The sequence below is a fragment of the Amycolatopsis bullii genome (assembly GCF_014654205.1).
Classification (GTDB): domain Bacteria; phylum Actinomycetota; class Actinomycetes; order Mycobacteriales; family Pseudonocardiaceae; genus Amycolatopsis; species Amycolatopsis plumensis.
Genome location: NZ_BNAW01000015.1, coordinates 1 through 56,846 on the forward strand (window position 1 = coordinate 1; position 56,846 = coordinate 56,846).

Below are 56,846 nucleotides of genomic sequence, written 5' to 3' on the forward strand. Positions count from 1 at the left end.
GGGGTGCGGGCGGGCGCTGGTGGCTCGGCGGCGCAGGAGGGCGGGCGCCGCGCGGCGGGGTCCACGCGGGCTCCAGCGGCGGGGGTTCCGGCTCGAACCGGTCCCCGTCCTGCCATTCCGGCTCGACGGGGTCGTAACCGTCTTCGGCCACGACGGGCGAGTGGGTGCCCTCGAAGCTCAAGGGGTCCGGGAGGGGTTGCTCCGCCGCGCGGCGGCCTCGGTAGCCACCGAACGCGGGGCGCGGGGGCTCCTCGTCGGAGAAGCCCGGATGGCCGCCCTGGTAGCCCCCGGGCTCACGGCGATCGTGGTCATCGCCCGCGTACTCCGGCGACCGCCCGCCCTGGTAACCCGCGGACTCACGGCGGTCGTGGTCATCGGCGGCGTACTCCGGCGACCGCCCGCCCTGATAACCCGCGGGCTCACGCCGGTCGTAGTCATCGCCCGCGTACTCCGGCGACCGCCCGCCCTGGTAACCCGCAGGCTCACGCCGGTCGAAGTCATCGCCCGCGTACTCCCGCGACCGCCTGCCCGGGAGAGCCCCGGGCTCCGGCGCGCGCCTGGCCCGGCGGCCCGTGGGCTCCTCGTCGAACTCCGGCGCCGGCTCCGGAGCGGCGTAATCGTCCTCGTCGTCGGCCGAGGAGCCCCACTCGCGGGTGTCCTCGTCGGTGTAGCCCTGCGCGTCCGGCTGCGGGCGCGACGGCTTGCGCTTGGGCATGATCATCGACAACGTCGACATGTCGAACTTGCTGGGCGAATCGAAGCCCTCGCGCTCGGTGCCGCGGTGCAGGGCGTCCCAGCCGCTGGAGTCCGGATCGTCGAATCCCGAAATCCTCATCTCGCCCTACCCACGCACGCCGCCTTGCAGCTGGGCGCGCAGCTCGGGGGTGATCTGCTGGCCGACCCGCTCGACGAGCAGGGTCATCTCGTACGCGACCGTGCCGATGTCGCACGTCGGCGCGGCCAGCACGGCCAGCGACGAACCGTCCGAAACGGACATCAGGAACAAGTAGCCGCGCTCCATCTCCACCACGGTCTGGTTGACGCCGCCCGCTTCGAAACAGCGCGCGGCCCCCGCCGTCAGGCTGATCAGCCCGGACGCGACCGCCGACAGCTGTTCGGCGCGTTCCTGGGGCAGCCCTTCCGACGGCGCCAGCAGCAACCCGTCCGCGGACACCAGAACGGCGTGCGCGGCACCGGGTACCCGGCGGACGAAGTCCGTGATGAGCCAGCCGAACGAACCCTGGCCGGAAGCCGTCACTCCTGCTCCTCCTTGCTCGTGCGGCGTCGCCCGCCGCACCCCGGAGCGCCCGGCACGGCCGGTCGGCGACGCCACGGTAAAGCGTATTCGCACCGCCGGTGGTGTCGAGTCCGCCACCGGCCGGCCGCTGCGCACCCTACGTGCGGGCCCGGCGAAGTTCCGCGGCAACCCGGCCGACCTCCCCCATCCGGGGGACGTCCCACGGCTCGTACCCCTAGGATATCGGCGCAGGTCAAGCCGGGTCATGGTGCTCCACGGGCACCACGCCCAGGGACCGGACAGGCTGCTGCTCCTCCGGACGGTGACCGCACTCCCCGAACTGGGTGAAGCACGCGGAGTTCACTCCAACGGCCGCATCCGGATCGGGCGTCATGGGCTATCCCGCGCGCAACGCCGAATCGTGTGCGATCGCGTGCTGGACGACCGAGATCAGCACCTGCTTCGCGGATTCACGCTCGCGCGCGTCGCACGCCATGATCGGGACCGACGGCGCGATGGTGAGCGCGTGCCGGACGTCCTCGATCTGGTGGTGCAGCAGCCGGTCGAAGCAGTTGATGGCCACGACGTAGGGCAGCTTCCGGTTCTCGAAGAAGTCGATCGACGGGAACGCGTCGGCCAGCCGCCGCGTGTCGACCAGCACGACCGCGCCGATGGCGCCGACCGCGAGGTCGTCCCACATGAACCAGAACCGGTGCTGACCCGGCGTGCCGAACACGTACAGCACCAGGTCCGAGTCCAGCGAGATGCGCCCGAAGTCCATCGCCACGGTGGTGGTGGTCTTGTTGGGCGTGGCCGAGGTGTCGTCGTGCCCGACGCTGGCCTCGGTCATCATGGCCTCGGTGGTCAGCGGGTCGATCTCGGAGATCGCCCCGACCAGCGTTGTCTTCCCCGAACCGAACCCGCCGGCGACCACGATCTTGGCCGACGAGGTCGGACCCGTCACCTGCGGCGCGTTCGCGTCGGAGTCAAATTCTCCGAAGCCCACTGAGCACCCTTTCCATGAACTCGATACTCGGGCGGTCGCCCACGGTCGGGCTGCTGGAGTGCACCAGCACCAGCCCGAGGCCCGCCACGTCACCAATCAACACCCGCACCACGCCGAGCGGCAGGCGCAGCAGCGCCGCCACCTCGGCCACCGACCTGGTGTCGAGGCACAGGTCGCAGATCGACCGGTGCTCGGGCACCCGGACCCGGTCGAGCATCCGGCCCTGTTCGCTGGTCGAGATCAACGCCTCGATGGCCAGGTCGAGCGTCGCCTTCGTCCGGCCCCGGGTCCGGAAGTACGGCCGGACCAGGCCGGACGTCTCCATCTCCGTCGGCGGCGGCTCGTCGACGTACTCCTGGCTGGCCTGCCGCGGCAGCGCCGCGGCGAACTCGCCGGAGTCCGGCCCCGAGCCGAAGTCACGCTCGGTCGTGTACGCCGCGAAGTCGCGCGCGTCGTACAGCGGCCCGCTCGAGCCGCCGAACAGCTCCGCGCCCGGACCGCCGAGGAGGCGGTCGCGGTACTCGGTGCCGCCGGCGATCGGCCGGATCGGTTCCTGCCCGGCGTTGCTGTCGGTCAGCCAGTTCGGCGGCTCCCGCACGGGGTCGCTGTCGGAGGCCTGCACCCGGCGCGCCCGCCACTCGCGGTCGACGCGGTCCCGGAACGACTGCCAGTCCTCGCGGTTTTCGTCCGATTGGTCGGACCACCCGCCGGAGAAGTCGTCACCGAGCCGGCCATCACCCCTCAAGCGCCCGTCGTCCACGGCTCTCTCCTCGGTTCCCAGGTCCTCAGCGGCGGACGGCCGCACCCTGCAGTTGGGCCCGCATCTCCGGAGTCAGCTGCTGGCCGACCCGCTCCACCAGCAGGGTCATCTCGTAGACGACCAAGCCGATGTCACTCTCCGGCGACCCCAGCACCGCCAGACACGAACCGTCGGAAACCGACATGAGGAAGAGGAAACCGTTGGCCATCTCGACCACGGTCTGCGCCACCGTGCCGCCCTCGAACACCTTGGCCGCGCCGCGCGCGAGGCTGGTCAGCCCCGACGCCACCGCGGCCAGCTGGTCCGCCCGGTCCTTCGGCAGGCCTCGCGAGGCCGCCAGGAGCAGGCCGTCGGCCGACACCACGACCGCGTGGGCCGCGCCGGGCACCCGGTGCACGAAATCCGTGATCAGCCAAGCGAAGCTGCCGGCATTGTTCGCCTTGGCATGCGCCTGGCCGTTCGGCTGCGCGGAGCCACCCGGCTGCATTGCACCCGCCCGTGTCACTTTCACTCCTCACTGCTGTCTGTGGTGTTGCCACGCCCCGGAACCCCGCTGCCTTCCAGCCTGTTTTCGGCCGGGAGTTCCTTCAAGGCGTGCCGTCCCGAGGTGTAGCCCCGCTGGAAGCTTGCCATCCGGCTCCGCGCCGCGGACGCCGAGCGGGTGATCGCACCCGTTCCGGGCATACCCGCGGTGTTGTCCGCGAAGCTGTTCTGCGGCGGCGCGTCGACCGAAGGGCTGCTGATCGACCCCGGCACCAGGTAGGCGTTCGGGACGCGCTTGGGCAGCCCGGCCGGGGTGATCTCCTCGTTCTTGGACTCCAGCAGCGACTGCGCCGCCTGCCAGCCGTCGTCGGAAGCGCTGTGCCAGCCGTCGTCGGCGGGCAGCAGCGGGTGCCGGGTCGCGGCGGTCGGCTGCAGCTCGTCCCGGGCCGGCTCGGGCACGGCGGGCGGCTGCTCGTCGGCACCGGTGAGCGGCGGCAGGTTGGGGTCTTCGCCCTCGCTCTGCGGCGGCACCGGGTCGGCGGCCGAGTCGTCACCCTCACTGAACCAGCGTGACAGCACCGACTGGTAGATCGGCAACCGCCGGGTGGGTACATCGTCTTCGAGCGCCGACGAACCGACCTCGTTGCTCGCGGGCGGGGGCGCCGGGGGCGGCTCCTCCGGCGGCACGAACTTCGGCTCGCGCTTCGGCAGCACCAGCGGCGCGAACTGCGTGTCGGCGGCCCGCGAGCTCGCCCCGTCGCCGTTCGACGACGGCGTCAGCGGCGCCAGGTCCTCGGCGGTCGGCCAGGCCGGCGTCTCCGGTTTGGGCAGCTCCGGCGACAGGAACGGGCCTGCCGCACGGCCGCCGCTGACCAGGTCGTCCAGGCTGATCGGCTGGTCGAGCGGCACGAGGCCGCCCTGGTTCGCGATCGGCTCGGGGGCAGGCGGAGGTGCTGCCGGGGTCGGCTTCGACGGCGGCGGGGGCGTCTGCGCGAACGACTGCGTCTGGTCGAAGTCCGAGCGCGCGGCCGGGATCGGCGGGATGCTCGGCATCGACATCGACGTCTCGGACCGGTTCGCCGGCGGCGGGGTCTGCCGCTGCATGCCCGGGCGGAGCTGGGTGAGCAGCTCGGCCGGGACGACGACCCGGGCGATCACGCCACCCTCGATGTCCTCGTTCTCGCGCAGCCGGACCTCGATGCCGTGGCGCTTGGCCAGCCGCGAAACCACGTACAGGCCCATTCGCCGGGTCACCGACACGTCCAGGTCCGGCGGGTCGGCCAGGCGCGCGTTGACCTCGGCCAGCCGCTCCTCGCTCATGCCGACACCGTGGTCGGTGACCTGGATGGCGAGCGCCTTCCGGCGGGTCACCACGGCCCGCACGATGACCTTCGTCTCCGGCTCGGAGAAGTAGGTCGCGTTGTCGAGCAGCTCGGCGAGGACGTGCACGAGGTCGTGGATCGCCAGGCCCTGGACCGCGACGTCGGGCACGATGCCGACCTCGATCCGGGCGTACTGCTCGATCTCGGACACCGCGGCGCCGATGACGTCGGCGGCGGGAACCGGCTTGGGCACGGACTTGGCCAGGCCGGCGCCGGAGAGCACCAGCAGGGACTCACCGTTGCGCCGCAGCCGGGTCGCGAGGTGGTCGAGCTCGAACAGGCTGGCCAAGTGGTCCGGGTCCTGCTCGTCGGCTTCCAGCCGGTCGATCACGCCGAGCTGGCGTTCCACCAGCCGCTGCGACCGGCGGGAGAGGTTCACGAAGATGCCGTTGACGTTCTCGCGCAGGAGGGCCTGCTCGGCGGCCATCTTGACGGCCTGTTCGTGGACGATGTCGAACGACCGCGCGACCTCGCCGATCTCGTCGCGGGAGGTGACGGGCACCGGCTGGACGGCCTTCTTGGAGGCGCCCACCGGGTCCGGGTCGTCCAGGATCGCCTGCACGGTTTCCGGCAGCCGGGTGTAGGCGACGTCCAGCGCGCTCTTCCGCAGCACCCGCAGCGGGCGCAGCATCAGGCGGGCGACGACGAGCATCAGCGCGACGGCGAGCGCCAGCGCGGCGAGCACCACGGCACCGCCGATCCACGCCGAGTTGACCGCCTGCGTGGCCAGGTCGTCGGCGCGGGTCTTGAGCTGGGCCAGCAGGTTCGACTCGACCGCGTGCAGCTTGTCGGCCGACACGGTGCTGTCCTTGCCCAGCGCGGTGGTGTCGATGTTCGGCGGGTCACCCAGCTGGGCGAAGGAGAACGCCGACGTCTGGATCCGGCGGCGGTCGTCGACCTCCGGGCCGGAGTAGGTGTCGTTGTAGAGCTGGCGCTGGTCGTCGTCGGCGTTCGCGAGGAAGGCCGCGACGGAGGCGTCCGCGCTGGAGGCCGACGCGCGCGTCTGGTCCAGGAGGTCGCCGGGGAAGCTGCCGCGGAACGCGGCGATCTGCAGCTCGGCGTCGGAGCGGGTGGTGAACTCCTTGGCCTCGCTGATCGACTGCGTGCTCGTGCCGAGGCGCAGCACGTCCCGGTCGGTGACCGCGGTGGTCACCTCGCGGCCGAGTTCGATGAGCGAGTCGATGACGCCCGAGTAGGCGGTGAGCACCGTGATGTCGGGCAGGCTGTTCTGGGTGTTGAACGCCGCCCGCAGCGGGCGCAGGGCGTCGAGGCGCTGGAGACCGCGGGTGTAGCGGTCGTTGGTCGCCTGGTCGTCGTAGTCGAGGGTCTGCTTCGCGGCGCGCAGGTCCTGGACCTCGCGGTCGACCTTGGCGATCTGCGAGTCGAGCCCGGTCTGCAGCAGCTGGTTCTGCGAGGCGATCCGCGCGACGGCCAGCGAGCGTTCGTTCTGCAGCTCGTGCACCACTGTGGTGACCTTGACGGCGAACGCCACCTGGTCGGCGGTGCGCTGGAACTCGGCCGCCTCGCGGGCGTCGTCGATCACGCGCACCGCGCCCAGCGCGAGGGCGGTCAGCGTCGGGATGATCAGGACCGCGGCCAGCTTGGACCGCAGCCGCCAGTCGCGCATGCCGGAGAACAGCCCGGCCTTCCGGCCCGGATCCGCTCCGGGCGACTGCGCGGGGGCCCCTCCCACCCCCGCGGCGTCTTCGTTCGGCACCGCCGCTCCACCATCATCGTTCGTGCTCGGGAAACCCTGGTCGGTCCAGCGCCCGCCAGGGCGCATCGCGTTCTCCTCAGCCACTCGTCTGCACGCTCCCGGCGTTCCGGCGCTCCGGCCCATCGGAAGGAGCCCAGCGCAAGACGCTACCCGTACGGGTGAAAAGATCGTCTCCAGTGTCGCCACTGGGAGTTCCTGAACCCCGTCCGGACGGACGGAATCGGTTCAGCTCGAGCATCACGGTCGGGTCCCTGCGCTGGTCCTGCATCGGTCTGTTGGTCGCCTAACCCACCGGCGCGGCGGTTGTGCCCGGCCAGGCAGTGGTCTTTGCGGGGAAGATTCTCTCAGGAAAAGCACAGTGTGTGCTGGTACACCGAAGTGGGACTTCTTGATCGGCCATCCAGGCACTCTCTCTCACTACATCGGAGGTTGATACCTCCCCGCAGGTGCAGAGGGTAGCGAACGGCCGGGGAAGATGTAACCCTCCCGACAGGACCCGCTCAATCTTGCACAGCGTTCGCTCAGTCGACGCACAGCAGTCATCGCTGATTCAGGAACCTCACCCTACGCTGGGTGAACGGCTACGGCGAGTGGAGCAGTGGGTCTAGACCAGAGGCCGAAAGAGTGACGTGCGCCACTCGGTCAGGTAGTCATTCCACCCATTGTGAGCAAGCTGTCACGTTCTCTACAGTGGCCCGCGTGACTCCCGAGAATGAGTCACGCACTTCCACTGAAATCGGTTCCCCAACCGTCACTTTCTTCAAGGAGCAGGCCTTGCTTGGAAACGCCATGAGCAGTGGCCGGGTTCGCACTCGCCGCGCCGCGCTCGGGCTCGCCCTCACGGTCGCAGCCGCCACGGCCCTCACCGGCTGCAGTGCGCTCGGCTCGGACGACTCGAACGCCTCGTCGAACGGGGGCGGCCTGGAGAAGTCGAAGATCAAGGTCTCGATCATGCCGACCACGGACCTCGGCCCGTTCTGGCTGGCCCAGGACGGCGGCTACTTCAAGGCCGAAGGTCTCGAGGTCGAGCAGATCGTCGCCAAGAGCGGCCAGGAGTCGATGCAGAAGGCGATCTCCGGCGAGGCCGACATCGCCCTCTCGACCTACACGCCGTTCTTCGTCGCCAAGAGCAAGGGCGCCGCGGACGTCACTCTGGTCGCCGACGGCACGTCGGTGAACGCGAAGAGCAACGCGATCGTCACGGTGCCGAACTCGTCGGTGAAGACGGTCAACGACCTGAAGGACAAGCGGATCGCGATCACGGCGATGAACACCGCGTCCGACATTCTCACCAAGTCCGTCATGAAGGACCACGGCGTCGACTTCAGCGGGGTCAAGTGGACCCTCATCCCGCTGCCGAACATGGCGGCGGCGCTGAAGGACAACCAGGTCGACGCGGCCTACATGCCGGAGCCGATGCTCACGCAGGCGGCGAAGACCGTCGGTGCGACGCCGGTCATCGACATCAACACCGGCGCCAGCCAGGACTTCCCGCTGACCGGTTACGGCTCGGCGACGAAGTGGGTGCAGGCGAACCCGAAGACCCTCGCGGCCTTCCAGCGGGCGATGAAGAAGGCCACCAGCGACGCGATCAACGACCGCTCGAAGGTCGAACCGCTGCTGGTCAAGTACGCGAAGATCGACGAAGACACGGCCAAGCTGCTCACCCTGCCCGGCTACGGCTCCGTCCTGGACGCCCGGCGCCTGCAGCGGGTGCCCGACCTGCTGCTGCAGATGGGCGTCATCACCAGCAAGGTCGACGCCGCGCCGATGATCGCCCCGCAGGCGACCAACTGAGAACCTTCCTGACGTGAAGAAACTGCTCCGCGGCCTGGCCGGCCTGGTCGGCTTCCTCCTGCTCTGGGAGGTCGTCGTCCAGGTCGGCCTGGTCAGTAAAACGTTCACCCCGCCGCCGAGCGTGGTCCTGGTCACCGTGTGGGACCTGCTGGGCGACCCCGAGTTCGTCCGGGACGTCGTCGCGACGATGCTGGCCTGGCTGATCGCCATCGCCGTCGCGATCGCCATCGGTGTACCCGCCGGGCTGCTGCTGGGCAGCGTCCCGGCGTTGCGGACGGCCACCGCCGCGATCGTGGAGTTCCTCCGGCCGATCCCGATCACCGCGCTCGTTCCCCTGGTGCTGCTGGTGATCGGCTCCGGCCCCGACGCGAAGATCATGCTCGCCGTCTACGCCTCGCTGTGGCCGATCATGTTCAACACGATCTACGGCATGGGCGAGATCGACCCGGTGCTGATGGAGACCGCCCGCGCGTGCGGGACCAGCCGGTTCCGCATCCTGTCGTCGGTGGCGCTGCCGCAGACCGCGCCGTTCGTCTTCACCGGCGTCCGGCTGTCGGCGACCATCTCGCTGATCGCCGTCGTGAGCGTCGAGTTCCTGGCCGGTTCCCAGCTCGGGCTCGGCAGCTTCATCATCGTCGCCAGCACCGGTTCGGTTCGGTTCGACCTGGTCCTGGCCGGCACGGTGGTCGCCGGGACGCTGGGCTACCTGATCAACGAGGGGCTCGAACAGCTCGGCAAGCGGCTGTTCCGGTGGAGCACCGTCGACCGGGAGGCGATCGCGTGACGGCGGCAACCCTTTCCGGCCGGGTGGGCAGGCGCGCGGCGCGCGGTGCCGCCGCGGTCCTGCGCAACTGGCTGCTGTTCGCGATCCTCGTGGTCGGATGGGAGTTCGCCGCCCGGGCCGGCGGCAGCAAGTTCTTCCCGCCGCCGACGGAGATCGCGGTCACCGCGGCGAAGCTGTGGTTCACCGGCCCCGCGTCGCACCTGTTCCTCACCGACGCCGTCTTCGACAACGTGTTCCCCAGCCTCGCCCGGACACTCGGCGGCTGGGCGCTGGCCGCGGTCGTCGGTATCGTCCTCGGCGTGCTGCTCGGCCGGTCCGCGACGGCGATGGACTACGTCGGCCCGCTGTTCGCGTTCTTCCGTTCGATCCCGCCGCCGACGCTGATCCCGGTGTTCGCGGTGCTGTTCGGGCTGAGCTCGGGCATGCAGGTCGGGTCGATCATCTTCGGCGTGGTGTGGCCGGTGCTGCTCAACGCGGTCGACGGCGTCCGCTCGGTCGACCAGGTGAAGGTGGAGACGGCGCGGTCGTTCCGCACGCCCAAGGCGTACTGGATCGGCATGGTCGTGCTGCCGGCGGCGGCCCCGAAGATCTTCGCCGGGCTGCGGGTCAGCCTGTCGATCTCGCTGCTGCTGATGGTCGTCTCCGAGCTCGTCGGCGCGTACAACGGCATCGGCCGGTCGCTGCTGAACGCCCAGCAGGACTTCGAATTCCCGACCATGTGGTCGTGGCTGGTGCTGCTCGGCATCCTCGGCTACGTCTTCAACACGATTTTCCTGGCCGCGGAGCGGCGGGTGCTGGCCTGGCAGCCGACCCGCCTCGGCCGCGACTGACGCTTCGAAAGGCCTCTCCCATGTCCACCATGCTCGAAGTGTCCGGCCTCAGCCACACCTACGGCACCGGCGCGAAAGCGCACACCGCGGTGAACAACCTTTCGTTCACCGTCGAAGCCGGGCAGCTGGCCAGCATCGTCGGCCCGTCGGGGTGCGGGAAGTCGACGCTGCTGCGCTGCATCGCCGGGCTGACGCGGGCGACCGACGGCACGGTCAGCCTGCACGGCGACCGCGTCTCCGGCGTCCCGGACGACCTCGCCGTCGTGTTCCAGGACTACAGCCGGTCGCTGTTCCCCTGGCTTTCGGTGCAGAAGAACGTCGAGTTCCCGTTGCGGTGGCGGCCGATCTCCCGCGCGGAACGGCGTGCGCGGGCGGCCGAAGCGCTCGAGCAGGTCGGCCTGTCCGGCGTCGGCGGCAAGTACCCGTGGCAGCTGTCCGGCGGCATGCAGCAGCGGGTGTCGATCGCCCGCGCGCTGGCCAGCCGCCCGGCGCTGCTGCTGATGGACGAGCCGTTCGCGTCCGTCGACGCCCAGACGCGCTTCGAGCTCGAGGACCTCACCCGGCGCGTGCAGCGGGAGCAGGGCAGCACGATCCTGGTCGTCACCCACGACATCGACGAGAGCGTGTACCTGTCCGACCGCGTGCTGGTGCTGTCCAAGTCACCGGCGTCGATCGTGGCGGACCTGCCGGTGGGCCTGCCCGCGGCGCGCGACCAGATCACGACCCGTGAGTCGGCGGAGTTCGTGACCCTGCGCGGCGAAGTGGCGCGGCTGCTGCACGGCGGGACGCCGGTGGAGGCCGCCACGGCCGCGTCCGACGCCGCGGAGTGGGAGCTGGCCGAGCGAGCTTCGGACGTCACCTCGGACACCGCCGAGACCAAGACCCGCAGCTAAGCCTCATCAGTGAGAAACAGTGTTAGAACACTGTTTCTCACTCACGAGCCGTCAGTACAGGGACTTGGACGACGTTGCCACGCGGACGTGGACGAGCGTCGGGCGCGGGTCGGCCAGGGCCGCGGTGAGGCCGGGGACCAGGTCGGCGGGCTCGGTGATCGTCACGCCGTGGCAGCCCATGCTTTCCGCCAGCGCCGCGAAACCGATGCCGCCCAGTTCGGTGCCCGGGAGCTTGGCGCCGCCGATCGCGTCACCGAGGATGCGGACCGCCGCGTACTCGGAGTTGTCCAGGATCACGAACGTCGCCGGCAGTTCTTCGCGCGCCGCCGTCCAGAGCGCCTGGATGCCGTACATGCTCGAGCCGTCGCCGATCACGCCGACGACCTTGCGGTCCGGCCGGGCCAGTGCCGCGCCGACCACGCCGGGGACGCCGTAGCCGAGCGTGCCGCTGGCCATCGTCAGGAAGCCGGTGTCGGTGGCTGTGATCGGCAGGTGGTCGTGCAGGATCCCGCGGTGGCTGGGCGCTTCTTCGACGACCAAAGCGTTGTCCGGCAACAAATCCGCGAGTGCCGAGTAGACGAACTCGGCGGTCAGTGCGTCGCCGGCCGGCTTCGCGGGACGCTGCCGCGGAGCGGGCGCGGGGCGGGCGCTGCGCTCGACGACGTTGAGCAGCGCGCGGATGCCCAGCTTCGGCGTGGCGCGGATGCCGGTGCCCTCGAAGGCCCGCGCGAGGACCTGTTCGTCGTCGCTGAGGATGAACAGCGGCGGCAGCGGAGCTTCCCCGCGCCCGCGGTCGACGTGGTAGGTGAAGGCGGGCGCCCCGAGCACGACGACGAGGTCGTACGGCGCCAGCGTGTCGGCGACGGCCCCGCGTTCGGGGTCGAGGAACCCTTGGAACAGCGGGTGGTCTTCGGGGAACGAGCACCGGAAGGACATCGGCGCGACCCACACGGCGGCGTTGAGCCGTTCGGCGAGGGCGACGGTTTCGACGACGGCCCCGTCCTGGTCGACCGCGCCCCCGACGACGATCGCGGGTCGCCGGGCGGCTTCCAGGGCGGCGTTGAGCTCGTCGACGGCCTCGGGATCGGGCGCGAAGCCACGGATCCGCGGGCGCGAGACGATGGGCCGTTCGGTGGCGGCGGACCAGTCATCGGCGGGAACGGACACGAAAACCGGCCCGGACGGCGCCTGCGTCGCGACGTGATAGGCCCGCGCGAGCGCGGCCGGGACGTCTTCGGCGGAGGCGGGCTCGATCGACCACTTCACGTACGGCTTCGGGAATTCCGGCGCTTCCATGGCCCCGAGGAACGGCTCGTGCGGCATGAGCGACCGGATCTGCTGCCCCGCGACGACGATCATCGGCGTCCGGTTGCGGTAGGCGTTGAACAGGCTGCCGAGGCCGTGCCCGACGCCGCCGGCGGAGTGCAGGTTGACGAGCACGGCTTGCCGGGTGGCTTGAGCGTAGGCATCGGCCATCGCCACGACGGCGGATTCCTGCAGGCCGAGGACGTAGTCGAAGTCGTCGGGCCAGTCGGTGAGGAACGGCACCTCGGTGGTGCCGGGGTTGCCGAACACCGTGGTGAGGCCGAGTTCGCGGAGGAGTTCGCGGGTGGCGTCCAGCACCGTGCGCTTGATCATGCGGACAGGTTAACGCTTAGCCTTGCGAAGGAAAGCCCCCCAAGCGGCCGAACTGACGGTCAGGGTGCCGCCCGAACGGTCCTTGGTGTCGCGGATCTGTGACACCGGCCCGAGCCGCACCTCCACGCAGTTGGTCTCGTCGGTGTAGCTCGACTTCCGCCACTCGCGCATCTCACTCCAGTTCGGTGATCACCCCCTGGATGAGCGCGAGGGATTCCTGCTCGCTCAGCGCCAGGACCGACATGGCTTCCACCGCCGCGCGGTAGGCGGCCACGTGGTCCCCATCGTAGACATGGGCGCTCCCGCGGATGTGCTCGATGTGCACCACGGACGGCAGGTCGGCGAAGTCGAAGATCACGAAGTGCCCGTACAGCCCCGGGTGGTACCCCGCGCCGGCCGGCACCACCCGGATGGTGACGTTGCGCGGCTGCGCCGCGCGCAACAACCACCGGAACTGCTCGGCCAGCACCGCGGGCTCGGCGATGCGCTGGCGGAAAGCTTCTTCGCCGAGGAAGAGCTTGAGCACCAACGGATTGCGCCGGGTGAGCACCTCCCGCCGCCGCAACCGGATCGCGACCTGCTGCTCGATCACCCCGGGCGGAAGCCGGTTGGCGGCCAGGATCGCCTCGGCGTAGCCGGGCGTCTGCAGCAGACCGGGCACCACGAACGGTTCCCAGTTCACCATCTCCGTAGCCGAGCGCTCGTACTCGGCGTAGGTCGATACCGCGGGCGAGATGCCGGGCACCGTCCGCTCCAGCCAATTGGGCTCCCGGGCGTTCCTCGCCAGCTCCAGCAACCTCTTCCGCTCCACCGGTTCCACCCGCAGCGCCCCGAGCAGCAGCGCCACCTGCTCGATCTTGGGCACCCTGGTCCCGCTCTCCCAATGCGAAAGATCCTGCGCCACCATCCCCACCAGGCGCGCGAGTTCGCGCACGCCCAGCTTCCTCGCCTCCCTCGCCGTCCGGAGGCCGAAGCCCAGCGCGCGGGACCTCGGTGTCGCTACCAGTGTTGCCATTCACACATTGTGTCATCGGCCACCGACAAAACCGGGAAACCGGGGCTGTCGCAAACTCGCGACAGCCCCGGCTCCCGACCCACTCAGCCGATCAGGCCGGACAGACCCGCCGCCTTGAAGGAACCCCAGCCCGTCACCTGGTCGTAGCCCGTCCCGGCGCTGAACCCGGTGGTCCCGTGGAGGGTGTTGTTGCCCGACGTCACGTCGTGGAACCCCGTCCCGTACGAAGACCCGTTGCCGATCGAGTAGAACTTCGGGTTCAGGTTGCCCAGGCTTCCGCCGTGCACCTGGTTCTGCAGGGCCGCGAAGGCCGCCCACAGCGGGGCCGCGCCCGACGTGCCACCGACCGTTCCCCAGCTGCCCGCGCTGTAGATGTAGTAGCCCGACGTCGGCGAGGCGTCCGCCGACACGTCCGGCACCTTGCGGTACGTCGTGCTCTGCGAGGACTGCCACGACGGCGCCGTGAACACCGTCGAGATGCCGCCGCCGGTCGAGCCGCCGCTGTTGCCGTCGTTCCAGACCACTTCACTGCTGTAGCCGTTGGACGACGTCACGCTCAGCTTCGTGCCGCCGACGCCCGACACGTTCGGGCTCGACGCCGGGAAGTCCACGCCGCGTGCCGCCGAACCCGTCTGGCGGTAGCAGTCGGTCGTGCCGTCGTCGCCCGCCGCCGCGAAGTAGGAAATGCCCTCCGCGGTACCCGTGGCGATCGCGCTGCTCACGCTCTTCGCCGCGCTCGACCCTTCGGCGGATTCGCAGGCGCCCCAGGAAATCGAGACGACGCTGACCTTCGCGTCGGACGCGATCTTCTGGTACATCGCCAGTTCACCCGCGCTCGAGTTAGGCGCCTCGTAGACGTAGTCGTTGGCCGCGGCGGCCAGCGCGTGCACGACCTCGATGTCGAGCTCGACCTCGATCTGGCCGTCGCCCGGGGAGGAGTCGTAGTTCGCGCCGCTGACGCCGACCGTCGTCACCGAGCCCGCGGACAGGCCGTACGTGCTGTCGTACTTGGTGATGTTGGCCTTCTGGTAGCCGTCGAACTCGACGAACCCGACGTTCACGCCGCTGCCGGTCGCCGACAGGCCACTGCTGCCGTACGCGGTCTTGAGCACCGGCGGGGTGACGGACTTGACGACGTTGGGCTGGGCGAGCGGCTTCGACGAATGCGTCCGCACCGCGTGGTCGTCGAGGCCGACGACACCACCCACGACGTCCGAGACACTCGCCGGCACGGCCGGGAGCGTGTCGTTGGCGAAGAAGTCCCGCCCGGACGCCTGGTCGTGGTAGGTCCCGATCCGGGTCCGGAAAGCCGACTCGAGCTGCGCCGCCGAGCCGGTGAACGTGACGGCCTGCCGGTTGCCCGAAACCTCGATCCCGGTCAGCCCGGCTTTCCCGAGAAATGAGACGGCCTTGTCGACGTCCGCCTGGGTCGGACCGAACCTGGCATTGAACTGCGCCGGGGTCAGGAACCGGTGGTATTGCGGGGACGCCGGATTCTGGACGTCGGAGAGAAATTTTTCGAGCGCCTGCTGGTTGTGCAGTTTCAGGGAGAGCGCGGCGGTGATCGGGCGGTCGGGCGCGACGTCGCCGGTGCGGGCGCTGTTGATCAGCGGCGCGGTGTTGTCAGCCAGCGTGACCAGGGGTTCCGACGCTGCGGCGGCCGGGACGGCCACGGCGAGGCCGAGCAACGCAGGCAGCGGCACAGCGGCCGCGACGAGCTTGCGCAAGCGCATGGGGAATTTCCTCTCGGCGGTGGGGACCGGGCCTGCGCGGAATGCTCGCCGCAGGTTGCCGAGAAGCATAAGAAGCCGTGATCACGCCGAGGAACCTACTTTTGTCTGGGCTTCGGCGGATCCCATTTTCATTTTCCGGCCGGTTTACCTTCCCATGAGAAACCGATTATTGTCCGGAATGCCCGACCATTTCGACGCGTTCGATGATCGCCCGCGCGTCCGCGTTGCCGGAGAACCGCCGGGCGGCACCCGCCAGCGAGTGCAGCCGCTGCCGCACCCGCGGCGACCGCAGTCCGCCGGCCAGCTCGACCGCCTCCTCACCGACCGCGACGGCGATGTCGAGATCGCCGTCCAGGGCGTGCACGGTGGCCAGCCAGATCAGGGTCAGCGAGCGGCTGCGTGTCATGCCGCGGGGATAACCCCCGATCGCGTCGACGAGCGCCGGGATGCCGTCGCGGCCGTGGCGGGTGTCGACCACCTGCGCCAGTTCACCGTGCACCGTTCCGACCATCGCGGCCATGTCCGGGGCCCCGAAGAACGCCGCCCACGGCGACGGTGTGCGTCCCTCGGCCTCCGCGAACTCCTGCCGGGCGCAACGCAGGTAGGTCAGCGCGCCGGTGACGTCGGCCTTCTTGGCGTGCGCCCACGCCTGGTTGGCCGACAGGATCGCCTGGGCCAGCTTGGAATGCGCCGAAACCGCCGCCTCCCGGCCCCGCGCGAACTCCAGCAGCGCCGCGTCGACCGCGCCGTAGTGCAGATGCAGCCGCCCGACGCGGTAACGGATGTTGGCCTGGAGGTCGTCGTTGCCCGCTTCGATGGCCAGTTCCAGCGCCCGCGCGAACGCCTCCAGCGCGGCACCCGGGCGGTCCTGGTCGAAATTGGTCCAGCCGGCCAGGTTGTACAGGTCGGCGACGGCGGTGTAGAGCCTCGCCCGGACGACAGTCTTCGCCTCGCCGTCCAGCAGGGCCACGGCTGCGGGCAGCCGCGATTCCACGGCTGCCCGGCACGACCCGCCGCCGTACCGGTAGTCCAGCACCCTGAGCTCGGCGATGCTGTCCTCGAGCTGCCGCACGTCGGCGAGGCCCACGCGCGTACCGCTCCGTTCGTCCTGCCCGTCACTGCCGGTCATGGCAGCCCTCCGTCCGTAGAGAGCTGCCGATCGGGCAGCTCCGCTCATTCCCCGCCGGGCCAGGCCGGAGCCCGCTCCTTCGAGGGACTGGCACCGGGCAGCACCCCGGTGGCGGTCAGCACCACGCCCGTGGCGGTTTCCGCGATCTTGACGACGGCCAGCAGCCCGGTCAGGGCGAGGGAGCCGCCGAGCCCCAGTTTCGCGAAATCGTCTTCGAAGGTTTCGGTTCCGCGTTGGCGCGGTATCGCGCCGGTCACGATTCGGCCTTCCGTCCGGCCACGGCCGCACCCGGACGGCATCCGCGGGGAATCAAGCGACCCCAGGTGGCGGAAATCCACCTGATGGTCGACGTCCTGGTTTCCTGCTGTCCACGCAACGAGTTCTCGAACTGAATACGCGCGCACACGGCGCCGCCTCCCGCACTGCAGATCGATTCCTGAAGATCGGCCGGATCGCGAAATGCGGGACCACCGTAGCCAGTGGATCGCCGGAAAATCAGCCACCAACCAGGTCAAAGCTGGAATTGCTCGTGCAGCCGCACGCGCAGACCCGAACCCGACACTGCACGCGGTGGATGCAATTTCACGTGCGGAACACGAATGGCGCAAGCACGCGAAAACATCGGCGGAAATCGTTCTACCCCGCCGATTCTCCGTGAAATTCGGACACCCGATCAGGATTTGACGAGATCGACCCAGGTGCGCACGGTTGCGGCGTCCACCGGCGCCTGCCAGCCGCCGGGCCGCACGGCGCTCCCGACGTGGAACCCGCGCACCCCGCCCGCGCGCAGGAGGTGCACCTGCTGGGCGCGCAGGCCGCCGCCGACGAGCAGTTCCGGACCGCCGTCGCGCTGCGCGAGCCGCTGCAGCACCGAAAGGCCGCTGGCCACGCCGTTCGGGTGACCGGCCGCGAGCACGGTGTCACAGCCGAGGGACGCCAGCTGGTCGTACGCGCGCAACGGATCGCGCGTGCGGTCGATGGCGCGGTGGAACGTCCACGGCAGGCCGTCGATCTCCTTGATCAGCGCCTCGCAGGCGTCGAGGTCGATTTCGCTGTCCACCGTGAGGAACCCGAAGACGAACTCCCGCGCACCCGCGTCGATCAGCCGGGCGGTGTCGGCGCGCAGCCCTTCCAGGTCGCCGACGGCGAAGGAACCGTTGTCCCGCACCATGACCCGCACCGGGAGGTCGGTCGCCGAGAGCACGTCACGCAGGGTTTCGAGCGAGGGCGTCAGGCCGTCCTGCGCCATGTCCGCAACCAGTTCGAGGCGGTCGGCCCCGCCCGCCTGCGCGCCTTCGGCGTCCGCCGCGTCCAGCGCGATCACTTCCAGCAGGGGCGTCTTCGAGCTCATGCCTCATCCGTTTCACTGGTTCCGGGTGTCGTCTCCCCTCGCGTGCCGCCCTCGCCGGAAGCCGCCTTGAAGGCTCGTCATCCGCTCGCGTACCGCTTCCGGGGAAAGAGAGAGTATCGGCCGCTGTTCCGGCACCGCTCCCGGGCTGGCCGCGGAATCCAGCGGCTGCAGGAACGGCCAGGTGTCCTCCGCGCCGTCCTCCTGCTCCAGTTCAGCCGGGGTGGGCCATTCGTACGCGGGCTCGATCGCGGCGGGCGGCGCGACCGGCGTCAGCCGCGGTTCGGTGTCTTCGTCGTCCGGGCCGGCCCCGCCACTTTCACGCGAAAGTGGCGCCTCGACGGGAGGGGCACTTTCACGTGAAAGTGCCCCTGGGGTGGGGGCGGGTGGCGGGGGCGGCGGCCCGGCGAGCGCGTGCCGCGGCTGGGCATCGACGGGCCGGGGCGCCTCGGCGACCGGACGCGGCTCCGCGGGCTTGCGCGGCTGCTCGGGCGCGGCGGAAGCGTCGAACCACCGGGACAGGACGTCGCGGTAGGCGGGCATCCGCTCGGTGGGGGCGTCGAGGTCCAGGTGGGCCTCTTCGTCAACGGTCGGCCACTCCGGCGCCTGCTCGCGGGCGACCACCGGGGCCCGGCGCGGCGGGCCGGCCTCGATCGACGGCGGCGTCAGCTCTTCCGGCTCCGGCTCCGGCTCGGGTTCCGGCGGCGCGAGCGGGGCGAGCGGCGCCAGCAGCTCCGGTTCCGGGGCCGCGGCAGGCTCGGCGGGCGGAGGCGGCGCCGGCATCGGCGGCAGCTCGACGATCAGGGCCGCGGGCACCAGCACGGTCGCGACCAGCCCGGACTCCTCGCCGGCGCTCAGGCTGACGTCGATGTGGTGGCGCCTGGCCAGCGTGGCGACGACGAACAGGCCCATCCGCCGCGACACCTCGACGTCGACGTCCGGCGGGTGCGCGAGCCGGGTGTTGGTGCGGTCGATCTCCGCCTGCGGCATGCCGGCGCCGTGGTCGACGATCTCGATCTGCCAGTCGCCGTCGTGGGTTTCGGCGCTCGCGACGGTGACCATCTCGTCGCCGGAGTAGCGGGTCGCGTTCTCCAGCAGCTCGGAGACGACGTGCACGAGGTCATTGACGGCCTCGCCGCGGACCGCGACCTGCGGGGCCGGGCCGAGCTCGATCCGCTGGTAGTGCTCGACCTCCGAAAGCGCGGCGCCGATGATCTCGTCGGCCGGCACCGGTCCGGCGTCCTCCCGTGCGGAGTCCTGACCGGAGAGCACCAGCAGGTTTTCGCTGTTGCGCCGCATCCGGGTCGCGAGGTGGTCGAGTTCGAACAGCCCCGCGAGGGTGTCCGGGTCCTGCTCGTCGGCCTCCATCCGGTCGAGCACCGTCAACTGCCGCTCGACGAGGTCCTGGCTGCGCTGCGAGAGGTTGACGAACATCGCGTTGACGTTCTCGCGCAGCATGGCCTGTTCGCCGGCGAGCCGGACGGCCTCGCCGTGCACCGCGTCGAACGCGCGCGCCACCTGGCCGAGCTCTTCGCGGGTGAACACCGGCACGGGCGCGACGGCGAGCCGTTTCCGCAGGTTCTCGGGCGCGGGTTCGGGGTCGGTGAGCAGGTTCTGCACGGCCGCGGGCAACCGGTGTTCGGCCACTTCGAGGGCCGTCCGGCGCAGGATCCGCAAGGGACGCAACAACGACCGGGCGATGACCACCGACAGCACGCCCGCGACGAGCAGGACGCCGAGGACCACACCGCCGTCCCACAGCGCGGCCGTGCGCGCCTGCGCCGCCAGGGTGTCGGTGCGTTCCTGCAACTGGACCAGCAGTGCCTGCTGCACCTGGTGGGCGAGGTTCACCGTGTGCGTGGCCGAGGTGTCCCACTGGTTCGGGTCGAGGCCCGAGAGGTTCTGGCCGTTTTCGGTGCGGGTGAGCGCGGATTCGACCATGTCGTTGCCGATGTCGACGACCAGGCCGATCACCGTGTCGTCGAACATCCGCTGCTGGTCGGGGGTGGCGAAGGTGCGGTAGTCGCTGCGCGCGGCGGCCAGTTCGGCTTCCGCGCCGAGCAGCGCGCGCGTGCGGTCGCGGTTGAGGGAGCCCGCCGCGAGCGCCTCGGCCATCACCGCCCGCTTGACCGACATCTGGTCCTTGATCCGGGCGAGTGCGTTGCCCGCCAGCCGCATCCGCGCGAGCTCCGGGTCGGAGACGTCGGCGGCGGCGGAGTCGCTGATGTCGAGCAGGCCGGAGATCAGCTCGCTGTAGGAGCGCAGCACGGCGTCGGCGGGGAACGCCGAATGCTCCGCGGAGAACCGGAGGCCGCCGAGCACGCGCAGCCGGTCGTCGGTCTGCTGCAGGCTTTCCGCGGCCTTCGCGTCGAGCCGCGGCTTGCTTTCCGCGAGCGTCCGCTCGAACGTGCCGATGCCCTTGTCGACGCGGGTGCGCTGGGCGGTGAGGTCCGCGGTGTCGCCCTGCCGGTTCTGGGCGACGAACCGGACGGTGAGGTCGCGCTCGCGCTGCAGCTCGTGCAAGGCTTCGGCGACGGTGCTGTCGACGCGGCCGCGGGTCGCGAACTCGGCCAGCTGCCGGGCGTCACGCAGGTCGGAACTGATCCGCAGGCCGACCAGCGCGATCACGGCCAGCGCCGGGATGAGGAGGACGGCGAAGAGCTTCGTGCCGAGGCGCCAGTTCCGCAACCGCCAGCGGCCGCCCGCCGGACGCGGATCCGCCGCGTCGCCGCCCTTGCGGGGACGCTTGTCGCGACGGGTCACCTGGTTTCCTTTTCCGCCGCGGGCGGGAACCCGCGGATCGAACGACACTCGAACCTACTGAACGGTAGCCCGCCCCATGAAGATCCGAAAGCCGCGCTGGCACGATACGGCCCTGCCCGCGATCGTATGGGGCGGGGACCATACGATCCAGCACGAGAACCAGATTCTCGCGGTAGGTGAAGGTTCATGATCAGACGCGGACGGCTGATTCCGCTGGTAGCGGCGCTCCTGGCGACCGCGGGGTGCACCGTGTTCTCGTCCGGCACCCCCGCGCCCCCGCCGCCGCTCGAGCGGACCACCCTGCGCGTCGGTGTGGGCAACGCCATCGACACGGCCCCGCTGCGGATCGCCGTGGCGGCCGGGAAGTTCGGCTCCGCCGGGCTGACCGTGCAGCTCGTCGAACTCGGCGCCGACGACGGGCTCGCGAAACTGGCCGCCGGCGACCTCGACGTCACCTTCGCCTCCGACATCGCAATGTTCCGCGCCGCGGCCGGCGGGACGGCGTTGCAGCTGCAGGGCGAGGCCTACACGTCCGGCCCCAACACTATGGCCCTGGTGACGCTGCCGGACTCGGACTACACCGTGCCGACGGGGAAGCGGTCGCCCAAGATCGCGGTGAACATGCTCGACGACGTCGGCGCGCTCGTCGCGCGTTCGGTGCTGGTCACCGCGGGTGTCGACCAGTCGAAGATCAAGTTCACGGCCATCCCGTTCGACCGGATGCCGCAGGCGCTGCAGGCGGGCGACGCCGACGCCGCGCTGATGATCGAGCCGTACATCACCCGCGCCGAGAAGGACCTCGGCGCGCACATCCTGGCCGACGGCGCCCGCGGTTCGACGCTCGACTTCCCGCTGTCGGGCTACGCGGCGGCGAAACCGTTCGCGCAGGCCAACCCGCGGACGCTCCGGGCGTTCCGCACCGCGCTGGGTGCGGCCCAGCAGAGCGCGACGGACCCGGCGGTCGTGCGTGACGCGCTGCCGAAGTTCTCCGACATCGACACGACGACGGCCGCGCTGATCTCGCTCGGCTCGTACCCGGCGTCGCTCAACGGCATCCGGCTGCAGCGCGTCGCCGACCTGATGCACAACTCGGGCCTGCTGGCGAACCGCCTCGACGTCCAGGGCCTGCTCCCCGACACCGGGTACTAGCCGCTATGACGTAGGTCACCCAGCGGCTAGATGTTCTCGCCCGTCTTGATCAGGCACACCGTGCGGGACGGCGGGCCGGCGTAGCTGAGCACCTTGTCGGCGCCCTCGCACTTGTCCTCGCGGTCGAAGCCGGACAGGATCTCGACGCGCTCCTGCGCCGCCGGGTCGGTGCAGGACACTTTGCCGATCGTGCTTTCGTCGTCGACGTCACGCAGGCAGTCGCCGGCCTTGACGTTCAGGGCCAGGCAGAGCGTCTGGCCGGCGCCGGAGCCGAGCCGGAACCGCACGTAGTCGCCGGAGGCGCACGCGATGGCCCCGTGGTAGGCGTTCTCGACCTTGTACGTCGCGTTGTTCGCGCTGCAGCCGACGCGGTGGTAGGCGAGCTTGCCGGCCCCCTCGCGCGTCAGGTACAGGCAGTCGCCGTCCGACGGCGGGCCGCTGCGGCCGGCCCAGTAGACGCCCACCGCACCCAGCGCGCCGAGGCCCAGCGCGGCGACGACGCACGCGACCAGCGTGATCCGCACCTTCGTGGTGAACCAGTGCGGGATCTGCTGCGGCCCCGGAACCGGCGGCATCGGCGTGGACGGCGGGTAGCCCGGCGACCGGAACGGGTTGTCCTCGAACGGCGGTGTGGTCAACGTGCCCTCCAGTGATCCCCTCGGCACCTCGTCCCACCGGCGGACCCGCGAACGGAGCGGACCGGAGCGAGGCACGTATAACAGTAGTTGTGACTGATGGCCCGCTGATCGTCCAGTCCGACAAGACCGTGCTCCTGGAGGTCGACCACCCCCAGGCCGATGACGCGCGGATCGCGATCGCGCCGTTCGCCGAGCTCGAACGGGCGCCGGAGCACGTCCACACGTACCGGATCACGCCGCTGGCCTTGTGGAACGCGCGCGCCGCGGGCCACGACGCCGAGCAGGTCGTGGACGCGCTGACGACGTACTCGCGCTTCCCGGTGCCGCAGCCCCTGCTGATCGACGTCGTCGACGTCATGGGCCGGTTCGGGCGGCTGCAGATCGCCAACCACCCGGCGCACGGGCTGGTCATGTCGACCACCGACCGCGCGGTGCTGGCCGAGGTCGTCCGGAACAAGAAGATCAGCCCGATGCTGGGTGCCCGGATCGACGAGGACACCGTCATCGTGCACCCGTCCGAGCGCGGGCGGCTGAAGCAGGCGCTGCTGAAGGTCGGCTGGCCGGCCGAGGACCTCGCCGGGTACGTCGACGGCGAGGCGCACCCCATCGCGCTGGACGAGTCGGACTGGCAGCTGCGCGACTACCAGCGCCAGGCGGCGGAGGCGTTCTGGGCGGGCGGCTCGGGCGTCGTCGTGCTGCCGTGCGGGGCGGGCAAGACGATGGTCGGCGCGGCGGCGATGGCCAAGGCGGCGGCGACCACGCTGATCCTGGTGACGAACACGGTCGCCGGGCGCCAGTGGAAGCGCGAGCTGATCGCGCGGACGTCGCTGACCGAGGAGGAGATCGGCGAGTACTCCGGGGAGAAGAAGGAGATCCGGCCGGTCACCATCGCGACCTACCAGGTGATCACCCGCAAGACCAAGGGCGAGTACAAGCACCTGGAGCTGTTCGACTCCCGCGACTGGGGCCTGGTCGTCTACGACGAGGTCCACCTGCTGCCGGCACCGGTGTTCCGGATGACGGCGGACCTGCAGTCCCGGCGGCGCCTCGGCCTGACCGCGACGCTGGTGCGCGAGGACGGCCGCGAGGGCGACGTCTTCTCGCTGATCGGCCCGAAGCGCTACGACGTGCCGTGGCGCGACATCGAGGCGCAGGGCTGGATCGCGCCGGCCGAGTGCACCGAGGTCCGCGTGACGCTGACCGACGCCGAGCGCCTCGAGTACGCCACCGCCGAGGCCGACGAGCGATACAAGCTGGCGGCGACGGCGTTGACGAAGACCCCGGTGATCAAGTCGATCGTGGCCAAGCACGCGGGCGAGCCGACGCTGGTCATCGGCGCCTACCTCGACCAGCTGGAGATGCTCGGCGACGAGCTCGACGCCCCGGTGATCCAGGGCGCGACCCGCAACAAGGAGCGCGAGGAGCTGTTCGACAAGTTCCGGCGGGGCGAGATCCGGACGCTCGTGGTGTCGAAGGTCGCCAACTTCTCGATCGACCTGCCGGAAGCGTCGGTGGCGATCCAGATCTCGGGGACGTTCGGCTCGCGGCAGGAGGAGGCCCAGCGCCTCGGACGGCTGCTGCGCCCGAAGGGCGACGGGCGGCAGGCGCACTTCTACTCGATCGTCTCGCGCGACACCGTGGACACGGAGTACGCGGCGCACCGGCAGCGGTTCCTGGCCGAGCAGGGGTACGCCTACCACATCGTGGACGCGGACGACCTGCTCCGGCCGCTCTGAGCCGGGTCAGCCGACGTCGGCGAAGTACTTCCTGACGTCGTAGTTCGCGATGAGCCGGGCCAGGCCGACCGGCGTCTGCCCGGAGATGTTGGCCCGGTGCGGATCGGCGCCGTGTCGCCGCAGCAGCTCGATGAGGTCACCGCGGCCCCGGTAGGCGAACACGGCGGCGAAGAGCGGCGAGTTCCCGTACTCGTTGACCGCGTCGACGCGGGCGCCCGCGTCCAGCAGCACCGTGGCGACCTCGACGTTTCCCTGCTGGGTGGCCAGGTGCAACGGCGTGTGGCCCTGCTGGTCGGCCGCGTCGGGGTCGAGCCCCGCGGCGAGCAGTGCCCGCGCCTGCGCGCCGTCGCCGTCCAGCGCGCAGTAGTGCAGCTCGGATCGCCCGTACCGATCGGCCACTTCCGCCCCTCCCGCCTCGATGGTCACCGTGGCCGCCGAGGTTACGAGCCCAGGTAACGCAGCACGGCCAGCACCCGGCGGCTGTAGCCGGCCGCCTGGGGCAGGTCCAGCTTGTCGAAGATCGCGTTCGCGTGCTTTTCGACCGAGCTCTGCGAGATGTACAGCAGTTGCGCGATGCTCGCGTTGGTGTGCCCCTGCGCCATCTTCTCCAGGACCTCCCGCTCGCGCTGGGTCAGCCGGCTCAGCGCGATCTCGTGGGACGAGCGGGCCACCAGCCGCCGCACGACCTCCGGGTCGAAGGCGGCGCCGCCGCCCGCCACCCGTTCCAAGGCGTCGAGGAACTCGCCGACCTGGGCGACACGGTCCTTGAGCAGGTAGCCGACCCGGCCGCGGTCGCCGCTGATCAACCGGGCGGCGTACCGCTTCTCGACGTATTGCGAGAGGACGAGCACCCCGATTTCCGGCCACTTCTCCCGGATCTCGAGGGCGGCGCGCAGACCTTCGTCGGTGTGGGTCGGCGGCATCCGCACGTCGGTGACGACGACTTCGGGCCGGTGGTCGCCGACCGCTTCGAGCAGCGCTTCGCCGTCACCGACCGCGGCGACGACGACGTGGCCTTCCTCCGCCAGCAGCCGCACCAGGCCTTCGCGCAGCAGGGTCGAGTCCTCGGCCAGGATCACCTCCACGGCAGCATCGCCCGCACGAGCGTCGGGCCACCGGCCGGACTCACCACGCCGAACAACCCGTCCGCGGCCGCCACACGCCGCGCCAGGCCCTCGAGCCCGTCGCCACCGGTGGTCCTGGCGCCGCCCGAGCCGTCATCGGTGACATCCACCACGATCTTCTCGTGGTCGCCGTGGACGTCGATGGCGATCCGCGTCGCGCCGGAGTGCTTGACCGCGTTGGTGACGGACTCCGACACCACGAAGTAGATGACGGTCGCCAGCGGGAGCAACGGTTCTGCGGTGAGCGTGTACCGCAGTTCGACAGGGGTCGTCGCTCGTTCGGCGAGGGACTCGAGAGCGGCTCGGAGGCCGCTTTTGTCCAGCCCGATCGGATACACCTGCCAAGCGACCTCACGCAGCTCGCGCAGCGATTCCTGCACTTCCTCGTGCGCTTGCCGGACCAGGTCGGCGTTCCCCGTGCGCCGGGCCCGGCCGAGCAACAGGCCCAAGGCGACCAGCCGCTGCTGCACGCCGTCGTGCAGGTCGCGCTCGATGCGGCGGCGTTCACCGTTCACCGCCTCGACGACCTCCCGGCGAGTGTCGAAGAGGTGGGACATCCGGCGCTCCATCACCGCCCGGCGGCTCGGGCGGAGGCATCGGCTGGCCACCCGCTCGTCCAGCACGGCGACACCGGCCATCCCCTGCCAGCAGAGGAACACCGCGATCACCGCCGCCGCGGCGATCAGCAGCCAGTCGACGACGGTGCCGATGCCCCGGCCACCGGGTGCACGTCCGGTGACCAGCTGCCCGCTGTAGAACACGGCCGTCACCACGCCGGCGCCGAGGCACGCCCAGACGCCCAGCCCGAGCAGGCCGACGGGGGCGCGCAGGAGGAGGTACCGCAGCGCGCGGTGGTCGTCGTAATCCTCACTGATGTAGTTGTCAAAGAACACCCGCTGCCGACGGCGTTCGACGTCGGTGAACTTCCGGGCGCCGCGCAAGACGGCCTCGCGCGTCGCGGGAACGACGAGCAGAGGCGCACTCACCACGACGTACAGCACCTCGGCGAGCGCGATGAGCGCGCCGAGGCCGACGCCTGCTGTCGTGTGTGCGGCCCGGATGATCACCATTCGAGGCTAGCCAGATCGGCGGCGGCGCGTACTGCGGTTTTCCGCAATCATCCGGGTGGTCTTCCGCAATGCCCTGACCAGCCCGAATTCCTAGGTTCGACGGCATGGACCTGTTGCTCACCACCACCACCGCCACCGCCGAACCGATGACCGGACTGGCCGGCTGGGCCGTCGGCCTCATCGACGCGCTCGGCGGCCCCGGTGCCGCGATCATCGTCGGGCTCGACAACCTGTTTCCCCCGATTCCCAGCGAGCTCGTGCTGCCACTGGCCGGGTTCTCCGCCAGCCGGGGCGCGTTCACCTTGCTCGGCGCGCTGTTCTGGACGACGCTGGGCTCGCTCGCCGGCGGGGTGATCGTCTACTGGCTCGGCGCCCTGCTCGGCCGCGATCGCACCCGCGCGCTGATGAGCCGCATCCCGCTGATGACCGTGGCGGACTTCGACCGCACGGAAGCGTGGTTCACCCGCCACGGCGGCAAGGCGGTGTTCCTGGGCCGGATGGTGCCGATCTTCCGCAGCCTGATTTCCCTGCCGGCGGGCGTCGAGCGGATGCCGTTCGGCCGGTTCCTGCTGCTCACCACGGCGGGCAGTCTGTTGTGGAACACGGCGTTCGTGGTCGCGGGCTACCTGCTCGGCGAGAGCTGGTCACTCGTCGACCGCTACGCGTCGGTGTTCCAGTACGTCGTGCTGGCGGCGGTGGCGCTGGCGATCGGGCTGTTCGTCGCAGGCCGCCTCCGCAACCGCCGCCCGGCCGGCCACCGCCGCGGGCCGGCCTGACGAAGTGCACCACCCCTTCGGCGCAGTGGCGTGTCTCAGCAACATCTTGCGTCACATGCGTCCCAGAAAGGCTCTGACCTGCAGATTCGCGGATTCACTCGAACGGATGAGCGGCCAAAACGCTGGAAATTGTCGGACCCTCGAACTACTGTTCGACGTGCAGCAACCGAACACAAGTTCGAGGGGACGTCCATGACGATCGCACCGCTCCGCCCCGGTACTCCCGCACCGCCGGTCCAGACTCTGCCACCGGGGTCGTGGCACGGCCGGCTGTGGGTGTCCGACCTGCCGCTGACCCGGCCCGAGCGCTACCTCGGCTGCGTGGCCGAGTTCGAGCGGTCCGGGCTCTGGCCGGTGCTGATCCCCCACGACCAGCGCTTCGCGGCGAACGGCGAGGACTGGATCGACGACCGCGGCCGGCTCGCCCCGGCGGGCCACCGAGTGGCAGCGGCCGACCCGGCGGCAGCCCTGTCCCGCTGGTGGGACGGCTCCTGCTGCGACGGCGCCTGCCTGAGGCCGTTCGGCGCCCGGTTCCCGGGGCTGGCCAAGCGCAGCCCGCGCCGGTCCGACCCGTTGGCCGAAGCGGGCAACACGGGCTCGATCCTGGCCACCCGCGAACCCCACCGCCTCGGCTTGGTCCAGACCGAGCGACCGGCCGACATCCCGGCCCTGCTCGGCTGGACGGGCATGATCAAGTGCACCGATCAGGTGGCCGAGCTGTCGGCGGTGTTGCGCAGCTGGGAGGACAGGTTCGGGGCCACGCTGGTGGTCCTGGGCTTCGACGCGATCGAGCTATCGGTGGCGGCCCCGCCGCGGAACCAGGCGCGCGCCCTGACGGTGGCGGCGGAGCATCGGGCATTCAGTTTGCCTACGTTTGCGGGGCAGCCGGGGAATCTGCGGGAGTACGCGTCCGGGTTGGTGCAGTCGCGGCATTGGCGGTTCTCCTGGGCGTGAGGGCGGTACAGCGGACCGCGGTCGGGCCAGGAGCTGGGGGCAGGCGGGCTGGGACCCAGGGACCAGCAGGCCGGGGCTGCGGGCGCGGGTCGAGACCAGAAATCGGCGGGTTGGGACCAGCGGGTTGGGACCAGCGACCGGCAGGCCGGGCCAGCGGGACGAGGCCAGGGTCCCGGGACCCGAGCGGCGCAGCGGCCACCAGCCGGCGGGTCGGGACCGGGGCGGCCGACTGTCAGCCATCGGCGGGTCGGGACCAGAAACCGGCGGCAGCCAAGGCCCGGCGGCCCGGAGCAGCGCAGCGCAGCGAAGCCGCCGAACCGGCCACCCAAAGAGCTGGGTGGTCATCCCGTCGCCTGAGGCCGTCAAATCACTTTGAGCCGGGCCCGCAACCACAAGACCAAAGCGAGACAACAGCGCAAGCTTGCGGGCCCGGCTCAAAGTGATAGGCCTCGCGCAGGCGACGGGATGACCACCCAGCGACCCACCCGAAAACGCGAGACAACAGCGCAAAGGGATGGCCATCCCAGAGCCTGCCCGTCCGGCGAGGACAGTCTTCTCCAAGGCGCGACAGACGGCTGTCCAAGAACCCGGGTCACCTGTCCCAACCCCCGGTCCGCCCGTCCGGACCGAGCCGCGTTTGGGCCCCCCGGAGAGCGGGAATCACCTCTCCCGGAAAGGCGGTGAGAGCGATCGCCGAGATCCGGATCGGGACCTCAGGGTGGCGCTATCCCCCGTGGCGCGGGGTGTTCTACCCACCCAAGCTCGCGCAACGGCGCGAACTCGAGTACCTCTCGCGCCGGATGAACGCCGTCGAAATCAACGGCTCGTTCTACTCTTTGCAGCGCCCGGAACGCTACCGGGCCTGGTTCGACGAAACCCCCGACGACTTCCGGTTCGCCGTCAAGGGTGGGCGCTTCATCACGCACATGAAGCAGCTTCGGGACGTCGAGACCGCGCTCGCGAACTTCTACGCCTCCGGTGTCCTCGCCCTCGGCGCGAAACTCGGGCCCTTCCTATGGCAGCTCCCGCCGCGGCTGTCCTTCGATCCCGATCGGCTCGCGAACTTCTTCGCCTTGCTCCCGCGCACCACGACCGACGCTGCCCAGCTGGCGACGAAGCACGACGACAAGCTGAAAGGCACGCCGTACCTCGAAGCGGAAACGAAAAGACCGCTGCAGCACGCCCTGGAGGTCCGGCACCCCAGCTTCGCCGAGCCCACCGCCAAGAAGCTCCTCGAAGAACACGGCATCGCCCTCGTGGTCGCCGACACCGCCGGCAAGTGGCCGTTCCTCGAAGACCAGACCGCCGACTTCGCCTACGTCCGGCTGCACGGCGACGAAGAGCTCTACGTCAGCGGCTACTCCGACAAAGCCCTGCGCACCTGGGCCGAAAGGATCCGGCGGTGGCACGACGGCGGGCGGCGGGACGTGCACGTCTACTTCGACAACGACGTCAAGGTCGAGGCTCCCCGGAACGCCGAATGCCTCGCCGACCTGCTCGGTGTTGCCCCGATCACGAGACAGTGAGCGGACAGTGAGCGCCGTCGGCTTGAGTGGGCGTGCGGGCCGGACCGGCTCGCGTGCTGCCACTGGGGGTCGGCACGTGCGCCGGTCCGGTTCCGAGAACAGCGCCGCTCAAACGCCCACCACGACCAGCGCCGCCAGCTTGGCGCGGACGTCGTCCGCGTCCGGGTGGCCCAGTTCCGTCAGCAGGCGCACCGAGCGGAGCCAGCACTCGCGGGCCTGCGCCGCGTCGCCGTGGCGCAGATAGACCTGGCCCAGCTGGGCCAGGACGTCCGCCGCCTCGTACTGCTCGTCCATGGCGAAGAACATCTCCACCGAGTCGCGGATGCACGCGATGCCCTCCTCGAGCCGGCCGAGGCCGATCAGGGCCAGGCCGCGCGTGTGCTGCGTGAACCGCGTGTCCACCGGACGCCCGTCCGGGCCCAGGATCGCCAGCGCCGCGTCGGCCAGGCGCAGCGCCTGCTCGTGGTCGCCCATCGACGTGCAGATGTCGCCCAGCGCCCGCAGCACGCTCGCCTCGAAGTGCCCCAGCCCCAGCTCGCGGACGATCGCCAGCGCCTGCACGCCGTGCTCGTACGCCCAGGTGCAGTCTTCGAGGTTGTGCGCCGCCATCGCCAGGTTGTACTGCGCCCGCGCCTCGCCTTCGCGCGCCTCGAGCTCGCGCTGGATCGCGAGCACCTGCTCCAGGTACCGCCGGGACTCGGCGTACTGCCGGGCGACGCCGTTGACGACGCCGAGCCCGCTCAGGATCCCCGCCTCGCCCGGCCGGTGACCGCTCGCCCGCGCGGCTTCGAGCGCCACCGCGAACACCGAGCGCCAGTCGTCGAGCCGCGAGCGCGTCACGAAGTAGCTCTGCAGCAGCCAGGCGAGCTTCCAGCAGACGTCGTCGCGGCCGCGGCGCCGCGCCAGGTGCACCGCGGCGATGAGGTTGGCGTACTCCTCGCCGAACCAGTCCAGCGCCTCGTGGTACGAACCGAACGTCAGCCCGCCCTCGAGGTCGTCGAGCTCCAGCAGCCGGTAGTAGCGCTCCGGCCGCATCAGCCGTGACGCGTTCAGCGCCGACGCCAGGTACCAGCCCAGCAACCGGTCCAAAGCGGCGTCGCCCTCCGAAGCCGAATCGACCTGCGAAGCGGCGTACGCGCGGATGAGGTCGTGGAACTGGTAGCGGCCCGGGCGCGGCTGGGCGAGCAGGTGCGCGGCGGCCAGGGTTTCGAGCATCGGCCGGGTCGCGGCGACGTCCAGCCCGGCGACCGCCGCCGCGGCCGGCGCGGTGAAGTCGACGCCGGTGAGCAGCCCGAGCAGCCGCAGCAACCGGGCCGTCGACGGCTGTAAGGCCTGGTAGGAGTAGGAAAACACCGACCGGATGTTGGTGCCTTCGCCGTCGGCGAGGTCGAACGAACCGAGCACGTCGCTGTCGAGGGAGCCGACGAACTCGTCGAGCGCCAGGCCGGGGAACTGCGCCGCGCGCACGGCGAGGATCCGGATCGCCAGCGGCAGCCCGCCGCAGTAGCGCACGAACCGCTCGGCCGCCGCCGGATCGCGGGCGACCCGGTCGAACCCGATCGTCGCCGCCAGCAGCGCGACGGCGTCTTCGTCGCCGAGCTCCTCCAGCGCGATCCGGTGCGCGCCGTGCGTCGCGACCAGTGCACGCAGCTGCCAGCGGCTGGTGATCACGACCAGGCAGCCGGGCCCGGGCAGCAGCGGGCTGACCTGTTCGGTGCGGTTGGCGTTGTCGAGCAGGATCAGCAGCCGCCGCCCGGCCGTGTGCGTCCGCCAGCTCGCCGCGCGGCCGTCGAGGTCGCCGGGGATCGCCTCGCACGGCACGCCGAGCGCGGTGAGCATCGTCTCCAGCGCCGCCGACGGCTCGACCGGCTCGCCGGGGCCGTAGCCGCGCAGGTTGAGGTGGACCTGCCCGCCGGGGAACCGGTCCGCGATCTCGTGCGCGAAGTGCACCGCCAGGGTCGTCTTGCCGATACCGCCCATGCCTTCGACGGACGCGATCGGCGTCGACGTGCCGGCGTCAGCCGCCTCCGGCAGCAGCGCGTGCAACGCCTTGAGGTCGCCCTCGCGCCCGGAGAAGGTCCGCAGGTCGGCGGGCAGCTGGCGGGGCACCTGCGGTTCGACGCCGAGCCGGTAGAGCGCGGGAGCGGTGTCACGGTCGGCGCCGGTGAGGATCGCCTGTCGGGTGCGCTGCAGCGACGGGCCGGGGTCGAGCCCGAGCTCGTCGGCCAGCACGCCGCTGATCCGGCGGTACACCTCCAGCGCCTCGGCTTGGCGGCCCGACCGGTACAGCGCGGTCATCAGTTGCTCGTGCAGCCGCTCCCGCAGTAGGTTTTCCCTGGTCAGGCGGGTGAGTTCGGGGACGACCGTGCCGTACTCGCCGACTTCGAGCAGCGCGTCCGCCCACAGCTCGCGCACGCGCAGCCGTTCCTCGGCCAGCTGGCCGGCTTCGTCGCGGTGCAGCGCGTCGGACTCGACGTTCAGCAGCGCCGGGCCGCGCCACTGCCCGAGCGCTTCGGCGAAGTGCGCGGCCGCCCGGCGGCTCTCGCCGCGGTCCATCGCCGCCTTGCCGCGGACGGCCAGCGCGCGGAACCGGGTGAGGTCGAGCAGGTCGTCGTCGAGCTCGATCCGGTAGCCGCCGCTCTCGGTGCGGATCGCGACCTGGTCGCCCAGCGCCCGGCGCAGGCGCAGCACGTACGTCTGGAGCGCGCCCTGGAGCGGCGGCGGTCGTCGTTCCACAGCCAGCGGCCGAGCTCGTCGACCGGCACGACCCGGTTCGCGCGCAGCAGAAGGCCGGCCAGCACGATCAGCGGCCGGCTGCCCCCGAGCGGTACCGGGCGGCCGTCGGCCGTGACCTCGGCCGGACCCAGCACGCGGAAATCGAGGACCACGGGGTCATTCTGTCCGGAAACCCGCAGTTCGGCACCTGTTTGCGCGGTCCGGCACAGTGGCATGATCGGCCTCGATGAAGGTCTACGCGATTCCCCTGCGCACCCGGTTCCGCGGCATCACCGTCCGTGAGGGGGTGCTGCTGCCCGGCCCGGCGGGCTGGGGCGAGTTCTGCCCGTTCGCCGACTACTCCGACGCCGAGAGCGTGCCGTGGCTGCGGTCGGCGCTGGAAGCGGCCGAAGCGGGCTGGCCCGCGCCGGTCCGCGACCGCGTCGAGGTGAACACGACGGTCCCGGTGGTCGAGCCCGCGAAAGCGCACGAACTGGTCCGCGCCTCCGGCTGCCGGACGGCGAAGGTGAAGGTCGCGGATCCGCGCGTCTCGCTCGCGGACGACTGTGCGCGGGTCGAGGCGGTCCGCGACGCGCTCGGCCCCGGCGGCGCGATCCGCGTCGACGCGAACATGGCGTGGGACGTCGACACGGCGGTGCGGGCGATCGCGGACCTCGACAAGGCGGCGGGCGGGCTGGAGTACGCGGAGCAGCCGTGCCCGTCGATCGAGGACCTGGCCGCGGTGCGGCGCCGGGTCGACGTCCGGATCGCCGCCGACGAGTCGATCCGCCGCGCCGAGGACCCGCTGAAGGTGGCGGTCGCCGGGGCGGCGGACATCGCGGTCCTGAAGGTCGCCCCCCTCGGGGGTGTGCGGCGGGCGTTGGAGGTCGCCGAGGCGTGCGGGCTGCCGTGCGTGGTGTCGTCGGCGGTGGAGACGAGCGTGGGCCTGGCGGCGGGCCTGGCACTGGCCGGCGCGCTGCCGTCGCTGGAATTCGCTTGTGGACTCGGGACGCTTTCGTTGCTGGAAGGGGACGTCTGCCCAGCATCACTGTCCCCTGTGGACGGTTTCCTCCCGGTTCCTCGTACCGCTCCGGAACCCACGGCGGCCTACGCAGCGTCACCCGAGGTCGCGGCGGCCTGGGAAGACCGGCTGAACCGGGTCCGCGCGCTGAGCTGAGCGCGCGGACCCGGCGTCAAGCCCGCCAGGCGGAGTCGTAGGCGTGCACCAGCCACTGGTTCGCCCAGTCGCGGTCGGGCTCTTCGGGCAGCGGTGAGGCACCGCGCGACAGCCGGTCGAGCCGGTCTTCCAGCTCGGCCGCGGCGGCGACGGCTTCGTCCTGGGTGTGCTTCCCGCGACGCAGATCACGCAGCCAGCTCAGCCACGGCTCGGCGATCGGCAGCGTCATCCGGCCGGTCTCCAGCAGCTCGACGCCCTGGACCCCGAGGCGGACCATGTGCATGGCGTACTTCGTGTCGAAGCCGTACTTTTCGATCAGCTCGGGCCGGTTGACCCGCAGCTGCCCTTCGAGCATTCGCTTGCGCTGCGTCCGCAGGTACCCGGCGAACCGCGGGCCGGCCTGCCGCGAGACGACCCGGTCGGCGTTGGCGCGCAGCTCGTGGCCGAGCTCGGTGATCCGCACGATCTCCGCGTCCGGCACGAAAAGCGGCAGCAAGATGGTGGGATTTCCGGTCAGGGCCAGGCGCATCCACTTGCGCAGCGAGTAGACGATGAGGTCGAGGTCGCCGGGGCCGGACCGCACGCCTTCGGGCTGGGTGCGGAAAACGTACTGCTCGAACCGCCGCAGCCCGGTGACGTATTCGGCGGGTTCGACGCACAGCCCCATTTCGTCGCGGTCATCCTGACCATCGACGGCGGTGCCGTGCAGGCCGGACCCGACCTGGCAGCGCAGGATGGTGCCCTGCTCGGCGATCGCGGCGAACTCGGGGTTGTCGTGCTTCATGGTCGGTAGTTGTAGCCCGCCGGCCGGGGCGGGAGCACCTGGTTTTCCCCGCGGGCGGGCCGGGAACGCCGCCCTTCCGGCCAAGTCACCCCTCATGGGCTGGGCCGTGGGTACCGGGGTCGGCAGTGGCCGGTGTCGCCGATCGTGCCCGCCGTTTCGCTGACCGGACTTTGCCGCAGCCCACCCTCCCGCAGAAACTCCCCCGCCGCTCCCAGGGGGGCGTCCCCAGGTTCAGTCTATCGGCCCGCCAGCGGCAGAAGCCCGAAAAGTCTGGTTCCGCCGACGGCTATCCACACCCGACTCGACTTGGGGACAACTCAGCCCGGAACCCGCGGCAGCGGCGGGCACCAGGGCGTCCCCGAGGGCAAGTTCAGGGTCGGGGTCCGGGCCGTTCCCGATGTGGGCAGGCCACCGCGGAAGACACCATTGAGCCATGACGAACAGCGTGTACACCCCGGAAACCACCAAGAAGCTCCGCCGCAGCCGGAGCGACAAGATGCTCACCGGTGTCTGCGGTGGGTGGGCCACCTACCTCGGCGTCGATGCCACCGTCCTGCGGCTCGGGTTGGTCGCCGCCGTGTTCCTTTCGGTCGGGATTGCCATTCCGGTCTACGTCGCCGCCGCGATTCTGACGCCCGAAGAGGACTCCTGAACCCGGGCGGGCTCCGGCTCGCAGGGGGAGCCGGGGCCCGCCGGAGGCCGGGGGTGCACTGAAGACGCTCGCGCCGGGGGGCGCGGGCCGGGGGACAAATCGAACGGCCCGGACGCCAGGGGACGTCCGGGCCGTTCGGTCGTGGCCGTTGGGCCGAGTGGCCCAAAACCACGGCGCGAATCCCGTTCGAGGGGTTAGGGTTCGCGCTCGTGGATCACGGAAACACCGCACCCAAGGTCGTCGTCGGGATCTTGGGTGGGTTGTACCTGATCGTCGGGCTGGGGTTGACCGCCTTCGCCGCCTACGCCGTGCTGGCTTCGGGGGACGCCGGTGGCGTCAAGGCCGCCAAGTTGGTGCTCTACACCGCCGCGGGACTGGCGATCTGGGTTCTGCTCACCGGGATCGGCGCCATCGTCGTCGGGATGGAAGCCGACGACAAGAGCACCGCCTGGCTCGGGGGCCTCGGCGTGCTCGCGCTCGGCGTTGTCATCGTCGGCGCCTACGCCGTCTGGTTCTTCACCAAACCATAGGAAAAGCCCGGCCCGCCGAAGCGGACCGGGCTTCCCGGAAAGCAGCCGGACTCAGAAGTCCATGCCACCCATGCCACCGGACGGGTCGGCGGGAGCGGCCGAAGCCTTCTCCGGCTTGTCCGCCACGACGGCCTCGGTGGTCAGGAACAGCGCCGCGATGGACGCGGCGTTCTGCAGCGCGGAGCGGGTGACCTTCGTCGGGTCCGGCACGCCGGCGGCGAGCAGGTCCTCGTAGACACCCGTGGCGGCGTTGAGGCCGTGACCCTGCGGCAGGCCCTTGACCTTCTCCACCACGACGCCGCCCTCGAGGCCGGCGTTGATCGCGATCTGCTTGAGCGGGGCCTCGACGGCCACCTTGACGATGTTGGCACCAGTGGCCTCGTCGCCCTCGAGCTTCAGGCCCGCGAACGCGGCTTCGGCGGCCTGGATCAGGGCCACGCCACCACCGGCGACGATGCCCTCTTCCACGGCGGCCTTCGCGTTGCGCACCGCGTCCTCGATGCGGTGCTTGCGCTCCTTGAGCTCGACCTCGGTCGCGGCGCCGGCCTTGATGACGGCCACGCCGCCGGCCAGCTTCGCGAGCCGCTCCTGCAGCTTCTCGCGGTCGTAGTCCGAGTCCGAGTTGTCGATCTCGGCGCGGATCTGGTTGACGCGACCCTGGATCTGGTCGGCGTCGCCCGCACCCTCGACGATGGTCGTCTCGTCCTTGGTGATGACGGCCTTGCGCGCCTTGCCCAGCAGGGACAGGTCCGCGTTCTCCAGCTTGAGGCCGACGTCCTCGGAGATGACCTGGCCACCGGTCAGGATCGCGATGTCCTGCAGGATCGCCTTGCGGCGGTCACCGAAGCCCGGGGCCTTGACGGCGACGGACTTGAAGGTGCCGCGCATCTTGTTGACGATCAGGGTGGCCAGCGCCTCGCCCTCGACGTCCTCGGCGATGATCAGCAGCGGCTTGCCGGACTGGATGACCTTCTCCAGCAGCGGCAGCACGTCCTTGACGGTGGAGATCTTGGAGCCGAAGAGGAGGATGTACGGGTCCTCGAGCTCGGCTTCCTGACGCTCCGGGTCGGTCACGAAGTAACCGGAGATGTAGCCCTTGTCGAAGCGCATGCCCTCGGTGAGCTCGAGCTCGAGGCCGAAGGTGTTGCTCTCCTCGACGGTGACGACGCCTTCCTTGCCGACCTTGTCCAGCGCCTCGGCGATCAGCTCGCCGATGGTGCGGTCAGCGGCCGAGATCGAGGCGGTAGCAGCGATCTGCTCCTTGGTCTCGATCTGGACGGCGGCCTTGTGCAGCTGCTCGGTGATGGCCTCGACGGCCGCCTCGATGCCGCGCTTCAGGCTGATCGGGTCGGCGCCGGCGGCGACGTTGCGCAGGCCTTCCTTGACCAGGGCCTGGGCGAGCACGGTGGCGGTGGTGGTGCCGTCACCCGCGACGTCGTCGGTCTTCTTGGCAACTTCCTTGACGAGCTCGGCCCCGATCTTCTCCCACGGGTCCTCGAGCTCGATCTCCTTGGCGATGGAGACACCGTCGTTGGTGATGGTCGGCGCGCCCCACTTCTTTTCGAGCACGACGTTCCGGCCCCGCGGGCCGAGGGTCACCTTGACGGCTTCGGCGAGGGTGTTCAAGCCGCGCTCGAGACCGCGGCGGGCGTCCTCGTCGAACGCGATCAGTTTGGCCATTGCGGTGTGGTCCTCCGGTATAGGGCGCAGCCGCCGCGCTGTCGTCAGCGGCGGCAGCAGGACTCTTTCCTCGGCCAGGCTCGGTGCCCGCGACGGACGACTGCACCCGGGTGGGGGTCAGCCTCACCGTCCCGACCTTTGGCACTCGACGGCGTCGAGTGCCAAGTTCGTGTTTAGCACTCTCGGGGGGAGAGTGCAAGAAGCCCAGCTCAGCGTCGCACGATCAGGAACTCGGCTTGATGCTGATCGACGGCGGCGGTGCGTTCAGCGAGGAGGTCGGGTTGGCCTGCGAGTCACCCGGGCCGACCGGGATGTTCGGCGCGGTGGTCTGGCTCCCGCCACCACCGCTGCCGCCGTCACTGAACAGGAAGATCGCGCCGACGATCAGCCCGGCCACGACCACCAGGCCGAGGACGACGAAGAGCCACTTCTTGCCACCGCTGCTCTTCGGCTGGTGGAACGCGCCCGCGCCGCCCGCGGGCATGGGCGGGCGCAGCCGCATCGGGTCGCCCGGCGGCCCGTAGCCCGGCGGCGGACCCTGCGGCGGCATGCCCTGCTGGGGGTAGCCGTATCCCGGCGGCGGGCCCTGGGGCGGCATGCCCTGCGGAGGTCCCTGCTGGGGGTAGCCGTAACTCTGGGGTGGCATGCCCTGCGGCGGCGGGCCTTGCGGGCCCTGCGGTCCGGGGCCCTGACCGTAGCCGGGCTGCTGCTGTCCTCCGTACGGGTGCACGGGGGCCCCCTCTCCCTGCGGTGCGCTGTTCTGGTGCGGCCCCTGTTGTACCTGACCAGGACGCTGCGGCGCGGGGATTCCGCCCGAATGGGACCCGGGCGGGCCCGGCGGGGTGTCCGACGTGGCGAGGGGGCCGAGCGCCCGGCGCGCGGCCGCGACCATCTCGACGCAGCTGGGGTAGCGGTCGGCGGGGTTCTTGGCCATGCCGCGGCGGATCACCTCGTCGATCGACGGCGGCAGCGCGACCGCGCGGGAGATCGCCGGCGGCTCGCCGTTGAGGTGTCCCTTGATCACCGTCGGGACGTCGCCCTTGAACGGCGGGCTGCCGGTGAGGCAGGCGTAGAGGACGCACGTCAGCGCGTACTGGTCGGTGCGCCCGTCCAGCGGCTCCCCGCGCAGGTGCTCGGGAGCCGCGTACGTGGGCGAGCCGAGGAAGTCGCCGCCGCGCGTCCGGTGCCCGGTCGCGCCGCGCCGGGTCAGCCCGAAGTCGGCGACGTACACGTGCTCGCGCGAGGTCTCCTTCTTCGTCACCAGCACGTTCGCCGGCTTGACGTCGAGGTGGACCAAACCACGGTTGTGCAGCGTGTCGAGCGCGTCCGCGACCTGGTCGAGCATCGTCAGGGCGCGCGCGGGCGCGATCGGTCCCCCCGAGACCAACCCGGCGAGATCGCCGCCGTCGACCATCCGCATGGCGATGTAGAGCATGCCGTCGAGTTCGCCGAAGTCGTACAGCGGCACGACATTGGCGTGGTCGATCGCGGAGGTGTTGCGCGCCTCGTCGACGAACCGCTCGCGGAACTCGGCGTCGGCCCCGAGGTGGTCACCGATGACCTTCAGGGCCACCTTGCGGCCGAGCCGCACGTCCGTGGCCTTGTAGGTCACGCTCATGCCGCCCTTGCCGAGCACCCCGTCGATGCGGTAGTTGCCCAGCCGGCGACCGGTGAGGTCCCCCGACACATCGCCTGTCACGCCCGCAGCCTAACGCCCCTGGTTCGGCGCCTGCCGGGGGTTCACCGATCAGCTGACCGGCCTGCTATGAAACTTTGCGGACGTCGGCTGCCTGGCTACGACCGTCGCGGCCGGACTGCACTTCGAACTCGACGCGGTCGCCTTCGTCCAGAGTGCGGAATCCTTCGGACTGGATGGCCGAATAGTGGACGAACACGTCCGGCCCCTCCGTGGATTCGATGAACCCGTAGCCCTTTTCCGAGTTGAACCATTTGACGGTGCCGACAGCCACGGCGCCCTCCCTCAGCACAAAGGATCCGCTGGCCCGAGCGGATGCCAGCGGCGGAGTGCCAATCACGCTACCGGAATTATTCCCCTCGGCAATGGGCAATTCGTCCGAAGATCACGAACCCGAAAGGCGTCTGTTCCGCGCGTGCACGAGCACCGTCCCGGGACCCGCGAAGTCGAGCGCGAGCCCTTCGCCGGTGCGCAGTGACTGCGGCCCGCCCGGATCGAGGGCCCGCAGCCGGCACTGGATCGTGTCGGGGTAGGCCAGCAGGTAGTCCGGCCGGACCGTGACCAGCTCCCCCTTGCCGAGCTCGAACGCGTCCACCGGGCCCGGCGCGGCCAGCACGAGCGGCCCGGTTCCGCTGTAGTGCTCGAGAAACCCCGAATCGGCGCCGAAGAGCTGCTGCAGCGGCACCCAGCCGGGGTCGTGCCGGACCGTCGACGGCCGCACCAGTACCGCGTCGCGGTGCACCGACCAGCCCGTGCCGCCACTCACCTCGAGCGGGTAGACGTCGCCGGGGCGCAGCGGCGCGAAGTCGATCCAGCCGCCGTCGGACGGCGCGGTGTAGACGACCGTCGTGCTCTTGCCCGCGCGCACGCCGCCGCGGCCCGCCGGCGTCTCGATGACGCCGAATCGGCTGGCGAGCAGGGTTTCCGGCGCGGCGCGCACGGCCTCCCCCGGGTCCAGCAGGACGCGGGCGACGCCGAAAACGGGCGTGTGCCGGGTCTGGACGCGCATCAGCGTGAGGGGACGTGGGAGACGATCCAGCCGATCAGCGCGGACGGGTTGCGCGTCTGCGTCATGATCTGGCCGGGACCGACGAAGTCGAACACCAGGCCTTCGCCGCTCTTCATCGACTGGATGATGCCCTGCGCGACCTTCCGGATCTGGTACTGCACGGTGTCGGCGTACGCGACGACGTGCCCGGTGTCGATGGTCACCATCTCGCCCTGCTGCAGGGTGATGGTCTCGACCGCGCCGTAGCAGCTGACGAGCAGCTGGCCCTGGCCGGTGGCATGGGTCAGGAAGCCGCCCTCGCCGCCCATCAGGTTCTTCATCCCGCCCCACTTGGTTTCGGTCTGCACGCCGTGCGACGACGCGAGCCAGCAGCCGCGGGTGACGGCCCAGCCAGTGCGGCCGTCGAGGGTGAGCACCTGGATGTCGCCGGGCAGGTTGGCGGCGACGTCGACCCAGCCGCCGTTCGGCGGCGCGGTGAAGGTGGAGATGAAGAAGGACTCGCCGGAGAGGAAGGCGCGGCCGAGGCCCTTCATGATCCCGCCCTGCGCCTGCGACTGCACCTGCACGCCGTAGCTGGTGGCCATCATCGCGCCGGACTCGACCTGGCACGGCTCGCCGGGCGCCAGCATCAGCCGGGCGACGGCGAACGAAGGCTGTTGACGGATTCCGACCTGCATGCGTGCTCCCCTGTGGCGTGCGCTTGTCGGGGCAGAGTCTTGCATGCGCCCGGAACACGGGGAGGATGGTCCGGTGATCTCCGTCGACGACTACCGCGACCGCGTCGCCGCGCTCCTCGGCACGGCCCCCGCGACCACGCTGCCCCTCGCCGCCGCGGCCGGCCTCGTCCTGGCCGAGGACGTGCGCGCCGGCGTCTCGCTGCCGCCCTTCGACAACTCCGCGATGGACGGCTACGCGGTCCGCGCGGCCGATGTCACCGCGTCCCCGGTGACGCTGCCGGTCGCCGACGACATCCCGGCGGGCCGGGTCGACGTCCGGCCCCTCGAACCGGGCACCGCGCAGCGGATCATGACCGGCGCGCCGCTGCCGCCGGGCGCGGACGCCGTCGTGATGGTCGAGGACACCGACGGCGGCACGGAAACGGTGACGTTCTCGGCGCCCGCCCGCGAAGGCGCGCACATCCGGCACACCGGCGAGGACGTCGTCGCCGACGAGGTCGCCCTGCACGCGGGCACCGTGCTGGGCCACTCGCAGCTGGGCCTGGCGGCCGCGGTCGGCCTCGCCGAGGTGCGGGTGCACCGGCCGCTGCGGGTGCTGGTGGCCTCGACCGGCACTGAGCTGATCGACGCGCCGGCCCCGCTGCGGCACGGCCAGATCTACGAGTCCAACAGCGTGATGCTCGCCGCGGCGATCCGCGGCCTCGGCTGCGAGGTCGAGGTGGTCCGCAGCGTCGTCGACGACGTCGAGGAGTTCCGGAAGGTCATCGAGCCGAAGCTGGACGGCACCGACCTGCTGGTCACCTCCGGTGGCGTCAGCGCCGGCGCGTACGAAGTGGTGAAGGACGCACTGACCGGACAGGGCGTCGAGTTCGCGAAGATCGCGATGCAGCCGGGCGGGCCGCAGGGCAGCGGGCGCTGGCACGGCGTCCCCGTGGTGGCGCTGCCCGGCAACCCGGTCAGCGTGCTGGTGTCGTTCGAGGCGTTCCTGCGCCCGGCGATCCTGACGGCGCTGGGTCACACCGACGTCTCGCGACGGCGGGTGCGGGCCCGGCTGACCGAGGCGATGAGCTCACCGTCCGGGCGCCGTCAGTACCGCCGGGGCGTGTTCACCCCGTCCGACCGGGAGGTCACCGGGATCGTCGGACCGCGCGGCGGGCCGGGCTCGCACCTGCTGGCCGCGTTCACCCAGGCCAACTGCCTGATCGTGCTGCCGGAGGACGTCACGTCGGCAGCGGTTGGGGACGAAGTGGACGTCCTGCTCCTCTGACCGGGAAGTCCCGCAGCTTCCGATACGGCGCCAGCAGCGGCAACGCGATGATCAGCACGGCGGACGCCACCCACAACGTCCCCCGGACACCGATCGCTTCGCCCAGCACGCCACCGAGCACCCCGGCCAGCGGGATCGTGCCGTAGGAGACGAGCGAGGCGCTCGAGGTGATCCGGCCGAACAGCTCGGGCGGACAGTACTGCTGCCGGAACGTCGTGGTCAGCACGTTCGAGGCGACGACGCCCGCGCAGACACCGAAGACCGCCAGCACGAACAGTCCCAACCCCCAGCCGGGGCTGCTCAGCGGACCGAGCAGCATCATCGGAGCCGCGAAGATCTCACACAGGAGGAAGGCGCGGGCCGCGCCGAAGCGCGTGCTCAGCCGGCCCGCGACCGCCGCGCCGAGCACCCCGCCGAGGGCGGCCAGCGCCAGGACCAGCCCGACGAGACCGGGACCGGCGCCGAGGGTGCGCGCCAGGAAGACGATCTGGATGGAGCTGTACCCGCTGAGCGCGAGGTTCGAGACGGCGGCGAACGCCATCATCGACCGCAGGTACCGGTCCCCGGCGACGAACCGCAGGCCCTCGGCGATCTGGGTGCGCAGCGGCGTCCGCTCGGCCGAGACCACGGTCTCCCTGGCCCGGATCGCTCGCACGCAGAGCACGGACACACCGAAGCTGACCGCGTCCGCCAGGATGCCGCTGACCGGGCCGAAGATCTGGGCGAGCAGCCCGGCCAGGCCCGGCCCCGCGACCTGCGTCGCGGACTCGCTGCCGTGCAGCTTGGCGTTGGCCTCCAGGAGTTGTCCCTCGGCGACGAGCGCCGGGAGGTATGCGCGATAGGCGAGGGTGAAGAACACCTTGGCGATCCCGCCGAGCAGGGCCGCGGCCAGCAGGTACGGCATGGTCAGCACGCCGAACGCGGCGGCGAGCGGGACGCTGCCGAAAACGGCCATCGAGACGATGTTGCAGACCTGCATCACCGGCCGCTTCGCCAGCCGGTCGACCCACGCGCCGGCGGGCAGCCCGATGAGCAGCCACGGCAGCCAGGCCACCGCCGTCAGGAGCGCGACCTGGAAGGTGCTCGCCTGCAAAGTGACCACCGCGACCAGCGGCAACGCCGTGGTCGCCACCATGCTGCCGAGCATGCTCGTGGTCTCGCCGGTCCAGAGCAGCCGGAAGTCCCTGTTCCCCCAGAGCCCCTTCACGGCTGACCCACCGAAGCCCTCGCGACGAGGAAGACGGGCCGCCGCTCCTGGCCGTCGTCCGGGATCTCCCGGAGCGAGTACTCGGTGAACAGCGCGAGGATCCGCTCGTCCAGTTCGCGGATCTCGTCGACGGACAGGCGCGCCCAGTCGTCGGTGGCGAACGCGCCCGCCGAACGCCAGGGCTCCGGCTCGGAGTCGCGCTGGTTCAGCCACTCGCGGTAGATGGCCGCCTGGTGTTCGAGGTTCAGCTGCTCCGCGGCTTCCGCGACCGGGTCGTCGGGGAAGTCCGCCGCGGCCCAGCGGATGCCGTCGGACGTGCGACGCCACCAGCGTTCCCGCTGGTCACGAGCCAGTTCCGGGGCCTCCTCGACGAGGTCGACGGCGGCCAGCACCTTGACGTGGTGGCTGATGTTGCCGACCGCCTGGCCGGTTTTCGCGGCGAGCACCGACGCGGTCGCGGGCCCGTCGAGGCGCAGGAGGTCGAGCAGGCGGCGGCGCAGCGGGTGCGACATCGCCGCGAGCACCTTGGAGTCCCGGATGTCCCGGATGTCTTTCTCACGCATGACACACAAGAGTAGTTGTACAAGAATTCTTGTGCAATGGCGCTTGTACAACTGCTCGCGTAAACTCCGGCCATGGGTTTCGTCGCATGGGTGATCTTCGGCGCGATCGTCGGCTGGGTCGCGAACCTGGTCGTCGGCGGGCGCACGCGGCAGCGCCAGGGTTGCCTGGTCAGCGTGCTCGTGGGGGTCGTCGGCGCGGCTTTGGGCGGGGTGGTCTACCGGCTCGCGACCGGCCAGGCGAAGACGTTCGACTTCGACTTCCCCAGCTTCGGCGTGGCCATCCTCGGCGCGGTGGTGCTGCTGGCGATCCTGCGGCTCGCGAGCGGTCTGGCCCGGCGTCCGAGTGACCGTTGGTAACTTTTGCCGGACGAACCGTGATCGACGGGCCGCCGGACGCTAGACTGCTTCGTCACGCGCGTCTCCCGGTGGCCGGGTGCGTGCGCCGTCGGGGGGCGGATGCACCCGGCCCCCTTCCTTCGCCTTCATCGCCTCGATGACGACGTCCACCGCCCGCATCGGATCGACCAGCGACGGCACCGGCACGTCGTCGATCTCCCGGCGCCACGCGCCCAGGAGCTCGCGAAGCCGGGCTTCGGCGGGATCGCGGCGGTCGGTCATCGGTCCTCACAGGTCAGGCGGGCAGCGCCCCGAACGGCGGCAACTACTGAGAGTCATCGCTGAAATCGACCTTCCGTTACGACGGGACGATCATTCCCACCCACCGCGGTGACCCCCTCCCGGAGGAGTCCGGCAGGGGCGCACGGACACCCTCACCTGGGGCAGCGGTAGCGTGGGGGCGCCCGTACGCGGCGGCCGGACCCCGGCGCCGATCCGTTCTTCCGACACGAAACCAGGGGACCCGACCATGAGCGGCACCCGGCCGGATTCCGCCGGCAACCCCGTCGCCCACGCCCTCCAGCTCGCCCGCGAGACGCTGCCGCCGATGCACCCCGCCGGTCGCCCGTTCGTGGCGGGCGGCGTCGCCGCGACCCTGCTCGCACGCCGGTTCTCCAAGCGCCTCGGGCTCGTCGGCGCCCTGGCGACCGTGGCGACGGCCGCGTTCTTCCGCGAGCCGAAGCGGGTCCCGCCGCCGCGTGACGGCGTCGCGCTCGCCTCGGCCGACGGTCTCGTGTCGCTGATCGAAGAAGCCGTCCCGCCCGCCGAGCTCGGCCTGCCCGCCGAGCCGCGGATGCGCGTTTCGGTGTTCCTCTCGGTGTTCGACGTGCACGTCCAGCGCGTGCCGGCGAACGGCGTGATCGAGCGGGTCGCCTACCGGCCCGGCAAGTTCCTGTCCGCGGACCTGGACAAGGCCAGCGACGACAACGAGCGCAACTCCGTGCTGATGCGCACCGAAGACGGCCACGAGCTCGTCGTCGTGCAGATCGCCGGCCTGGTCGCGCGCCGCATCCTCTGCGAGATCCGCGAGGGCGACAAGGTCGCCGCCGCGTCGACGTACGGCATCATCCGGTTCGGCTCGCGGGTCGACCTCTACCTGCCGCCGGGCTCGACGGTGCTGGTCAGCAAGGGCCAGCGGACGGTCGGCGGCGAGACGGTCATCGCCGAACTCCCCGCGCTTCCGAAGGGCTGATCGATGGTCCGCGTGACCACCCCGGGCGTCCGGCTGCTGCCGAACGCCATCACCGTGCTGGCGCTGTGCGCGGGGCTGTCGGCCGTGCAGTTCGCGCTGACCAAGAACTACGCGATGGCGATCGCTTCGATCGGCATCGCGGCGGTGCTCGACAGCCTGGACGGCCGGATCGCGCGGCTCCTGGACGCGACGTCGAAGATGGGCGCGGAGCTGGACTCGCTGTCCGACGGCATCTCGTTCGGCGTCGCGCCGGCGCTGGTGATCTACGTCTGGCAGACGGGCGCGGACCGGATCGGCTGGGTGGCGTCGCTGATCTTCGCCGTCTGCATGATCCTGCGGCTGGCCCGGTTCAACACGCTGCTCGACGACACCGAGCAGCCGCCGTACGCGAGCGAGTTCTTCGTCGGCGTCCCGGCGCCGGCGGGCGGCCTGCTGGGGATGCTGCCGCTGGTGGCGTACCTGCAGTGGGGCGAGGGGTGGTGGTCGTCGCAGTACGTCGTGTGGGCGTGGACGGTCGCCATCGCGGCGCTGCTGATCAGCCGCATCCCGACGCTGTCGCTCAAGACGGTCAAGGCGCCGCCCAAGGCGATCGCGCCGCTGCTGCTGGGCGTGGCGCTGCTGGCCGCGGCGATCATCCAGTTCCCGCTGGTCGCGCTGCTCGCGGCGATGGTGCTGTACCTGGCGCACATCCCGTACTCGATCCACCGGCACCGCTGGCTGGCGGCGCACCCGGAGGCCTGGACGGTCCCGCCGAGCGAGCGCCGCGCGATCCGCCGCGCCCGTTCCTCGCGCCGCCTCGGCCTGCGCCGTCCGCTGCGCCGCCGCGTCGCGGGCGCGGCGATGCGCGCGGTCCGCCTCCCCCGCGAAACGACCCGAGTCCCGCGCAGCACGTCGGACAACGGCCAGCGCCGCCGCACCTGGCGACAGATAGGCCTCCGCCGCAAGTAGTGTGATGCCCCTCCAATCACGCGAGATCGCTCCCCAATCACGCGAGTTACGCCTCCAAGCACGCGAGACACGCTCCTGATCACGCGAGTTCGCGGTCCGGCAGAGCATCTCGCGTGCTCCGCGGGGCATCTCCGGTGATTGGGCGGGCATCATGCGTGATTGGCGGGGCATCACCCGCGCGGCTCGCTAGGGTGAACGGCGTGAGCCACCCCCAGATCACGCTGACCGTCCGGCACACTCCGTCGGCGCTGGACACGCGCCGCGGTGTCGTCCGGCTGCATCCCGAAGTCCTCGACGCGCTGGGCCTGCGGGCCTGGGACGCCGTTCACCTCACCGGGGCGCGGGTCAGCGCCGCGCTCGCCGCTCCCGCCGACGAGACCGGCGTGCCCGGGGTGGTGCTCACCGACGACGTCACCATGTCGAACCTCGGTGTCACCGAGGGCTCCGAGGTCGTCGTCGCGCCGGCCGACGTCGCGGCGGCCAGGACCGTGACCGTCGCCGGGTCGCGGCTGGCCAGCGTCTCGGTCAGCCCGCACATGCTGCGGCTCGCGCTGATCGGCAAGGTGCTGACCGTCGGGGACGCCGTTTCGCTGCTGCCGCAGGACCTCGCGCCGTCGCCGGGGTCGGACCCGGCCGGCCTGCGCGGCCAGCTGTCGCGGGCGATCGGCGCGACCTGGACGAACGAGCTGCTCACCGTCACCGCCACCGAGCCGGCCGGCACGGTGGCCGTCGGACCGTCCACAGTGGTCACCTGGCGAGACGGCGCGCGGCCGGGAACCGCCGAGCCCGCCACGCCCCGGACGGCGACCGCGCTGGTCCGCTCCTCCGCCGTCACCGCGGCCGAGGAGTGGATCGACGCCGAGGTCGTCGAGGACGAGGTCGTCACCGAAGAAGAGCCGGCCGTCCCGCTGGCCGACCTGATCGGCGCCGAGGCCGCCGCGCGCAAGCTCGCCGAGTGGTTCGACCTCGCCTTCCACCGGCCCGAGCTGCTGGCCCGGCTGGGCGCGCCCGCCCACCTCGGCGTCCTGCTGTCCGGCCCCGAAGGCGTCGGCAAGGCGACGCTCGTGCGGTCGGTGGCCCACGACGCCGGCATCAAGATCATCCCGCTGGCCGCGCCGAACCTCGCCGTGCTGGACCCGAACGTCGCCGTGGCGCGCCTGCGCGACGCCATCCGCACCGCCGAAGGCCCTTCGGTCCTCCTGCTCACCGACGTCGACGCGCTGCTGCCGGCGACGACTCCCCCGCCGGTCGCCACGGTCGTGCTGGAGGAACTGCGGACCGCCCTGAAACGCGAACGCTTCGCCGTCGTCGCGACGACGGCCCGTGCCGAATCGGCCGACCCGCGGCTGCGGGCCGCCGACCTGCTGGACCGCGAGCTCGGCTTGGCCCTCCCGGACGCGAAAACCCGCCGTGAGCTGCTGAACGTCCTGCTCCGCGACGTCCCGCTGGACGCGGGTATCGACTGCGGCGTCCTCGCCGAGCGGACGCCGGGCTTCGTCGCCGCGGACCTGATCGCCCTGCGCCGGGACGCGGCGTTGCGGGCGGCGCTGCGGCAGCGTGACACCGACGAGCCGCGCATCTCGCAGCAGGACCTGCTGGACGCGCTGGCCACCGTCCGCCCGGTCTCGATGTCCACTTCGGACAACCTGGCCACCGGCGGGCTGACCCTGGACGACGTCGGGAACATGGTCGACGTCAAGCAGTCGCTCACCGAGGCCGTGCTCTGGCCGCTGCGGTACCCGGACTCCTTCGCGCGGCTCGGCGTCGAACCGCCGCGCGGGGTGCTGCTGTACGGGCCGCCCGGCGGCGGCAAGACGTTCCTCGTGCGGGCGCTGGCCGGCACCGGCGCGCTGAACGTCTTCGCGGTCAAGGGCGCCGAACTGATGGACAAGTGGGTCGGCGAGTCCGAGCGCGCGGTGCGCGAGCTGTTCCGCCGGGCCGCCGAGGCCGCGCCCGCGCTGATCTTCCTGGACGAGATCGACGCGCTGGCCCCGCGCCGCGGCCAGTCGTCCGACTCCGGCGTCGCCGACCGGGTGGTCGCCGCCCTGCTCACCGAGCTCGACGGCGTGGAGCCGATGCGCGAAGTCGTCGTCCTGGGCGCGACGAACCGGCCGGAGCTGGTCGACCCGGCGCTGCTGCGGCCCGGACGGCTCGAGCGCCGCGTCTACGTGCCGCCGCCGGACGCCGAGGCCCGCGCGGCGATCCTCGCCGCCAGCTCGAAGAACACGCCGCTGGCCGAGGACGTCGACCTCGCGGCGGTGGCGTCCACTCTGGACGGTTACTCGGCGGCCGACTGCGCGGCGCTGATCCGCGAAGCGGCGTTGACGGCGATGCGCGAGTCGCTGGAAGCCCGCGAAGTCACCGCGGCGCACCTCGAGACGGCCCGGAAGACGGTCCGGCCGAGCCTCGACCCGGCCCAGCTCGCCGCCCTGGAGGCGTACGCGAAGACCCAGACCGGTGATTAGCGGGGCATCACGCGTGATTGAAGGGGCATCACGCGTGATCAGAGGGGCATGACACGTGATGGGGCGGGCATCAGCGCGATGCCCGCCCCATCACGCATGATGCCTGCTCAATCACGCGAGAAGCCCGTCAGCTGCCCTTGTGGGCGCCTTGGTATTCCTTGGTCACGATGACGATCACGCCGGGGCTCGCGCTCTGGATGCCCTCGAAGCGGGGCTCGGCCTTGATGCCGAACTCCTGGGCGAGCTGCTTGGCCGCCGCTTCCTCGTCGGTGCCCGGGCGGTAGAACGCCGTCGTCGTCGGGATGATGCCCTGGGAGTAGTTGCCGACCTCGTTGACGTTCCAGCCGGAACCGCGGAAGTCCTCCGCCGCGCGGTCCGCCAAGCCCTTGATCGTCGAGTTGTTGAACACCCGGACGGTCACCCACTTGTTGGACGCCTGCTGGTCGCCGCCCGGCTGGCCGGGCTGACCAGGCTGACCGGGGCCGGCCGACGTCGGCTGGCCGGGCGCCGGCGAACTCGGCGACGGCGGCGTGGGCGACGAAGGACTCGCCGAGCTCGACGTCGACGCCGGAGAAGAAGCCGACGACGAGGCCGACGGCGATGTCGACGACGTGCCCGGCTGCGTCGGCGTGCCGCTCGGCCCGGCCTCGTTCGACCCGTCACCCCCGCCGAGCGCGGTGATCCCGCCGATGACGGCGGCGATGATGGCCACGCCGATCAACGCGACACCCGCGGCCTTCATCGGCCGGGACATTCCCGAAAAGACACTCATTTCAGCTCGATCCCCAGTCGCCGGGCGCCTCGCTTGCGCTGGCGGGCGGCACGCGTCTTGCGCAGCCGCTTCACCAGCATCGGGTCGGCTTCGATCGCCTCCGGCTTCTCCAGCAGCTTGTTGAGCAGCTGGTAGTAGCGCGTCGCAGACAAGTCGAAGCGTTCGCGGATGGCGTTCTCCTTCGCCCCGGCGTGCCGCCACCACTGGCGCTCGAAGGCGAGGATCTCCACCTCGCGTTCGGTCAGGCCGGGCACGGGCTTCGGCGGCGACGGCTGCGGCTCAGCCATCGACTCCGCGGCGTCCATCCGAGTCCCTCTCAATCGGGCGTCATGGCGAATCAGACCTAGCTCTTCCGCGGGCGCCATTCAACCACGGAAGCCACCGCCGACGTGGGCATCGACGTCGGCGCGTCACGGTCTGATGCAGGTCTACCAGAGGGGTCCGACTAAACTGGCTCGCCGTGACCATCCACCCCATCGTTATCGCCGGCGAACCCGTGCTGCACCAGCCGACTCGCGAGATCACCGAGTTCGACGAGAAGCTGCGCACGCTGGTGGACGACATGTTCGAGACGATGTACGCCGCCGAGGGCGTCGGCCTGGCGGCCAACCAGATCGGCCTCGATCTGCGGGTGTTCGTCTACGACTGCCCGGACGACGAAGGCGTGCGGCACAAGGGCGTCGTCGTCAACCCGAAGCTCGAGACGTCGGAGGTCCCGGAGACCATGCCGGACCCGGACGACGACTGGGAGGGCTGCCTCTCGGCGCCCGGCGAGTCGTACCCGACGGGCCGGGCGAAGTGGGCGAAGGTGACCGGCGCCGACATCGAGGGCAACCCGATCGAGGTGGAGGGCACCGGCTACTTCGCGCGCTGCCTGCAGCACGAAACCGATCACCTGGACGGGTACATCTACCTCGACCGCCTGGTCGGCCGCCACGCGCGCGCGGCGAAGAAGATGCTGAAGCACAACAAGTGGGGCGTCCCGGGCAACTCGTGGCTGCCGCCGAAGACCCCCGAGGACGACGGCGCCGTCATCTGACCCCCTCGTGAGTGAGAAACAGTGTTCTAACACTGTTTCTCACTCACGAGCGGTGCGGCAGGGCTGGGTCAGCAACCGAGGAAGTGGCAGCGGACCACCTGCGGCGTCTCCAGCACCGAGCCCGCCTTGACGTCCTGCGCGAGCCGGACGTACTGGGCGTGCGTCCAGGCCAGCGGGGTCGCCGACGTGTTCGGCGTGCCGGCCGGAAAGCCGGTCTGCCCGGACGGCGGGTTCTCGTCCCAGACCTGCTCCGGCATGGTCTCCGCCGAGCTGCTCACCCGGCCGAGGTCACGCAGCCGCCGCGCGGCCGACGACGGGTCGCCGAGCGCCAGTTCGTACTCGCCGCGCTCGCCGGCGAGCAGCGGCCACAGCCGGCCGAACGTCGTGCGGCTCTCCGCCGGGAACGTGTAGTCCCACGGCGAGCCGTCGGCCTGCTCGCCGTAGCCGTCCTTCGTGTAGCGGTGCCAGAACTGCCCGGTCGGCGTGGTGAACGCGATGTCGGAGTCCGTCACGCGCACGCTGTTGCGGATCACCGGGTCGTCGGCGCGGTAGATGCCGAGCCGGACGAGGTCGAGGAAGCCCGCGTCGGTGACCGCGCGCTGGTCCATCGTCACGCTCGAGTTGCCGAGGTTGTACGTCGTCCCGTTGTTCGCGTCGGCGTCCTTCGTCAGCCGGACGAAGTACGGGTCCTTCGACAGCGGCCCGTTCGTGGTGATCGTCTGCTTCGGCAGGTCGGCCTTCATCTTGTCGGCCGCGGCGAGGTACCGGGCCGCGTCGGCGGAGGCGCCGTTGTGCGAAGCGATGTCGGCCGCGCAGACGAGCCCGGCGATCACCGAGGCGATGGTCGACGGGGACCAGCCGTCCTGCTCCTCCCAGCGCTCCTGCTGGGTGTACGGCGACGCCTGCCCGTTCGGACCCCGGTAGCCGAGGATGAAGTCGGCGGCCTTGCGGACGCCGGGCCACAGGTCGTTCCGGCCGAGCTGCTGGGCCAGCACGATCGGGAACGCGGTCTCGTCGAGCTGGATCGACGTCCAGTACGGCACGCCGTCGACCCGGCTGTTCTGCGGCATGTGCCCGTCGGCCTGCTGCTGCGTGCCGAACATGTAGGTCACGGCCCGATTCGCGGCGGCCGTGTCGCCGCCGGCGGCCAGCCCGGTGGCGATCTGGTAGAGGTCACGCGGCCAGACCAGGTGGTAGGTGCCGGACGGCGACCACTCCGGGTCGTTGTTCCCGAACCGCCACGGCATGCTCGGCGACGCGATGAAGGCGCCGGGGTGGTGCTTGTCCTCGCTCGCGGCGAGCGTCAGCATCGACGCCTTGTAGAGGTCGCGCTCGGCGTCGGTCTTCAGCGACGACGGCGGCTTGCCGACCCCGCGCAGGTACTGCTGCCAGCCGCGGTCGTAGGCACGCGTGATGTCGCGGACGCCGCGTCGCTGCGACGCCTGGGCGCTGCGAAGCGCGTCCGCGGCCTTCGCGCCCATGCCGAGGGCGAGGGTGACGTGCCGGGTGCGGAGGCCGTCGGCGCTCGTCCGGCCGGTCAGCACGACGTTGCCCTTGGTCGCGGTGTCGTAGGTGGCGAGCTTGAAGGTCTTCGCGAGCTGGGTGTTGCCGTCGGACGCGCCCGCGTAGCCGACGCTCGTCTGCGTGAACGCGGGCTGCGCGGCGAGGGCGGCCGCGTTCGACGCGTCCTGCGCGGTGACGGCGTCACGTGCGCGCGCGGCGGAGTCGTCCGAACCGTCGTTGGTCAGGTCGGGGTCAGCGACCGCGTAGAGCTGGTAGGGCCGCCCGGTCAGCGACTGGAAGTCGACGTCCACCAGCACGGTCGTGGCGGCCGGGTCGGTGACGTAGGTCTTGCGGAGGCGCCAGCGGTGCTGGTCGTCGGTGATGGTCTGCTCGTAGGTCAGGCTGTCGTCGTCGGTCCGCCGGACCTGCTGCGACTTCGCCGAGTAGTCCGTGACGGCGAAGCTGCGGCCGTCCGTGACGACGAAGTCCAGCGAGCGCACGCTGGGCGTCGACAGGTCGGGGTAGTAGACCTCGGACATCCGGCCGCCCTGGAGGGTGAACCAGACGTTGCTCGACCGGTCGTGGGCCGTGCCGAACCCGGTCTTGTTCGCGGGCAGCCAGCTCGGATGGGCGCCGGGTGCGCCGGGAGCCGGCCCCTGGGCCGCCGCGGTCGCCGGGATCAGGCCGGTGACCAGCAGCCCGGCGAGGGCGCTGAAGATGAGTTTTCGCATGTCAACCCCACAGAAGATCGCTTCTGCACCGTTACAGAAGCGACTTGGCAGTCTGCCGCCGATCCTTCACCGGCGCATGGTCCGATCCGGTGAACCACTGACCGTCACTGGTCCGGTGAACCGGTTCACGGACAGCGAACGGACTTCCCGCACCACCGGGCGCAGACTTGTATTACTTGCAACGGTGTAATCGAGGTGCGCATGGACGACGCGATGGACGCCTACTCGCGCGCGGTCAGCACGGTCGCCAGGACCGTCACCCCGCACGTCGCCGGGGTGCAGCTCGCGCGCGGCAGCGGCTCGGCCGTCGTCTTCGCCGACGGCGGTCTGCTGCTCACCAACGCCCACGTCGTCAGCGACCACCGGCGCGGGGTCGCCACCTTCGCCGACGGCAGCGAAGTGCCCTTCGACGTCGTCGGGGCCGATCCGCTGTCCGATCTCGCCGTGGTGCGCACGCGCGGCGAGACGCCGCCGGCCGCCGTGCTCGGGGACGCCGATCGGCTCGTCGTCGGGCAGCTTGTCGTCGCCGTCGGGAATCCGCTCGGGTTCTCCGGGACGGTCACCGCCGGGGTCGTCAGCGCGCTCGGGCGGGCCCTGCCGGTGCGGCAGGGGCGCACCACCCGCGTCATCGAGGACGTCATCCAGACCGACGCCGCGCTCAACCCCGGCAACTCCGGCGGGGCGCTCGCCGACTCCGCCGGCCGGGTCGTCGGCGTCAACACCGCCGTCGCCGGGGTCGGGCTCGGGCTCGCCGTGCCGATCAACGCGACGACCCGGCGGATCATCGACACGCTCGTCGTCGAGGGCCGGGTGCGGCGCGCGTACCTCGGCGTCGTCGGCGTGCCCGCGCCGCTGCCGGATGACGTCGCCGAGCGCACCGGGCAGAACGCCGGGCTGCGGGTGCGCGAAGTCGTCTCCGGCGGCCCTGCCGACCGGGCGGGTCTCAAGGCGGGCGATCTCGTGCTCACCGTCGCACGCACCCGCGTGTCGGACGCGCAGGGCATCCAGCGGCAGCTCTTCGCGGAAGTGATCGGCACCGCACTGCCGATCACCGTGCTGCGCAACGGCGCCATGGTCGACGTCTACGCCACCCCGGCAGAGTTGGCCGGGTGACTTGAGTATCGCGCCCCGGCGTGGCATGGTCGGTGGCACAACACCAACGCGGGAGCTCGCGCCATGGCGGGCTGAGAGGGTGACTGGGGTTCTCCCGGTGTCACCGACCGCATGAACCTGACCGGGTAATGCCGGCGTAGGGAGTGAAAGTCGTTGACGGCTTTGGAAAGCAATGCTGCGCTGAACGTCACGACCGGTCCGATTACCGGCTCGCGCAAGGTGTACCACCAGACCGAATCGGGGCTGCGGGTTCCCGCGCGCCGGATCGACCTCTCGAACGGCGAACACTTCGACGTCTACGACACTTCGGGCCCGTACACCGATCCCGACGCGTCGATCGACGTCCACAGTGGACTGCACCGGTTGCGCGCCGGCTGGGCCGACGGGCGGGAGCACAACACCCAGCTCGGGTGGGCCAAACAGGGCGTCATCACCCGCGAGATGGAATACATCGCGGCCCGCGAACGGGTTTCGGCGGAGTTCGTGCGCGACGAGGTGGCCCGCGGCCGTGCGGTGATCCCGGTCAACCGCAAGCACCCCGAGTCCGAGCCGATGATCATCGGCAAGAACTTCCTGGTGAAGATCAACGCCAACATGGGGAACTCGGCCGTGTGGTCGTCGGTCGAGGAAGAGGTCGACAAGATGGTGTGGGCCACCCGCTGGGGCGCCGACACGATCATGGACCTGTCCACCGGCAAGCGGATCCACGAGACGCGGGAGTGGATCATCCGCAACTCGCCGGTCCCGGTCGGCACCGTGCCGATCTACCAGGCGCTGGAAAAGGTCAACGGGGAGCCGGAAAAGCTGTCGTGGGAGGTCTACCGCGACACGATCATCGAGCAGTGCGAGCAGGGTGTCGACTACGTCACCGTGCACGCCGGCGTGCTGCTGCGCTACATCCCGCTGACCGCCCGGCGCGTCACCGGCATCGTCAGCCGCGGCGGCTCGATCATGGCCGCGTGGTGCCTGGCGCACCACCAGGAGTCCTTTTTGTACACGCACTTCGAGGAGCTCTGCGAGATCCTCCGCCAGTACGACGTCACGTTCTCCCTCGGCGACGGCCTGCGTCCCGGGTCCATTGCGGACGCCAACGACCGCGCCCAGTTCGCCGAGCTCGAAACCCTCGGCGAGCTGACGCACATCGCGCGCTCGCACGACGTCCAGGTGATGATCGAAGGCCCCGGTCACGTGCCGATGCACAAGATCAAGGAGAACGTGGAGCTCGAGGAAAAGCTTTGCGGCGAGGCGCCGTTCTACACCCTCGGTCCGCTCGCGACGGACATCGCGCCGGCGTACGACCACATCACCTCGGCCATCGGCGCGGCGCAGATCGGCTGGTACGGCACGGCGATGCTGTGCTATGTGACGCCGAAGGAGCACCTCGGCCTGCCCAACCGCGACGACGTCAAGACCGGCGTGATCACGTACAAGATCGCCGCGCACGCCGCGGATCTGGCCAAGGGGCACAAGTACGCCCAGGAGTGGGACGACGAACTGTCGAAGGCACGCTTCGAGTTCCGCTGGAACGACCAGTTCAACCTGTCGCTGGACCCGGACACCGCCCGCTCGTTCCACGACGAGACGCTGCCCGCCGAGCCGGCCAAGACCGCGCACTTCTGCTCGATGTGCGGCCCGAAGTTCTGCTCGATGCGGATCACGCAGGACGTCCGCAAGTACGCGGAGGAACACGGTTTGTCCACTGTGGAGGCGATCGAGGCCGGCATGGCTTCGAAGTCGGCGGAGTTCACCGAGTCCGGCGGCCAGGTCTACCTGCCGGTGGTCCAGCCGTGACACCGAAGACCGCCCTCACCATCGCCGGATCGGACTCCGGCGGTGGTGCGGGCATCCAGGCCGACCTGCGGACGTTCTTCGCCAACGGGGTGCACGGCCTGGTCGCGCTGACGGCGGTCACCGTGCAGAACTCCCTCGGCGTGCAGGGTTTCACCGAAATCCCCGCCGACGTCGTCACCGCGCAGATCAAGGCGGTGGCCTCGGACATGGGCGTCAACGCCGCGAAGACGGGCATGCTGGCGACGGCGGAGATCATCCGCGCGGTCGCGAAAACCCTGGACGAGGTCGAGGTCGGCCCGTTCGTGGTCGACCCGGTCGCGGCCTCGATGACGGGCGACGCGCTGCTGCGCGAGGACGCCCTGGAGGCGATCCGCACCGAGCTGTTCCCCCGCGCGACGCTGATCACGCCGAACCTCGACGAAGTCCGGTTGCTGACCGGGGTTTCGGTGGTGGACGCGGCTTCCCAGTGCGCCGCGGCCGAGGCGCTGCTGGAGTTCGGCTCCCGGTGGGTCCTGGTGAAGGGCGGCCACATGACGGGCACCGCGGACTGCGTGGACCTGCTCTCGGACGGCCGCGAGTACATCTCGCTCAGCGGTCCCCGGTACGAGACCGAGAACACCCACGGCGGCGGCGACACGCTGGCGTCGGCGATCACGGCGTCGCTGGCGAAGGGCGCTTCGGTGCCGGACGCCGTGGCGGCGGGCAAGAAGTTCATCGAGCGCTGCGTGGCGGAGGCCTACCCGCTGGGTGCCGGGGTCGGCCCGGTCTCCCCGTTCTGGGCGCTCGGACCCTCGTGAGTGGTAAAGAGGGTTAGAACCCGCCTTCTCACTCACGACCAGCCGCGGCAGACCTGCTAACGGACCGGTTGGAGCTCGCGGCCGTCGTACTGCTCGCGGGCCGAGCGGATGCGGCCGAAGTTGGCCTGCGACCAGTTGCTCAGCGCGATCAGGTGTGCCCCGGCCTCGGCGCCCATCTCCGTCAGCGCGTACTCCACCGTCGGCGGTGTCGTCGGGTAGACCGTGCGCGTCACGAAGCCGTCGCGCTCCAGCTGGCGCAGGTTCTGCGTCAGCATCTTCTGGCTGATGCCGTCGACCGCGCGGCGCAGCTCGCCGAAGCGGTGCGGGCCGCGGGCCAGCGCGCCCAAGACCAGGGCCGTCCACTTGTTGGCCAGCAGGTCCAGCACGTCCCGGCACGGGCAGTTGCGCAGGTACACATCCCAGGGTCCGCCCTGGTCACAGGTGGTTTCCATCAGGTACCTACTGTACCAACTAGTGCCTTCTGGCAAAAAGTGACCAAGGATCCGAAGATGGAGGCGACCCCGAAGCAGAAGGAGTGAAGCAATGCGCATCGTGACCCAGCAGGCCCTCGGCGGGCCGGAGGTGCTCCGCGTCACCGAGGCGCCGCGCCCCGAACCCGGGCCCACGGAGGTCCTGGTGCGGGTGCGGGCCGCC

General features: G+C 70.9%; 53 protein-coding genes, 1 pseudogene and 1 riboswitch (1 of these 55 running past the window's edge). Of the genes and pseudogenes, 22 read left to right on the plus strand and 32 right to left on the minus strand.

The window, feature by feature from the left end:
- From IE317_RS18550 to IE317_RS18575, 6 genes and pseudogenes are all read right to left on the minus strand, one after another.
- Positions 1-835 (minus strand): annotated as a pseudogene (locus IE317_RS18550) (DUF742 domain-containing protein); the annotation flags it as partial.
- Positions 836-841: 6 nt separating this feature from the next.
- Positions 842-1,258 (minus strand): roadblock/LC7 domain-containing protein, encoded by a 417-nt coding sequence (locus IE317_RS18555; RefSeq protein WP_043776340.1) that lies wholly within the window; start codon positions 1,256-1,258, stop codon positions 842-844.
- A 376-nt stretch (positions 1,259-1,634) separates the two neighbouring features.
- On the minus strand, positions 1,635-2,243 hold the full coding sequence (locus IE317_RS18560; protein WP_043776338.1) for a GTP-binding protein: 609 nt from the start codon (positions 2,241-2,243) through the stop codon (positions 1,635-1,637).
- The gene (locus tag IE317_RS18565; RefSeq protein WP_191311690.1) at positions 2,224-3,003 is read right to left on the minus strand and encodes a DUF742 domain-containing protein; all 780 of its coding nucleotides are present in this window, start codon (positions 3,001-3,003) and stop codon (positions 2,224-2,226) included. The genes IE317_RS18560 and IE317_RS18565 overlap by 20 nt, the downstream gene beginning before the upstream one ends.
- 25 nt (positions 3,004-3,028) lie before the next feature.
- Positions 3,029-3,490, minus strand: coding sequence for a roadblock/LC7 domain-containing protein (locus tag IE317_RS18570; RefSeq protein ID WP_003085376.1), 462 nt, complete (start codon positions 3,488-3,490; stop codon positions 3,029-3,031).
- 20 nt (positions 3,491-3,510) lie between these two features.
- Positions 3,511-6,651, minus strand: a complete 3,141-nt coding sequence (locus IE317_RS18575) for a sensor histidine kinase (protein WP_191311692.1) — start codon at positions 6,649-6,651, stop codon at positions 3,511-3,513.
- A 723-nt stretch (positions 6,652-7,374) separates the two neighbouring features.
- Between IE317_RS18575 and IE317_RS18580 the strand changes: the two genes are divergently transcribed.
- From IE317_RS18580 to IE317_RS18595, 4 genes are read left to right on the plus strand one after another with little or no spacing between them, the layout of a single operon-like run.
- A complete protein-coding gene (locus tag IE317_RS18580) occupies positions 7,375-8,382 on the plus strand; it encodes an ABC transporter substrate-binding protein (RefSeq protein WP_191311695.1) in 1,008 nt (335 codons plus the stop codon).
- A gap of 13 nt (positions 8,383-8,395) precedes the next feature.
- Positions 8,396-9,166, plus strand: a complete 771-nt coding sequence (locus IE317_RS18585; RefSeq protein ID WP_191311698.1) for an ABC transporter permease — start codon at positions 8,396-8,398, stop codon at positions 9,164-9,166.
- Positions 9,163-9,996, plus strand: a complete 834-nt coding sequence (locus tag IE317_RS18590) for an ABC transporter permease (RefSeq protein ID WP_191311700.1) — start codon at positions 9,163-9,165, stop codon at positions 9,994-9,996. The genes IE317_RS18585 and IE317_RS18590 overlap by 4 nt, the downstream gene beginning before the upstream one ends.
- A 20-nt stretch (positions 9,997-10,016) precedes the next feature.
- Positions 10,017-10,889 (plus strand): ABC transporter ATP-binding protein, encoded by an 873-nt coding sequence (locus IE317_RS18595; RefSeq protein ID WP_191311703.1) that lies wholly within the window; start codon positions 10,017-10,019, stop codon positions 10,887-10,889.
- A gap of 51 nt (positions 10,890-10,940) precedes the next feature.
- Here IE317_RS18595 and mdlC read toward each other — a convergent pair whose 3' ends face one another.
- From mdlC to IE317_RS18635, 8 genes are all read right to left on the minus strand, one after another.
- Positions 10,941-12,527 (minus strand): benzoylformate decarboxylase, encoded by a 1,587-nt coding sequence (mdlC, locus tag IE317_RS18600; RefSeq protein ID WP_191311705.1) that lies wholly within the window; start codon positions 12,525-12,527, stop codon positions 10,941-10,943.
- 9 nt (positions 12,528-12,536) lie between these two features.
- The gene (locus IE317_RS18605) at positions 12,537-12,698 is read right to left on the minus strand and encodes a DUF397 domain-containing protein (RefSeq protein WP_191311708.1); all 162 of its coding nucleotides are present in this window, start codon (positions 12,696-12,698) and stop codon (positions 12,537-12,539) included.
- A 1-nt stretch (position 12,699) separates the two neighbouring features.
- A complete protein-coding gene (locus IE317_RS18610; protein ID WP_191311711.1) occupies positions 12,700-13,542 on the minus strand; it encodes a helix-turn-helix domain-containing protein in 843 nt (280 codons plus the stop codon).
- Positions 13,543-13,625: 83 nt separating this feature from the next.
- The gene (locus IE317_RS18615; protein ID WP_191311714.1) at positions 13,626-15,275 is read right to left on the minus strand and encodes a S53 family peptidase; all 1,650 of its coding nucleotides are present in this window, start codon (positions 15,273-15,275) and stop codon (positions 13,626-13,628) included.
- 166 nt (positions 15,276-15,441) lie between these two features.
- Entirely contained in the window at positions 15,442-16,404 is a 963-nt protein-coding gene (locus IE317_RS18620; RefSeq protein ID WP_191311717.1) for a hypothetical protein, read from the minus strand.
- A 44-nt stretch (positions 16,405-16,448) separates the two neighbouring features.
- Entirely contained in the window at positions 16,449-16,661 is a 213-nt protein-coding gene (locus IE317_RS18625; protein WP_191311719.1) for a hypothetical protein, read from the minus strand.
- A 416-nt stretch (positions 16,662-17,077) separates the two neighbouring features.
- Positions 17,078-17,755, minus strand: coding sequence for a copper homeostasis protein CutC (locus IE317_RS18630; RefSeq protein WP_191311722.1), 678 nt, complete (start codon positions 17,753-17,755; stop codon positions 17,078-17,080).
- Between the two features lie 12 nt (positions 17,756-17,767).
- Entirely contained in the window at positions 17,768-20,515 is a 2,748-nt protein-coding gene (locus tag IE317_RS18635) for a sensor histidine kinase (RefSeq protein WP_191311725.1), read from the minus strand.
- A gap of 186 nt (positions 20,516-20,701) precedes the next feature.
- On the opposite strand from IE317_RS18635, the gene IE317_RS18640 reads away from it, so the two are divergent.
- A complete protein-coding gene (locus tag IE317_RS18640; RefSeq protein WP_191311728.1) occupies positions 20,702-21,664 on the plus strand; it encodes an ABC transporter substrate-binding protein in 963 nt (320 codons plus the stop codon).
- Positions 21,665-21,690: 26 nt separating this feature from the next.
- Here IE317_RS18640 and IE317_RS18645 read toward each other — a convergent pair whose 3' ends face one another.
- The gene (locus tag IE317_RS18645; protein ID WP_191311730.1) at positions 21,691-22,302 is read right to left on the minus strand and encodes an LppU/SCO3897 family protein; all 612 of its coding nucleotides are present in this window, start codon (positions 22,300-22,302) and stop codon (positions 21,691-21,693) included.
- An 89-nt stretch (positions 22,303-22,391) separates the two neighbouring features.
- On the opposite strand from IE317_RS18645, the gene IE317_RS18650 reads away from it, so the two are divergent.
- On the plus strand, positions 22,392-24,038 hold the full coding sequence (locus IE317_RS18650; protein WP_191311732.1) for a DNA repair helicase XPB: 1,647 nt from the start codon (positions 22,392-22,394) through the stop codon (positions 24,036-24,038).
- Positions 24,039-24,044: 6 nt separating this feature from the next.
- Here the strand turns inward: IE317_RS18650 and IE317_RS18655 are convergent, their stop codons facing one another.
- Genes IE317_RS18655 through IE317_RS18665 form a run of 3 tightly spaced genes read right to left on the minus strand, consistent with a single transcriptional unit; the run spans position 24,045 to position 26,232 of the window.
- A complete protein-coding gene (locus IE317_RS18655) occupies positions 24,045-24,437 on the minus strand; it encodes an ankyrin repeat domain-containing protein (protein ID WP_191311735.1) in 393 nt (130 codons plus the stop codon).
- A gap of 41 nt (positions 24,438-24,478) precedes the next feature.
- Entirely contained in the window at positions 24,479-25,123 is a 645-nt protein-coding gene (locus IE317_RS18660; protein ID WP_191311737.1) for a response regulator, read from the minus strand.
- Positions 25,114-26,232 carry a sensor histidine kinase gene (locus IE317_RS18665; RefSeq protein ID WP_191311740.1) on the minus strand — a complete coding sequence of 373 codons (1,119 nt, stop codon included), beginning with the start codon at positions 26,230-26,232 and terminating at the stop codon, positions 25,114-25,116. Before IE317_RS18665 ends, IE317_RS18660 begins: the two co-directional genes overlap by 10 nt.
- A 104-nt stretch (positions 26,233-26,336) precedes the next feature.
- On the opposite strand from IE317_RS18665, the gene IE317_RS18670 reads away from it, so the two are divergent.
- From IE317_RS18670 to IE317_RS18680, 3 genes are all read left to right on the plus strand, one after another.
- Positions 26,337-27,008 carry a DedA family protein gene (locus IE317_RS18670; RefSeq protein ID WP_191311742.1) on the plus strand — a complete coding sequence of 224 codons (672 nt, stop codon included), beginning with the start codon at positions 26,337-26,339 and terminating at the stop codon, positions 27,006-27,008.
- Positions 27,009-27,200: 192 nt separating this feature from the next.
- Positions 27,201-27,962, plus strand: a complete 762-nt coding sequence (locus tag IE317_RS18675; protein ID WP_191311745.1) for a DUF4253 domain-containing protein — start codon at positions 27,201-27,203, stop codon at positions 27,960-27,962.
- 680 nt (positions 27,963-28,642) lie between these two features.
- Positions 28,643-29,488, plus strand: coding sequence for a DUF72 domain-containing protein (locus tag IE317_RS18680; RefSeq protein WP_191311747.1), 846 nt, complete (start codon positions 28,643-28,645; stop codon positions 29,486-29,488).
- Between the two features lie 108 nt (positions 29,489-29,596).
- Here IE317_RS18680 and IE317_RS18685 read toward each other — a convergent pair whose 3' ends face one another.
- Positions 29,597-32,224 (minus strand): AfsR/SARP family transcriptional regulator, encoded by a 2,628-nt coding sequence (locus IE317_RS18685; protein WP_229902784.1) that lies wholly within the window; start codon positions 32,222-32,224, stop codon positions 29,597-29,599.
- A 226-nt stretch (positions 32,225-32,450) separates the two neighbouring features.
- Here IE317_RS18685 and IE317_RS18690 point away from each other — a divergent pair, with 226 nt between their 5' ends.
- Positions 32,451-33,380: an o-succinylbenzoate synthase gene (locus IE317_RS18690; RefSeq protein WP_191311750.1), complete on the plus strand. Its 930-nt coding sequence runs from the start codon at positions 32,451-32,453 to the stop codon at positions 33,378-33,380.
- Between the two features lie 16 nt (positions 33,381-33,396).
- On the opposite strand, the gene IE317_RS18695 is transcribed toward IE317_RS18690, so the two are convergent.
- Positions 33,397-34,164: a nucleotidyltransferase domain-containing protein gene (locus IE317_RS18695; RefSeq protein WP_191311752.1), complete on the minus strand. Its 768-nt coding sequence runs from the start codon at positions 34,162-34,164 to the stop codon at positions 33,397-33,399.
- Between the two features lie 433 nt (positions 34,165-34,597).
- On the opposite strand from IE317_RS18695, the gene IE317_RS18700 reads away from it, so the two are divergent.
- Together IE317_RS18700 and IE317_RS18705 are read left to right on the plus strand one after the other, a co-directional pair.
- On the plus strand, positions 34,598-34,816 hold the full coding sequence (locus tag IE317_RS18700; RefSeq protein WP_191311755.1) for a PspC domain-containing protein: 219 nt from the start codon (positions 34,598-34,600) through the stop codon (positions 34,814-34,816).
- Positions 34,817-35,025: 209 nt separating this feature from the next.
- A complete protein-coding gene (locus IE317_RS18705; protein WP_191311757.1) occupies positions 35,026-35,346 on the plus strand; it encodes a hypothetical protein in 321 nt (106 codons plus the stop codon).
- A gap of 51 nt (positions 35,347-35,397) precedes the next feature.
- On the opposite strand, the gene groL is transcribed toward IE317_RS18705, so the two are convergent.
- The 5 genes from groL to IE317_RS18730 form a co-directional block, all read right to left on the minus strand.
- Positions 35,398-37,026 (minus strand): chaperonin GroEL, encoded by a 1,629-nt coding sequence (gene groL, locus IE317_RS18710; RefSeq protein WP_191311760.1) that lies wholly within the window; start codon positions 37,024-37,026, stop codon positions 35,398-35,400.
- 223 nt (positions 37,027-37,249) lie between these two features.
- Positions 37,250-38,725, minus strand: a complete 1,476-nt coding sequence (locus tag IE317_RS18715) for a serine/threonine-protein kinase (protein WP_191311763.1) — start codon at positions 38,723-38,725, stop codon at positions 37,250-37,252.
- Positions 38,726-38,789: 64 nt separating this feature from the next.
- Positions 38,790-38,996: a cold-shock protein gene (locus tag IE317_RS18720; protein WP_003085446.1), complete on the minus strand. Its 207-nt coding sequence runs from the start codon at positions 38,994-38,996 to the stop codon at positions 38,790-38,792.
- A 111-nt stretch (positions 38,997-39,107) separates the two neighbouring features.
- The gene (locus tag IE317_RS18725; RefSeq protein ID WP_191311765.1) at positions 39,108-39,731 is read right to left on the minus strand and encodes an AIM24 family protein; all 624 of its coding nucleotides are present in this window, start codon (positions 39,729-39,731) and stop codon (positions 39,108-39,110) included.
- Complete coding sequence (locus IE317_RS18730; protein ID WP_191311768.1) at positions 39,731-40,408, minus strand: TIGR00266 family protein; 678 nt, start codon at positions 40,406-40,408, stop codon at positions 39,731-39,733. Before IE317_RS18730 ends, IE317_RS18725 begins: the two co-directional genes overlap by 1 nt.
- A gap of 73 nt (positions 40,409-40,481) precedes the next feature.
- On the opposite strand from IE317_RS18730, the gene moeA reads away from it, so the two are divergent.
- Positions 40,482-41,675, plus strand: coding sequence for a molybdopterin molybdotransferase MoeA (moeA, locus tag IE317_RS18735; protein ID WP_191311771.1), 1,194 nt, complete (start codon positions 40,482-40,484; stop codon positions 41,673-41,675).
- Here the strand turns inward: moeA and IE317_RS18740 are convergent.
- A complete protein-coding gene (locus IE317_RS18740) occupies positions 41,629-42,882 on the minus strand; it encodes an MFS transporter (RefSeq protein WP_191311773.1) in 1,254 nt (417 codons plus the stop codon). The genes moeA and IE317_RS18740 overlap by 47 nt on opposite strands.
- Positions 42,879-43,445, minus strand: coding sequence for a winged helix-turn-helix domain-containing protein (locus IE317_RS18745; RefSeq protein WP_191311775.1), 567 nt, complete (start codon positions 43,443-43,445; stop codon positions 42,879-42,881). Before IE317_RS18745 ends, IE317_RS18740 begins: the two co-directional genes overlap by 4 nt.
- 72 nt (positions 43,446-43,517) lie before the next feature.
- Between IE317_RS18745 and IE317_RS18750 the strand changes: the two genes are divergently transcribed.
- On the plus strand, positions 43,518-43,802 hold the full coding sequence (locus IE317_RS18750; protein WP_191311778.1) for a GlsB/YeaQ/YmgE family stress response membrane protein: 285 nt from the start codon (positions 43,518-43,520) through the stop codon (positions 43,800-43,802).
- A gap of 39 nt (positions 43,803-43,841) precedes the next feature.
- On the opposite strand, the gene IE317_RS18755 is transcribed toward IE317_RS18750, so the two are convergent.
- Entirely contained in the window at positions 43,842-44,063 is a 222-nt protein-coding gene (locus tag IE317_RS18755; RefSeq protein ID WP_191311780.1) for a hypothetical protein, read from the minus strand.
- A 247-nt stretch (positions 44,064-44,310) separates the two neighbouring features.
- On the opposite strand from IE317_RS18755, the gene IE317_RS18760 reads away from it, so the two are divergent.
- The 3 genes from IE317_RS18760 to IE317_RS18770 all read left to right on the plus strand — a co-directional run bounded on the left by IE317_RS18760 (position 44,311) and on the right by IE317_RS18770 (position 48,446).
- The gene (locus IE317_RS18760) at positions 44,311-45,033 is read left to right on the plus strand and encodes a phosphatidylserine decarboxylase (RefSeq protein WP_191311782.1); all 723 of its coding nucleotides are present in this window, start codon (positions 44,311-44,313) and stop codon (positions 45,031-45,033) included.
- A gap of 3 nt (positions 45,034-45,036) precedes the next feature.
- Positions 45,037-45,981, plus strand: coding sequence for a CDP-diacylglycerol--serine O-phosphatidyltransferase (pssA, locus tag IE317_RS18765; protein WP_191311785.1), 945 nt, complete (start codon positions 45,037-45,039; stop codon positions 45,979-45,981).
- Positions 45,982-46,181: 200 nt separating this feature from the next.
- Positions 46,182-48,446, plus strand: a complete 2,265-nt coding sequence (locus IE317_RS18770; RefSeq protein WP_191311787.1) for an AAA family ATPase — start codon at positions 46,182-46,184, stop codon at positions 48,444-48,446.
- Between the two features lie 127 nt (positions 48,447-48,573).
- On the opposite strand, the gene IE317_RS18775 is transcribed toward IE317_RS18770, so the two are convergent.
- Positions 48,574-49,218 carry a LytR C-terminal domain-containing protein gene (locus tag IE317_RS18775; protein ID WP_229902785.1) on the minus strand — a complete coding sequence of 215 codons (645 nt, stop codon included), beginning with the start codon at positions 49,216-49,218 and terminating at the stop codon, positions 48,574-48,576.
- The gene (locus IE317_RS18780; protein WP_003101701.1) at positions 49,215-49,523 is read right to left on the minus strand and encodes a DUF3263 domain-containing protein; all 309 of its coding nucleotides are present in this window, start codon (positions 49,521-49,523) and stop codon (positions 49,215-49,217) included. Before IE317_RS18780 ends, IE317_RS18775 begins: the two co-directional genes overlap by 4 nt.
- A 155-nt stretch (positions 49,524-49,678) precedes the next feature.
- Between IE317_RS18780 and IE317_RS18785 the strand changes: the two genes are divergently transcribed.
- Positions 49,679-50,257, plus strand: coding sequence for a peptide deformylase (locus IE317_RS18785; protein ID WP_191311790.1), 579 nt, complete (start codon positions 49,679-49,681; stop codon positions 50,255-50,257).
- 68 nt (positions 50,258-50,325) lie between these two features.
- On the opposite strand, the gene IE317_RS18790 is transcribed toward IE317_RS18785, so the two are convergent.
- Entirely contained in the window at positions 50,326-52,491 is a 2,166-nt protein-coding gene (locus IE317_RS18790; RefSeq protein WP_191311792.1) for a glycoside hydrolase family 15 protein, read from the minus strand.
- A 201-nt stretch (positions 52,492-52,692) separates the two neighbouring features.
- Between IE317_RS18790 and IE317_RS18795 the strand changes: the two genes are divergently transcribed.
- From IE317_RS18795 to thiD, 3 genes are all read left to right on the plus strand, one after another.
- On the plus strand, positions 52,693-53,604 hold the full coding sequence (locus IE317_RS18795) for a S1C family serine protease (RefSeq protein WP_191311795.1): 912 nt from the start codon (positions 52,693-52,695) through the stop codon (positions 53,602-53,604).
- A gap of 38 nt (positions 53,605-53,642) precedes the next feature.
- A riboswitch (TPP riboswitch) is annotated at positions 53,643-53,764 on the plus strand.
- A complete protein-coding gene (gene thiC, locus IE317_RS18800) occupies positions 53,758-55,395 on the plus strand; it encodes a phosphomethylpyrimidine synthase ThiC (RefSeq protein WP_191311797.1) in 1,638 nt (545 codons plus the stop codon). (Overlaps the previous riboswitch by 7 nt.)
- Positions 55,392-56,192, plus strand: a complete 801-nt coding sequence (gene thiD / locus IE317_RS18805) for a bifunctional hydroxymethylpyrimidine kinase/phosphomethylpyrimidine kinase (RefSeq protein ID WP_191311800.1) — start codon at positions 55,392-55,394, stop codon at positions 56,190-56,192. The genes thiC and thiD overlap by 4 nt, the downstream gene beginning before the upstream one ends.
- A 56-nt stretch (positions 56,193-56,248) precedes the next feature.
- Here the strand turns inward: thiD and IE317_RS18810 are convergent, their stop codons facing one another.
- Positions 56,249-56,644 carry a winged helix-turn-helix transcriptional regulator gene (locus tag IE317_RS18810; protein WP_191311802.1) on the minus strand — a complete coding sequence of 132 codons (396 nt, stop codon included), beginning with the start codon at positions 56,642-56,644 and terminating at the stop codon, positions 56,249-56,251.
- 91 nt (positions 56,645-56,735) lie between these two features.
- Here IE317_RS18810 and IE317_RS18815 point away from each other — a divergent pair, with 91 nt between their 5' ends.
- Positions 56,736-56,846 carry the 5' end (the start) of an NADP-dependent oxidoreductase gene (locus IE317_RS18815; protein WP_191311805.1) on the plus strand. Its footprint extends 813 nt past the window's final position, so 111 of the gene's 924 nt are visible here — the first part of the coding sequence; its start codon is at positions 56,736-56,738; its stop codon lies off the right edge, out of view.

Coding starts and splice junctions, on each gene's coding strand:
- IE317_RS18810 (WP_191311802.1), bottom strand. CDS start 56,644: ATGGAAACCACCTGTGACCAGGGCGGACCCTGGGATGTGTACCTGCGC.
- pssA (WP_191311785.1), top strand. CDS start 45,037: ATGGTCCGCGTGACCACCCCGGGCGTCCGGCTGCTGCCGAACGCCATC.
- IE317_RS18595 (WP_191311703.1), top strand. CDS start 10,017: ATGTCCACCATGCTCGAAGTGTCCGGCCTCAGCCACACCTACGGCACC.
- IE317_RS18640 (WP_191311728.1), top strand. CDS start 20,702: ATGATCAGACGCGGACGGCTGATTCCGCTGGTAGCGGCGCTCCTGGCG.
- IE317_RS18730 (WP_191311768.1), bottom strand. CDS start 40,408: ATGCAGGTCGGAATCCGTCAACAGCCTTCGTTCGCCGTCGCCCGGCTG.
- IE317_RS18610 (WP_191311711.1), bottom strand. CDS start 13,542: ATGGCAACACTGGTAGCGACACCGAGGTCCCGCGCGCTGGGCTTCGGC.
- IE317_RS18670 (WP_191311742.1), top strand. CDS start 26,337: ATGGACCTGTTGCTCACCACCACCACCGCCACCGCCGAACCGATGACC.
- IE317_RS18755 (WP_191311780.1), bottom strand. CDS start 44,063: ATGACCGACCGCCGCGATCCCGCCGAAGCCCGGCTTCGCGAGCTCCTG.
- IE317_RS18605 (WP_191311708.1), bottom strand. CDS start 12,698: ATGCGCGAGTGGCGGAAGTCGAGCTACACCGACGAGACCAACTGCGTG.
- groL (WP_191311760.1), bottom strand. CDS start 37,026: ATGGCCAAACTGATCGCGTTCGACGAGGACGCCCGCCGCGGTCTCGAG.
- IE317_RS18700 (WP_191311755.1), top strand. CDS start 34,598: ATGACGAACAGCGTGTACACCCCGGAAACCACCAAGAAGCTCCGCCGC.
- mdlC (WP_191311705.1), bottom strand. CDS start 12,527: ATGATCAAGCGCACGGTGCTGGACGCCACCCGCGAACTCCTCCGCGAA.
- IE317_RS18570 (WP_003085376.1), bottom strand. CDS start 3,490: ATGCAGCCGGGTGGCTCCGCGCAGCCGAACGGCCAGGCGCATGCCAAG.
- IE317_RS18760 (WP_191311782.1), top strand. CDS start 44,311: ATGAGCGGCACCCGGCCGGATTCCGCCGGCAACCCCGTCGCCCACGCC.
- IE317_RS18690 (WP_191311750.1), top strand. CDS start 32,451: ATGAAGGTCTACGCGATTCCCCTGCGCACCCGGTTCCGCGGCATCACC.
- IE317_RS18775 (WP_229902785.1), bottom strand. CDS start 49,218: ATGAGTGTCTTTTCGGGAATGTCCCGGCCGATGAAGGCCGCGGGTGTC.
- IE317_RS18695 (WP_191311752.1), bottom strand. CDS start 34,164: ATGAAGCACGACAACCCCGAGTTCGCCGCGATCGCCGAGCAGGGCACC.
- IE317_RS18745 (WP_191311775.1), bottom strand. CDS start 43,445: ATGCGTGAGAAAGACATCCGGGACATCCGGGACTCCAAGGTGCTCGCG.
- IE317_RS18780 (WP_003101701.1), bottom strand. CDS start 49,523: ATGGACGCCGCGGAGTCGATGGCTGAGCCGCAGCCGTCGCCGCCGAAG.
- IE317_RS18580 (WP_191311695.1), top strand. CDS start 7,375: ATGAGCAGTGGCCGGGTTCGCACTCGCCGCGCCGCGCTCGGGCTCGCC.
- IE317_RS18630 (WP_191311722.1), bottom strand. CDS start 17,755: ATGAGCTCGAAGACGCCCCTGCTGGAAGTGATCGCGCTGGACGCGGCG.
- IE317_RS18790 (WP_191311792.1), bottom strand. CDS start 52,491: ATGCGAAAACTCATCTTCAGCGCCCTCGCCGGGCTGCTGGTCACCGGC.
- IE317_RS18620 (WP_191311717.1), bottom strand. CDS start 16,404: ATGACCGGCAGTGACGGGCAGGACGAACGGAGCGGTACGCGCGTGGGC.
- IE317_RS18675 (WP_191311745.1), top strand. CDS start 27,201: ATGACGATCGCACCGCTCCGCCCCGGTACTCCCGCACCGCCGGTCCAG.
- IE317_RS18795 (WP_191311795.1), top strand. CDS start 52,693: ATGGACGACGCGATGGACGCCTACTCGCGCGCGGTCAGCACGGTCGCC.
- IE317_RS18665 (WP_191311740.1), bottom strand. CDS start 26,232: ATGGTGATCATCCGGGCCGCACACACGACAGCAGGCGTCGGCCTCGGC.
- IE317_RS18725 (WP_191311765.1), bottom strand. CDS start 39,731: ATGCGCGTCCAGACCCGGCACACGCCCGTTTTCGGCGTCGCCCGCGTC.
- IE317_RS18750 (WP_191311778.1), top strand. CDS start 43,518: ATGGGTTTCGTCGCATGGGTGATCTTCGGCGCGATCGTCGGCTGGGTC.
- IE317_RS18575 (WP_191311692.1), bottom strand. CDS start 6,651: ATGCGCCCTGGCGGGCGCTGGACCGACCAGGGTTTCCCGAGCACGAAC.
- IE317_RS18615 (WP_191311714.1), bottom strand. CDS start 15,275: ATGCGCTTGCGCAAGCTCGTCGCGGCCGCTGTGCCGCTGCCTGCGTTG.